This is a genomic window from Gemmiger sp. An50 (genome assembly GCF_002161595.1).
Taxonomy (GTDB): Bacteria; Bacillota; Clostridia; order Oscillospirales; family Ruminococcaceae; genus Allofournierella.
On sequence record NZ_NFID01000001.1, the window covers coordinates 225,124 to 281,775 of the forward strand.

53 protein-coding genes and 1 riboswitch (1 of these 54 only partly in view) are annotated in these 56,652 nt (G+C 59.7%); of the genes, 20 read left to right on the forward strand and 33 right to left on the reverse strand.

Going from position 1 to position 56,652, the window contains the following annotated elements; translation table 11 throughout:
- Positions 1-57: 57 nt before the first annotated feature.
- A complete protein-coding gene (locus B5G03_RS01065) occupies positions 58-399 on the reverse strand; it encodes a DUF1622 domain-containing protein (RefSeq protein ID WP_087179969.1) in 342 nt (113 codons plus the stop codon).
- A 15-nt stretch (positions 400-414) separates the two neighbouring features.
- Complete coding sequence (locus B5G03_RS01070; protein ID WP_087180125.1) at positions 415-876, reverse strand: 2-thiouracil desulfurase family protein; 462 nt, start codon at positions 874-876, stop codon at positions 415-417.
- A 371-nt stretch (positions 877-1,247) separates the two neighbouring features.
- Between B5G03_RS01070 and B5G03_RS01075 the strand changes: the two genes are divergently transcribed.
- Positions 1,248-1,568, forward strand: a complete 321-nt coding sequence (locus B5G03_RS01075; RefSeq protein ID WP_087179970.1) for a thioredoxin family protein — start codon at positions 1,248-1,250, stop codon at positions 1,566-1,568.
- Between the two features lie 3 nt (positions 1,569-1,571).
- Positions 1,572-2,498 carry a thioredoxin-disulfide reductase gene (gene trxB / locus B5G03_RS01080; RefSeq protein ID WP_087179971.1) on the forward strand — a complete coding sequence of 309 codons (927 nt, stop codon included), beginning with the start codon at positions 1,572-1,574 and terminating at the stop codon, positions 2,496-2,498.
- 171 nt (positions 2,499-2,669) lie between these two features.
- Here the strand turns inward: trxB and B5G03_RS01085 are convergent, their stop codons facing one another.
- Positions 2,670-3,131 (reverse strand): spore coat protein, encoded by a 462-nt coding sequence (locus tag B5G03_RS01085; RefSeq protein ID WP_087179972.1) that lies wholly within the window; start codon positions 3,129-3,131, stop codon positions 2,670-2,672.
- 85 nt (positions 3,132-3,216) lie between these two features.
- The gene (rpoN, locus tag B5G03_RS01090; RefSeq protein WP_087179973.1) at positions 3,217-4,626 is read right to left on the reverse strand and encodes an RNA polymerase factor sigma-54; all 1,410 of its coding nucleotides are present in this window, start codon (positions 4,624-4,626) and stop codon (positions 3,217-3,219) included.
- A 213-nt stretch (positions 4,627-4,839) separates the two neighbouring features.
- Between rpoN and B5G03_RS01095 the strand changes: the two genes are divergently transcribed.
- Entirely contained in the window at positions 4,840-5,499 is a 660-nt protein-coding gene (locus B5G03_RS01095) for an HD domain-containing protein (protein WP_206423586.1), read from the forward strand.
- 108 nt (positions 5,500-5,607) lie between these two features.
- Here the strand turns inward: B5G03_RS01095 and B5G03_RS01100 are convergent, their stop codons facing one another.
- The 14 genes from B5G03_RS01100 to B5G03_RS01165 form a co-directional block, all read right to left on the reverse strand.
- The gene (locus B5G03_RS01100) at positions 5,608-5,973 is read right to left on the reverse strand and encodes an Hpt domain-containing protein (RefSeq protein ID WP_162613307.1); all 366 of its coding nucleotides are present in this window, start codon (positions 5,971-5,973) and stop codon (positions 5,608-5,610) included.
- A gap of 1 nt (position 5,974) precedes the next feature.
- Positions 5,975-7,075, reverse strand: a complete 1,101-nt coding sequence (locus B5G03_RS01105; RefSeq protein ID WP_343286874.1) for an HD domain-containing phosphohydrolase — start codon at positions 7,073-7,075, stop codon at positions 5,975-5,977.
- Between the two features lie 442 nt (positions 7,076-7,517).
- Positions 7,518-11,207, reverse strand: coding sequence for an FtsX-like permease family protein (locus tag B5G03_RS17960; RefSeq protein ID WP_087179976.1), 3,690 nt, complete (start codon positions 11,205-11,207; stop codon positions 7,518-7,520).
- Positions 11,208-11,210: 3 nt separating this feature from the next.
- Positions 11,211-11,918 carry an ABC transporter ATP-binding protein gene (locus B5G03_RS01115; protein WP_087179977.1) on the reverse strand — a complete coding sequence of 236 codons (708 nt, stop codon included), beginning with the start codon at positions 11,916-11,918 and terminating at the stop codon, positions 11,211-11,213.
- A 174-nt stretch (positions 11,919-12,092) separates the two neighbouring features.
- A complete protein-coding gene (locus B5G03_RS01120) occupies positions 12,093-13,286 on the reverse strand; it encodes an AfsR/SARP family transcriptional regulator (protein WP_087179978.1) in 1,194 nt (397 codons plus the stop codon).
- 139 nt (positions 13,287-13,425) lie between these two features.
- Positions 13,426-14,322 carry a DUF4097 family beta strand repeat-containing protein gene (locus tag B5G03_RS01125; RefSeq protein WP_087179979.1) on the reverse strand — a complete coding sequence of 299 codons (897 nt, stop codon included), beginning with the start codon at positions 14,320-14,322 and terminating at the stop codon, positions 13,426-13,428.
- The gene (locus B5G03_RS01130; RefSeq protein ID WP_087179980.1) at positions 14,319-15,008 is read right to left on the reverse strand and encodes a DUF1700 domain-containing protein; all 690 of its coding nucleotides are present in this window, start codon (positions 15,006-15,008) and stop codon (positions 14,319-14,321) included. Before B5G03_RS01130 ends, B5G03_RS01125 begins: the two co-directional genes overlap by 4 nt.
- Positions 15,005-15,325 (reverse strand): PadR family transcriptional regulator, encoded by a 321-nt coding sequence (locus tag B5G03_RS01135; RefSeq protein WP_087179981.1) that lies wholly within the window; start codon positions 15,323-15,325, stop codon positions 15,005-15,007. Before B5G03_RS01135 ends, B5G03_RS01130 begins: the two co-directional genes overlap by 4 nt.
- Before the next feature lie 119 nt (positions 15,326-15,444).
- A complete protein-coding gene (locus B5G03_RS01140; protein ID WP_087179982.1) occupies positions 15,445-15,894 on the reverse strand; it encodes a GtrA family protein in 450 nt (149 codons plus the stop codon).
- Entirely contained in the window at positions 15,891-16,367 is a 477-nt protein-coding gene (locus B5G03_RS01145; RefSeq protein ID WP_087179983.1) for a peptidylprolyl isomerase, read from the reverse strand. The genes B5G03_RS01140 and B5G03_RS01145 overlap by 4 nt, the downstream gene beginning before the upstream one ends.
- A gap of 324 nt (positions 16,368-16,691) precedes the next feature.
- Positions 16,692-17,288 (reverse strand): cytidylate kinase-like family protein, encoded by a 597-nt coding sequence (locus B5G03_RS01150; protein ID WP_087179984.1) that lies wholly within the window; start codon positions 17,286-17,288, stop codon positions 16,692-16,694.
- A 92-nt stretch (positions 17,289-17,380) separates the two neighbouring features.
- The gene (locus B5G03_RS01155) at positions 17,381-18,721 is read right to left on the reverse strand and encodes a cysteine peptidase family C39 domain-containing protein (RefSeq protein ID WP_087179985.1); all 1,341 of its coding nucleotides are present in this window, start codon (positions 18,719-18,721) and stop codon (positions 17,381-17,383) included.
- A gap of 198 nt (positions 18,722-18,919) precedes the next feature.
- Entirely contained in the window at positions 18,920-20,044 is a 1,125-nt protein-coding gene (locus B5G03_RS01160; RefSeq protein WP_087179986.1) for an immunity protein Imm33 domain-containing protein, read from the reverse strand.
- Between the two features lie 27 nt (positions 20,045-20,071).
- Positions 20,072-21,427 (reverse strand): MATE family efflux transporter, encoded by a 1,356-nt coding sequence (locus tag B5G03_RS01165; protein ID WP_242962240.1) that lies wholly within the window; start codon positions 21,425-21,427, stop codon positions 20,072-20,074.
- Between the two features lie 247 nt (positions 21,428-21,674).
- On the opposite strand from B5G03_RS01165, the gene B5G03_RS01170 reads away from it, so the two are divergent.
- Complete coding sequence (locus B5G03_RS01170) at positions 21,675-22,616, forward strand: rubredoxin-like domain-containing protein (RefSeq protein WP_343286875.1); 942 nt, start codon at positions 21,675-21,677, stop codon at positions 22,614-22,616.
- Between the two features lie 125 nt (positions 22,617-22,741).
- Here B5G03_RS01170 and phoU read toward each other — a convergent pair whose 3' ends face one another.
- The 5 genes from phoU to B5G03_RS01195 all read right to left on the reverse strand — a co-directional run bounded on the left by phoU (position 22,742) and on the right by B5G03_RS01195 (position 27,135).
- Positions 22,742-23,395, reverse strand: coding sequence for a phosphate signaling complex protein PhoU (phoU, locus tag B5G03_RS01175; protein ID WP_087179987.1), 654 nt, complete (start codon positions 23,393-23,395; stop codon positions 22,742-22,744).
- 16 nt (positions 23,396-23,411) lie between these two features.
- Positions 23,412-24,173: a phosphate ABC transporter ATP-binding protein PstB gene (gene pstB / locus B5G03_RS01180; RefSeq protein ID WP_087179988.1), complete on the reverse strand. Its 762-nt coding sequence runs from the start codon at positions 24,171-24,173 to the stop codon at positions 23,412-23,414.
- 13 nt (positions 24,174-24,186) lie between these two features.
- Complete coding sequence (pstA, locus tag B5G03_RS01185) at positions 24,187-25,038, reverse strand: phosphate ABC transporter permease PstA (RefSeq protein ID WP_242962241.1); 852 nt, start codon at positions 25,036-25,038, stop codon at positions 24,187-24,189.
- Positions 25,035-25,907, reverse strand: a complete 873-nt coding sequence (gene pstC, locus B5G03_RS01190) for a phosphate ABC transporter permease subunit PstC (RefSeq protein ID WP_087179989.1) — start codon at positions 25,905-25,907, stop codon at positions 25,035-25,037. Before pstC ends, pstA begins: the two co-directional genes overlap by 4 nt.
- 346 nt (positions 25,908-26,253) lie before the next feature.
- Positions 26,254-27,135 (reverse strand): phosphate ABC transporter substrate-binding protein, encoded by an 882-nt coding sequence (locus tag B5G03_RS01195; RefSeq protein WP_087180129.1) that lies wholly within the window; start codon positions 27,133-27,135, stop codon positions 26,254-26,256.
- Positions 27,136-27,617: 482 nt separating this feature from the next.
- Between B5G03_RS01195 and B5G03_RS01205 the strand changes: the two genes are divergently transcribed.
- Entirely contained in the window at positions 27,618-28,685 is a 1,068-nt protein-coding gene (locus tag B5G03_RS01205; RefSeq protein WP_087179991.1) for a branched-chain amino acid aminotransferase, read from the forward strand.
- A gap of 74 nt (positions 28,686-28,759) precedes the next feature.
- Here the strand turns inward: B5G03_RS01205 and B5G03_RS01210 are convergent, their stop codons facing one another.
- The 4 genes from B5G03_RS01210 to B5G03_RS01225 all read right to left on the reverse strand — a co-directional run bounded on the left by B5G03_RS01210 (position 28,760) and on the right by B5G03_RS01225 (position 34,587).
- Positions 28,760-29,509: an amino acid ABC transporter ATP-binding protein gene (locus tag B5G03_RS01210; RefSeq protein ID WP_087179992.1), complete on the reverse strand. Its 750-nt coding sequence runs from the start codon at positions 29,507-29,509 to the stop codon at positions 28,760-28,762.
- Positions 29,510-29,528: 19 nt separating this feature from the next.
- Positions 29,529-31,172 carry an ABC transporter substrate-binding protein/permease gene (locus B5G03_RS18055; RefSeq protein ID WP_087179993.1) on the reverse strand — a complete coding sequence of 548 codons (1,644 nt, stop codon included), beginning with the start codon at positions 31,170-31,172 and terminating at the stop codon, positions 29,529-29,531.
- Between the two features lie 156 nt (positions 31,173-31,328).
- Positions 31,329-31,505, reverse strand: a riboswitch (Lysine riboswitch).
- Positions 31,506-31,593: 88 nt separating this feature from the next.
- Positions 31,594-32,637, reverse strand: a complete 1,044-nt coding sequence (locus tag B5G03_RS01220; protein WP_087179994.1) for a M42 family metallopeptidase — start codon at positions 32,635-32,637, stop codon at positions 31,594-31,596.
- Positions 32,638-32,664: 27 nt separating this feature from the next.
- On the reverse strand, positions 32,665-34,587 hold the full coding sequence (locus tag B5G03_RS01225) for an NAD(+) synthase (RefSeq protein ID WP_087179995.1): 1,923 nt from the start codon (positions 34,585-34,587) through the stop codon (positions 32,665-32,667).
- A 160-nt stretch (positions 34,588-34,747) separates the two neighbouring features.
- Between B5G03_RS01225 and B5G03_RS01230 the strand changes: the two genes are divergently transcribed.
- Positions 34,748-35,230, forward strand: a complete 483-nt coding sequence (locus tag B5G03_RS01230; protein ID WP_087179996.1) for a YbaK/EbsC family protein — start codon at positions 34,748-34,750, stop codon at positions 35,228-35,230.
- Positions 35,231-35,285: 55 nt separating this feature from the next.
- Here the strand turns inward: B5G03_RS01230 and B5G03_RS01235 are convergent, their stop codons facing one another.
- Genes B5G03_RS01235 through B5G03_RS01245 form a run of 3 tightly spaced genes read right to left on the reverse strand, consistent with a single transcriptional unit; the run spans position 35,286 to position 37,419 of the window.
- Positions 35,286-35,597, reverse strand: a complete 312-nt coding sequence (locus tag B5G03_RS01235; protein WP_087179997.1) for a hypothetical protein — start codon at positions 35,595-35,597, stop codon at positions 35,286-35,288.
- A 50-nt stretch (positions 35,598-35,647) separates the two neighbouring features.
- Complete coding sequence (locus tag B5G03_RS01240) at positions 35,648-36,448, reverse strand: MBL fold metallo-hydrolase (RefSeq protein WP_087179998.1); 801 nt, start codon at positions 36,446-36,448, stop codon at positions 35,648-35,650.
- A 32-nt stretch (positions 36,449-36,480) separates the two neighbouring features.
- On the reverse strand, positions 36,481-37,419 hold the full coding sequence (locus tag B5G03_RS01245) for an alpha/beta hydrolase (RefSeq protein WP_242962242.1): 939 nt from the start codon (positions 37,417-37,419) through the stop codon (positions 36,481-36,483).
- 165 nt (positions 37,420-37,584) lie between these two features.
- On the opposite strand from B5G03_RS01245, the gene B5G03_RS01250 reads away from it, so the two are divergent.
- Both B5G03_RS01250 and B5G03_RS01255 read left to right on the forward strand, forming a co-directional pair.
- Positions 37,585-38,865 carry a hypothetical protein gene (locus tag B5G03_RS01250; RefSeq protein WP_087180000.1) on the forward strand — a complete coding sequence of 427 codons (1,281 nt, stop codon included), beginning with the start codon at positions 37,585-37,587 and terminating at the stop codon, positions 38,863-38,865.
- A 7-nt stretch (positions 38,866-38,872) separates the two neighbouring features.
- A complete protein-coding gene (locus B5G03_RS01255) occupies positions 38,873-39,577 on the forward strand; it encodes a DUF6320 domain-containing protein (protein ID WP_087180001.1) in 705 nt (234 codons plus the stop codon).
- Positions 39,578-39,630: 53 nt separating this feature from the next.
- Here B5G03_RS01255 and B5G03_RS17965 read toward each other — a convergent pair whose 3' ends face one another.
- From B5G03_RS17965 to B5G03_RS01270, 3 genes are read right to left on the reverse strand one after another with little or no spacing between them, the layout of a single operon-like run.
- On the reverse strand, positions 39,631-39,738 hold the full coding sequence (locus tag B5G03_RS17965; RefSeq protein ID WP_087180002.1) for a helix-turn-helix domain-containing protein: 108 nt from the start codon (positions 39,736-39,738) through the stop codon (positions 39,631-39,633).
- A 3-nt stretch (positions 39,739-39,741) separates the two neighbouring features.
- Positions 39,742-39,957, reverse strand: a complete 216-nt coding sequence (locus B5G03_RS01265; RefSeq protein ID WP_087180003.1) for a helix-turn-helix domain-containing protein — start codon at positions 39,955-39,957, stop codon at positions 39,742-39,744.
- 3 nt (positions 39,958-39,960) lie between these two features.
- The gene (locus tag B5G03_RS01270; protein WP_087180130.1) at positions 39,961-40,164 is read right to left on the reverse strand and encodes a helix-turn-helix domain-containing protein; all 204 of its coding nucleotides are present in this window, start codon (positions 40,162-40,164) and stop codon (positions 39,961-39,963) included.
- A gap of 91 nt (positions 40,165-40,255) precedes the next feature.
- On the opposite strand from B5G03_RS01270, the gene B5G03_RS17550 reads away from it, so the two are divergent.
- The 12 genes from B5G03_RS17550 to B5G03_RS01335 form a co-directional block, all read left to right on the forward strand.
- The gene (locus B5G03_RS17550) at positions 40,256-40,417 is read left to right on the forward strand and encodes a hypothetical protein (RefSeq protein ID WP_164496657.1); all 162 of its coding nucleotides are present in this window, start codon (positions 40,256-40,258) and stop codon (positions 40,415-40,417) included.
- A gap of 468 nt (positions 40,418-40,885) precedes the next feature.
- Positions 40,886-41,416 carry a helix-turn-helix domain-containing protein gene (locus B5G03_RS01275; protein ID WP_021633063.1) on the forward strand — a complete coding sequence of 177 codons (531 nt, stop codon included), beginning with the start codon at positions 40,886-40,888 and terminating at the stop codon, positions 41,414-41,416.
- 1 nt (position 41,417) lies between these two features.
- Positions 41,418-41,993, forward strand: coding sequence for a helix-turn-helix domain-containing protein (locus B5G03_RS01280; RefSeq protein ID WP_006354099.1), 576 nt, complete (start codon positions 41,418-41,420; stop codon positions 41,991-41,993).
- A complete protein-coding gene (locus B5G03_RS01285; RefSeq protein ID WP_021633062.1) occupies positions 41,975-42,757 on the forward strand; it encodes a ParA family protein in 783 nt (260 codons plus the stop codon). Before B5G03_RS01280 ends, B5G03_RS01285 begins: the two co-directional genes overlap by 19 nt.
- Entirely contained in the window at positions 42,750-43,790 is a 1,041-nt protein-coding gene (locus B5G03_RS01290; protein WP_087180004.1) for a ParB N-terminal domain-containing protein, read from the forward strand. Before B5G03_RS01285 ends, B5G03_RS01290 begins: the two co-directional genes overlap by 8 nt.
- 40 nt (positions 43,791-43,830) lie before the next feature.
- Positions 43,831-52,266 (forward strand): GNAT family N-acetyltransferase, encoded by an 8,436-nt coding sequence (locus B5G03_RS01305; protein WP_481808399.1) that lies wholly within the window; start codon positions 43,831-43,833, stop codon positions 52,264-52,266.
- A 4-nt stretch (positions 52,267-52,270) separates the two neighbouring features.
- Positions 52,271-52,477 carry a hypothetical protein gene (locus B5G03_RS01310; protein ID WP_087180008.1) on the forward strand — a complete coding sequence of 69 codons (207 nt, stop codon included), beginning with the start codon at positions 52,271-52,273 and terminating at the stop codon, positions 52,475-52,477.
- Between the two features lie 16 nt (positions 52,478-52,493).
- Entirely contained in the window at positions 52,494-53,588 is a 1,095-nt protein-coding gene (locus tag B5G03_RS01315) for a hypothetical protein (protein WP_087180009.1), read from the forward strand.
- Positions 53,589-53,742: 154 nt separating this feature from the next.
- A complete protein-coding gene (locus tag B5G03_RS01320) occupies positions 53,743-54,636 on the forward strand; it encodes a hypothetical protein (protein WP_087180010.1) in 894 nt (297 codons plus the stop codon).
- Positions 54,623-55,210 carry a hypothetical protein gene (locus B5G03_RS01325; RefSeq protein WP_242962244.1) on the forward strand — a complete coding sequence of 196 codons (588 nt, stop codon included), beginning with the start codon at positions 54,623-54,625 and terminating at the stop codon, positions 55,208-55,210. Before B5G03_RS01320 ends, B5G03_RS01325 begins: the two co-directional genes overlap by 14 nt.
- Positions 55,194-55,784, forward strand: coding sequence for a DUF4314 domain-containing protein (locus B5G03_RS17750; protein WP_242962245.1), 591 nt, complete (start codon positions 55,194-55,196; stop codon positions 55,782-55,784). Before B5G03_RS01325 ends, B5G03_RS17750 begins: the two co-directional genes overlap by 17 nt.
- 74 nt (positions 55,785-55,858) lie before the next feature.
- Positions 55,859-56,652 carry the 5' portion of a DUF3991 domain-containing protein gene (locus B5G03_RS01335; protein WP_242962246.1) on the forward strand. It continues 202 nt past the right edge of the window, so the window shows 794 of its 996 coding nt (coding positions 1-794); its start codon is at positions 55,859-55,861; its stop codon lies beyond the right edge, outside the window.

Consider the following 56,652-nt stretch of genomic DNA (forward strand, 5'->3'; position numbering starts at 1 on the left):
AAATTTTAAAAAAATTTGCGGGGCCCGAAAACCCCGCAAAATCAGATTTTATTCCGCTTACTGCTGGTGCTCCAGCTTGGCCTCCACCTCGGCCTCCTCGTTCTTGATTTCCCAGTGGATCAGGAAGGTCAGCGCGGCCCGCAGCACGATGATCGCACCCACGATCAAAATCTCGCTCATCTGGCGCACCACCACGGTACGCAGAATCTCGCTGCCCAGCTTGAACTCAAGACCCATGGCCATGCCCTTGGCCAGCTTGAGCCGGGTCAGGGGGTCCCGCCGCAGATAGTTCCAGATGCCCCGGATGCCAGCGGCGATCAGAACCGCCACGCCCATGAACTCAAACAACAGGATGGCGGCCTCCACGATCAGGTGCAGCACCTCGTTCAACAGTTCCATTGTGTTCTCTCCTTTTTATTCGCTGTGTCGGCTTTGCGCCCACTGGTCCAGCCGGTCCAGCGTTTCCTCGCTGAACACCGGCAGGCCGTTTTCCAAAAGCAGGCCGGCGGCCACCCCGTTGCCCGGCACCAATGTACCGGTAAAGCTGCCGTCGTAAATCGCCCCGCACCCGCAGGAGGGGCTGCGGGCTTTCAGCACCGCCGCTTCGCACCCGGCCAGCCGGGCAAGGGCCAGCGCCTCGGCCGCGCCCTTTTCGTATTGGGCGGTCACATCCTGCCCGTCCCGGTTCACCACCCGGCTGCCCTGCCGCTCGGCGGGGGTGCGGGGGGTGGGCAGGCCGCCGTAGATCTCCGGGCAGACCGGCACCGGGGTGCAGTCATGGCTTTTGAGCCAGTGCACAAGGGGCCCGTTCTGTTTTGCGGCCCCGTCATACCGGCAGGCGCAGCCCAAAAGGCACGCCGATACCAGCAGCTTCATCTTCTCCACCCCGCGTTTCGATTTTTTTGCTTCGGGCATGAACGCCCTGCTTTCCTAGGCGGCACCGCATGATTCCAGGTGGTGGAGCGCGCCGGAAAATTTTTTGCGGGATGAACCAAAAAGCACAGACAAGCCTTGGTGGCTTGACGAGCATTTTTGGAAAATCCCACGGAAAATTTTGGCGCGATACGCCGCCTGAGCCGCTAGGCGTGAATTGTGCGGTGTTGCCTTGTCTATAACTATACCATACGGAATTGCCCGGCGAAAAGAGGTTCTATGACTTTGTTACAGAGTTTTACCCATTTTAATGATAGGATAAGAACGAAGAAACCAATCGAATGTATCCCGAACCTTTAAGGAGGTCGTTTTTTATGGCAATGTTTTCTGTTACCACCCAGGATTTTGAAAAAACCGTGATCGAATCTGCCACCCCGGTGCTGGTGGAGTTCACCGCTCCCTGGTGCGGCTACTGCCGCCGCCTGGCTCCCGTGCTGCAGCGCATGAGCGCCGACGAGGGCATGCCCGCCATCGCCGCCGTGAACATCGACGAGGAGCCCGCTCTGGCCGAGCGCTTTAAAGTAGATACCATCCCCACCCTGCTGCTGTTCCAGAAGGGCAGCCACGGCCCGGCCCTGGTGGCCCCCTCCACCGCCGCTCAGATCAAGGAGTGGCTGGCCGGTCAGGAGGTGTGAGCCATGATGGAAAAACTGTGGGACGTTGTGATCGTGGGCGGCGGCCCCGCCGGATATTCCGCCGCGCTGTACGCGGTGCGGGCGGGTTATTCCACTCTGGTGGTGGAGATGCTCAGCCCCGGCGGCCAGATGGCCACCACCAACGCCATTGAAAACTACCCTGGCTTCGTGGAGAGCGTGGACGGCTTTGAGCTGGCCATGACCATGCAGCAGCAGGCGGAGAAATTCGGCAGCGAGACCTTGTATGCTCAGGTGACCGCGGTGCAGCTGGCCGGGCCGGAAAAGACCCTGACCACCACCGAGGGCACCCTGCGGGCGAAGGCCGTGATCTTCGCCACCGGTGCGGACCCCCGCCCCCTGGGCCTGCCCGGGGAGGACGGCCTGCGTGGCCGTGGCGTGGCCTACTGCGCCACCTGCGACGGCGGCTTCTACCGGGGCAAGACCGTGGCCGTGGCCGGCGGCGGCAACTCCGCCGCTGAGGACGCGCTCACCCTTTCCAAGCTCTGCAAAAAGGTGTACCTGATTCACCGGCGGGATACCCTCAGCGCAACCCGCAGCTATTTGAAGCCGCTGGAAAAGGCCGAGAACATCGAGTTTCTGTGGAACAAGCAGGTCACCGGCTTTGAGGTGGACGGCACCCTCACCGGCCTGACCCTCACCGACACCAAAACCGGCGAGGGAAGCCAGCTGCCGGTGGACGGCCTGTTCGTGGCCATCGGCCGCCAGCCCAACACCTGGCTGGTGAAGGACCAGCTGGAGCTGGACCGCCAGGGCTACATCGTGGCGGACGAGAGCTGCCGCACCAGCCAGCCTGGCGTGTTCGCCATCGGCGACGTGCGCACCAAGCCCCTGCGCCAGGTGGTCACCGCGGTGGCCGACGGCGCCACCGCCAGCAAATACCTGGAGGAGTACCTGAACGGGCTGGACTGATTGATCCCCTGTTCCATTTTGACGTTTTGCTTTTTTCCTTTTCCGGTTTTCCACACTGCGGGCGCTGCCCAGTGGAAAACCCGCGAAATTTCCTTCTTCTTTTCCCCAAACAAAAGGCGGCGGCCGTTCCTGAAACTCGGGAACGGCCGCCGCCTTGTTTGTTGATTTTGTTCAGCAGTACAGACCGTTGGCGGTCATGTAGTCGGCGATCTCCTTGCCGTGCTGCTGCTCCTGCTGCTGGATGGCGGTCAGCGCGCTGCGGGCCGCCGGGTCGGAAAATTCAAACACCGCGGTGTTGTACACCCCGGAAACGAACTTCTCGGTGGCCAGCACGTCCGCCAGCAGATAGGCGTCGCTCTTCTTCTCGGCCCGGCTCACCTGCGCCCGCTGGGGCTCGGGCTGGGCCTTTTTGGCATTCTGGCTCTGGCCCGGCTTCAACGTGGGGGTCTCGCCCGCCAGCATGCCGGTCACGGTGTCGTAGTGGTTCTGCTCGGCCTTTTCCAGCCGGGCGAACATCTGCTTGAGCGCCGGGTCAAAGGCAGCCTCGGCGGCCTTGTGGTACTTCTCGGCGCAGGTCTTTTCCTCGTTTTGCAGGTCCTTCAAAAGGCTCTGCTCCTTTTTGGTCAGGTTCATGACGCGTCCTCTCCTTTTCTCAAAAAGGCCCGATGCTCCGGGCTTCTGGCATCAGTATGCCTCAGAAAAGGGAGAATTATGCGTCTTACTCCACCCGCCGCCGGGCCGACGAGCTGGGAATGCCCAGCTCCTCCCGGTATTTGGCCACGGTGCGCCGGGCCACCGGCAGGTTCACCGCCTCCAGCGCCGCCCGCAGGGCCTCGTCGGACAAAGGCTTCGCCGGGTCCTCGGCCTGCACAAAGCGCAGCAGCTGGCGCTTGATGCTCTCGCTGCTCACCTGGCCGCCCTCCACCGGCACACCGGCGGAGAAGAAGCGCTTCAGCGGCAGGCTTTTGCCCTCAAACTGCAGGGTCTTGCCCTGCACCGCACGGCTCACGGTGGAAAGGCTCAGCCCCAGGCTCCGGGCCATCTGGGTCAGGGTCATGGGTTTGAGCGGCCCGCCCCGCAAAAAGAAGTCCTGCTGGTCCTGGGCCAGCTGACGCAGCAGCCGCACCAGGGTGCTCTCCCGCTCCGCCACCGCCCGCAGCAGCTGCTGGGCCTCGGTGCGGCGCTCCTTTAAATAGATCCTGGCCTCGGGGGTGCCGCTTTCCTGCAGCAGCGTGCAGTTCTGCTCGTTCAATTGCAGCCGGGGGGCCAGCCGCCGTTCCAGCTCGATGGTCACCTGGCCGTTCTCCCGGCGGAACACCGCCTCCGGGATCTGATAGGCCAGCGGCCCCGCGCCGTACCCCTGTGCCGGGCGGGGGTTCAGCGCCCGCACCGCCTTGGCCGCCGCCTGGGCCTGGGCCGGGGTGCATTCCAGCAGCCGGGCAATGGCGGTCATGTTGTTTTTGGCCAGCAGCTCCAGCCCCTGGCGCACCAGGCGAACCGTGTGCTCGTTGAAATCCTTGGTCTGGGCCAGCTGTAACACCAGACACTCGGGCAGGGTGCGGGCGGCCACGCCCGCGGGCTGCAGGCTCTGCAATACATACAGTGCCTGCTCCATCTCAAATACGCTCACGCCCCGGTCGGCGGCCAGGTCCTCCAGCGAGAATTCCAGAAAACCGTTCTCGTTCAGACATTCCGCCAGATAATCCGCCAGGCGGCGCAGCTCGTCGGACAGGCGGGGCAGGTGCAGCAGCTGCTCGTGCAGCGCCTGGGTCAGGCTCTCGCCCCGGTCGGCCGGGTCGGCCAGCGTGGCCATCCGGTCCCATTCCCCGTCGCCGCCACGGCCCCATTCGCCCAGGCCCCCTCCGGCGGGCAGGTCCCACACCGCGGCGCTCTCACTGCCGGTGGCCTCCCACCGGTCCGCCTCGCCGCCGTTCTCCTCGGCGGCAGGCTCCGCCGGGTCCGGCAGGTGCATCTCTTCGGGCAGCTCCAGTTCCAGCAACGGATTCTCCAGCGCCTTCTCCTGCAAAAACTCCTGCAATTCCAGCACCGGCATCTGTAAAATCTCCAGCGAATGGCGCAGCCCCTGGCTGAGTACCTGCCGCTGCTCCTGCTGCTGTATCAGTTCCATGCTCTTCCACTCTCTTTCCGTTGGTCCGTAGTCAGCTATTATTATAGCGTTTTCCACATATTCCGGCAAGCTTTGCGCATTCCTTCGTCGCTATGCACAAAAATCGCCCCACCCTTTTTTAACAAAAGCTTTACCCGGCGATGATATCCCCTTCACATGGCCATGCTATAATAACGTATACTCGTAATTTTTTTGCCGCCAAGGAGGCGCACCATGATCATCACCCCCCACCACATCAAGGAAAACAAACAGATTCAAACCTACATCCGCCGGGCGGACGACACCCTCGCCGCCATGGGATACACCGAACACAGCACCGCCCACGTGGCCCGTGTGGCCCATTTTGCCGAGAAGATCCTGACCCATCTGGGTTACTCTCAGCGCACCTGCCAGCTGGCCTGGATCGCGGGCTACATGCACGACATCGGCAACGTGATCAACCGGATCGACCACGCCCAGTCCGGCGCGGTGATGGCCTTCCGCATTCTGGACAATCTGGGCATGGAGGCGGACGAGATCGCCACCGTGTGCTCGGCCATCGGCAACCACGACGAGGCCACTGCCTACCCGGTGAACCCGGTGGCGGCGGCGCTGATCCTGGCCGACAAGACCGACGTGCGCCGCAGCCGGGTGCGCACCAAGGACCCGGCCCAGTTCGACATCCACGACCGGGTGAACTACGCGGTGGAGAAGGCGTCCACCACCCTCACCGACGACGGCGCGGTGCTGCTGGAGCTGACCATCGACACCGCCATCTCGCCGGTGATCGACTACTTTGAAATTTTCATGGACCGGATGCTGCTCTGCCGCAAGGCGGCGGACAAGCTGGGCCTTGCCTTCCGGCTGGTGGTGAACGGCCAGACCCTCCTGTGAGCCGCCCGGCCCAAAAGCCAGAACAAAAAACAAAAGCGCCTGCCCGGCATGTTCCCCTTTTGGGAACGCCGGACAGGCGCTTTTTTGTTGTTCGGTTTTTGCGGCGGCTCAGCCCTCGCCATAGGCGGCGCGGATGGCCTCGACGGCGGCGGTGTAAGCCTCGGTCACACCGGCCATGGCCTGCCGGGCCCCTTCCAGGTCTCCGGCCCGCAGCTGGCCCAGCTGGGCGGTGGAGCGCTCAAACAGCACATTCAGCGACAGATTGCCGCTGGTGCCCTTCAGGGAATGGGCGGCGGCTGCGGCGGCTTCCGCATCGCCCGCGTCCAGTGCCGCTTGCAGAGCGCTCAGGGTCTCATCCTGCAAAAAGCGCTTCAAAAAGCGTTCCAGCAGCGCTTCGCTGCCCATAAAACGGCCCAGGGCGCCGGTCACGTCCACGCCGCCCTGCTCCAGAATCGCCTGGGTCTGTGGGTTCATCTCAGCCTTCCTCCTTCGTTTCATACAGCGCGCGGATCTGGGGATGCACCTGCCGGAAGCATTCCAGCAGCCGGGGCGAGAACACGCCGCACTGCCCGTTCAGAATCATCTCCAGCGCCTTTTCGTGGGAAAAGGCCGCCTTATAGACTCGGGGGCTGACCAGGGCGTCGTACACGTCCGCCAGCGAGACGATCTGCGCGCCCACCGAGATCTCGTCCCCTTTCAGGCCGTGGGGATAGCCCCGGCCGTCCCACCGCTCGTGGTGGTGGAGCGCGATGTCGATGGCGTATTCGTAGGCGCTGTGGTCCCGCATCTGGGGAATGTTTTCCAAAAGCTTTGCGCCCTGGATGGTGTGGGTCTTCATCACCTCGAACTCCTCGGCCGTGAGGCGGCCGGGCTTGTTCAGGATGGCGTCCGGGATGGCGATCTTGCCCACGTCGTGCATCACCGCCGCCAGGGCGATGTCCTCCACGGTCTGCTCGCTCATGCCCGCACCCATCTCGGTGCGGGTGAGCAGCTCCCGGGTGATGCGCTGCAGCCGGCGCACATGGTCGCCGGACTCGCCGCTGCGGAACTCGATGGCCGCCGCCAGCGAGGCGATCATGCCGTGGCCCAGCTCGATGATCCGGCCTGCCTGGGCCAGCAGAGCGTCCTTCTGGCGTTCCACCACGCTGCCCAGCCGCCGCCGGGCGCGGAACAATTCCACCACGCTGCCCACCCGGCGCTGCACCAGATAAGGCACCACCGGCTTGCCGATCACGTCCATCACGCCCAGGCCGTAGGCTTCCTTCATCATCTCGTCGCCGGTCTCTGCGGTGATCAGAAACACCGGCACCTGCTCGGTGAGGCCGCGGGCATCCAGCTCCCGCAGTACCTCCAGCCCGTTCATCTCGGGCATCATCACATCCAGCAGCACGGCGCACAGCCGGCTCGGGTCTGCCAGAATAATCTCCAGACCCTGGCGGCCGTTTTCCGCCTGCTCGATGCGGTATTGCCCGGCGAATATATTCTCCAGAATCGCCCGGTTCAGCTCGTCGTCGTCCACGATGAGAAGGGTCTCCGGCGCTGCGGGATCTGCCTGCATCATTGTTGACGGGAACACAGGGTTCACTTCCTTTCCGGTTTGCAGATTTCTGCAAAAAGGGGGCGCAGGGCTAAGGCCCCGCGCCCCTTACTTACTATTATAGTATGTACCGCTGTGTCCCGTCAAATCAAATCTTTGTAACCCTTTCAAAATTCGTTTAAAAGCCGGTGTGACATAAGAAAACGGCGCCGGAAAAAGCCCGCTTTCGCGGGATTGCAGCGTCAAAGCCCCTTGACAACCACCAAGGGTGCCTGCGGGCCTTTTCCTTGCACTCCCATCAAAATCGGACCTTTTCCGGTGCAAAGCAGTTCTGCCCCAGGATTTTGGATGCAGAAAGTGCGAAAAGGGGCGGAGCAAGCCTTGGTGGCTTGCCCGACCCTTTGAACATTTTGTGCGCCAAAATCCTACGGCAGAACCGTCGTTTTCTTATGTCACCCCGGCTAAAAGGGGGATTTTCCGGTCATTCCGGGGCTTTCATGCTCTCCACCATGCTGATGTGGCGCAGCTTGCGGTGCATCACCAGGTTCACCAGCGCGCTGAACAGCAACGTGAGCAGAGCGCTGAACACGTAGCTCAGCGGTTTGATGGTTCGGCCAAACATCACCGCGTCCACCTCCACCGAGTGGATCACGAACATGTGCAGGAAAATGCCCAGCACAAGGCCCGCCAGGGTGCCGATGATCGAAAGCGCCACCGACTCCCGGTAGACGTAGGCGGAGACCTCGCTGTCGTAGAAGCCCAGCACCTTGATGGTGGCGATCTCCTTGGTGCGCTCGGTGATGTTGATGTTGGTCAGGTTGTACAGTACCACGAAGGCCAGCACACCGGCGGAAACGATCAGCACCACCACGATGATGTCGATCTTCTGCATCATGCCGCTGAAGGTGTTCTTCAGATCGCTGATCTGGTTCACGCCCGCCACGCCCTCGGTCTTGAGCAGGACGCTGTTCAAAGCGGCCCGTCCATCGGCGGAATCGTCCGCCGCGTGGCCCAGCACCAGATCGAACTCCGGCGCTTCGCCGAAGCCGGATTCATAGGTCTCGGCGCTCATGTACACGTAGTTCTCCACGTAGTTTTCCACGATGCCGTCCACCCGGAAGGTGCCGGTGCGGCCGTCCTTGTTTTCCAGGTTCACGGTGTCGCCCACCGAAAGGTTCGCCCGCTCGCTCATCTTCTCGGTGATGACCACCCCGGTCTCGGAGAAGGGCACCGCATCGCCGCTCACCCGCTCATGCAGGTCCACAAAGCTGCCGATGCGGCTGCTCTCCTGGGGCACGAACAGATAAGTCTCGAAGGTGATGTCGCCGAACTCGTTCTCGCTCTGCTCCTGGTGCACCAGGGTCCAGTCGGTCACCAGGGAGGAATCCCCCAGCACCTCTTCCAGCTCGCTGCCCTCAAATTCCTCCGGGTCCCGCACGCTCACGGTGAAGTCGTAGGTGAACACCTTGCCGAACTGCTTGTTCACGATGTCGCTGATGGAATCGTGCAGGCCGAAGCCGGTCACCAGCAGGGCGGTGCAGCCCGCGATGCCCACCACCGTCATGAAGAACCGCTTTTTGTAGCGGAACAGGTTGCGGGCGGTGACCTTGTGGGTGAACTTCATCCGTTTCCACACCGGCCGCACCCGCTCCAGCAGAATGCGCTTGCCCGCCTTGGGGGCCTTGGGCAGCATCAGGGTGGCGGGGGTCTCCATCAGGGTGGCCCAGCAGGCGTTCAATGTGGCCGCCAGGGTACACAGGATGGCCGCGCCCGAGGCGATGGCCGCATAGGGAAAATTAAACAAACAGTATATCTTCGGCAGAGTATACATCATGGAGTAGGCATTCCAGATGACGGTGGGGAACAGATTGAAGCCCACCAGCAAACCGAATACACAGCCCGCGACGGTGGCGGTCATGGCGTAGATCACATACTTTGCCATGATGGATTTTTTGCTGTAGCCCAGCGCCTTCATGGTGCCGATCTGCAGCCGCTCCTCCTCCACCATGCGGGTCATGGTGGTCAGGGCCACCAGCGCCGCCACCAGGAAGAAGAACACCGGGAACACCCGGGCAATGGCCTCCACCTTCTGCACGTTGGATTTCAGCGAGGCGAAGCTCACGTTCTCGTCCCGGGTGAGCAGGTACCATTCCGGCTCCTCCAGCTCGTCGATCTCATTCTGGGCGTCGTCCAGCTGCTGCTTGGCGTCCGCCAGCTGCTCCTCGGCGCTCTTTTTCTGCTCGGCGTATTCCGCCTCGCCCTCGCTCAGCTGCTGCTTGGCGTCCTCCAGCTGGGCGGTGCCGTCCTCCAGCTCGGTCCTGGCGGAATCCAGCTTTTCCTGGGCCAGCTCCAGCTCCAGCTGGGCAAGGCCCGGGGCCATGCTCAGGGCGCTCTCGCCCTTGGCGATCTGCTTTTCGCCCTCGGTGATCTGCTTTTTGGCCTCTTCCAGCTGAGCCTTGGCGTCCTCCAGCTGCTTTTCGCCCTCGGTGATCTTGGGCTCGTTTTCCGCGATCTGGGCCTTGGCTTCGTCCAGCTGGGCCTGGGTATCGTTCAGGGTCTGCTGGCCCTCGGCCAGCGCGCTGTTGGCTTCGTCCAGCAGGGCCTGGGCCGCGTCCGCCTGGCTGCGGGCGGTCTCGGCCTGGCTGGCCGCCAGGTCCAGTGCCTGCTGGGCGGTGTCCAGCTCGGTCTGGGCGGTCTGCACCCTGGCCTCGGCCTCGGTGCGGGCCGCCAGCAGCGGGGCGGCCTCCTCGGGCTTCTGGGCGGCCCATTCCTCTTCGGTCAATTCGCCCCGGGCCGCGTCGATGGCCGCCTGGGCATTGGTCAATTCGGTGTTGGCCGCGTCCAGATTGGCGGAAGCCTCGTCCCGTTTGGTTTCGGCCTCAGCGCGGGCGGCCTCCAGCTGGTCGGCCAGCTGCTTGGCGCTGTCCACCGTGGGCTGCAGCTCATCCACCCGGGCCTGCAATTCGGGCAGGGCTTCCTGGGCCTTGGTCAGGGTGGGCTCCAGCAGCTCCACCAGCTGCTTCGCCTGCTCCAGCTGCTGTTTGGCATCCGCCAGCTCCTGGCTCTTCTGCTCCACCTGGGCCACGCCCGCCTCATATTCCGCCTTGGCGTCGATCAGCTTGGCCTGGGCGTCCGCCAGCTGCTGCTGCTGGGCGGTCAGGGTGCCGGGCAGGCTTTCCTTATTGGCATCCAGCTCAGCCTGGCCGTCCTCGATCTCCTTCTGGGCGCTTGCCAGCTTTTTCTCGTTCTCTTCGATCTCGCTGCGGCCGTCCTCCAGCTCTTCCTCGGCGTCCGCCAGCTTTTGCTCCGCTTCGGCCTTGGCGTCCTCATATTCCGCGGTGGCATCGGCCAGGGCCTCCTCGGCCTCGGTCTTCACCTGCTCATAGCGGATGCGGCTGCGCTCGCCGCTGATGTCCTCGATCTTCTGGGCGGTCAGGTCCACATAATCGGTGTAGGCGTCGGTGAGGCTGTCATAGGCCTTGGCGCCCTCCACCTGCACATAGATGTCGGTCCACACGTCCAGCGCGAAGTTCTGTTCGCCGGTGTAGAGCACCACGTCCACGGTGCCGTCGCCCACGCTGGCGCTTTCCCGCTCGATGGAAAAATAGGCGCTGGTGCTCACCACACCCACCACCTTCAGCTCCTTGCGGGTGAAGGTGTCCTCCCAGTCCTCATTATCCGGCGAGATGGTCAGGGTGTCGCCCACCGAAAAGCCCATGGCGTGATAGTCGGAGCCTTCCTCCACCACGCACTCGTCCTCCTTCACCGGCAGGCGGCCTTCCACCACCTCCATCCGGTTCAGGTAGCCCTGGGGCTCCTTTTCCTCGATCTGGTCCAGCGGCACGCTCTGGATGCGGGCGACCAGTCCGTCGCCGGAGGGGGTGTTCACGATAGCGTCCGCCGAGTAGGCGGGCATCACCTGCTCCACCCCGTCGATGGCGCGCACCGCCTCCACATCCTCGTTGGTCAGGCCCAGAGTGCCCACGATGCGCAGGTCGAACAGGTCGGTCTCGTCGAAAAAGCGGTCGGCGGAATAGCGCATATCCGGCGTGGTGGCCAGCAGACCCGCCAGAAAGCCCACGCCCAGGGCCACAATCGCAAAAATGGCCAGAAACCGGCTCAGGCTCTGGCGGATGGTGCGCACCACCGTTTTGCGGTATGTACGTTTCATGATTTACCACTCGATCCTTTCCACGGGGGTGGGGTTCTCGTTCACCTCCACACCGGCCACCTGGCCGTTGCGGATGTGGATCACCCGGTCCGCCATGGCGGTGAGGGCGGAGTTGTGGGTGATCACGATGACGGTGCGGCCGGTCTGGCGGCAGGTGTTCTGCAGCAGGGCCAGCACCTGCTTGCCGGTCTTGTAGTCCAGCGCGCCGGTGGGCTCGTCACACAAAAGGATCTTGGGGTTTTTGGCCAGCGCCCGGGCGATGGACACCCGCTGCTGCTCGCCGCCGGAAAGCTGGGCCGGGAAGTTGTCCATCCGGTGCTCCAGCCCCACCTGGCGCAGGGTCTGCTCGGCGGGAAGCGGCTCCTTGCTGATCTCGCCCGCCAGCTCCACGTTCTCCAGCGCGGTCAGGTTCTGCACCAGATTGTAGAACTGGAACACGAAGCCCACATCGTAGCGGCGGTAGCGGGTGAGCTGCTTCTGGTTATAGGCGCTCACCTCCTGGCCGTCCAGATAAATGCGGCCCTCGTCGCAGCCGTCCATACCGCCCAGCATGTTCAGAACGGTGGTCTTGCCCGCGCCGGAAGGCCCCACGATCACGCAGAATTCTCCCTTGTTGATGAAAAACGAGACGTGATCTGCCGCCGCGATGCGGTTTTCACCCATCTGGTAATATTTACACACGTTGTCGAATTCCACAAAATGCCGTTCCATTGCGTCGCTCCTTTGGGGGAATGGCTCCCCTGTGATTACCTTTATTATAAACAAAGTTTTTCGGCCACACAACCAACAATCCGGGTACAATTCATGAAATTTTTAAGAAATCCGCCCAAAATTTTTCCAGTCGGAACGCAAAAAAGCCCCCGCCGTTCCCGGCGGGGGCAAAGATTATTCGCCGTGGATCTGGGGCAGCGGTCCGCCGAAGTCGAAGGTCAGCTCCAGCCGGCCGTTCACCGGCTTCCAGCCCGCCCGCAGACGGCTCTCCACCGCGCCGGTGTGGGCGGGGTCGGCCAGCATCAGCAGAGCCAGATACTGGTCGTGGCCGTAGCGGCAGCACACATCGCCCCGGCGCAGGGCCTGGCTGAGCAGAAAACGCAGCTCCTGGTCCGCCCCGGCGCCGGCCGCGCCCGGCTGACCGCCCGCGCCCACCAGCAGCAGCACCGCGGTCTGCCCGGTGCGGGCCGCCTGCCGCCGGGCCATGGCATACAGCATGGGCAGCTGGTCGTACTCGCAGAAATAGGGGCCCGGAGGGGCGTTCTTCTCGTGGCCCTCCAGCTTCTGGCGGATGCGCAGCATCTCCTCCCGGCCCCGGCTCTCGCCCTCGGTGGCCCATTGATGGATGGCCCGCAGCCGGGCCGGCGGGGCCTGGCCCTGCCGCTTCATGAGCATCTCGGTCAAAAGCGGATACTGGCTGCGCACCGCCGCCTTCATGTTCAGCTCCTGCATGGCCGCAAACCGCACGATCTGCAGCTCCATGTCGTCCGGGAAGAGCAGCAGCGCCTCGCCGCACACGGCCAGCGCCCGGCGCGCGCCCGCCCGGTCCCGGTCCTCCAGCAGCAGCGCCGCCGCCCGCCGGGCAGCGGCCAGCCAGCCGTCCCGCACCAGGGCCGCCTGCCCAGCCACCCAGGGCCGGTCCGCCAGCTGGGGCAGAAAATCGCCGCAGCAGATGCCGTCCAGCTCCTCCCAGGCCGCCAGGGCCAGGGCCTTGTCCGGCTGGTTCACCGCCTGCTCGGCCAGCCGCCCCGCCTGCCACAGGTCCACCTCCAGCGCAAGGTCCGGCGCAAGGCGATACTGCTTGTCCTCCACGGTGACCAGCTCCCGCTCCACGCCCCGCTGCTCCAGCAGACGGCGCAGCGAGTAGGCGGCGTTTTTCAGCGCGCCCGCCGGGTTGTGGCTCTCCTCTTCGGTCCACAAAAGACCGGCCAGCGCCTCGTTGGAAAGGGGCGCGCGCCCATTCAGCGCCAGCAGGGCCAGCAGCTCCAGATTTTTGTTGATGCGTTCGCCCCGGCGCACCAGAAGCTTCTCGTCCAGCCAGACGGCCAGCCCGCCAAAGGTCTCCACCCGCATGCTGTGCTGCTCCATGCTCCGCTCCTTCCGCGCCGCCCGCGAGGGCTCCGGCGCTGTTGTTTTTTCCCATTATACCGGCTTTGGGACGTTTTGTATAGCCGGTTTGTATGATTAAAAGGCCCGGGGCATGGCCCCGGGCCTTTTGCTTGTTTGATTACAGGGTGTCTTCCGCCCGTACCACGGCCTTGCCGGTGTTCACCTCCAGGTCGAAGAAGGGACGCTGGTCCTCGTTTTCCACCACCCGCTTGTACAGCGAGGAGGAAACCTGGCCAAACAGCTCCACCTGGCCCATGTTGCATTCCAGCGCGTAGCCGTACTGCTCCGGCTGGGGGGTGCGCAGGGTCACGCTGCCCGCGTTCACCTCCACCTTCGCCTCGCCATTCACGGTGCCGCTCACATCCACGCTGCCGGCGTCGGCGCTCAGGTCCATGGAATCGGCCTGCACCCGGCGCAGCTGCACGCTGCCCGCCTGCACATCCACTTCCAGATTCCCGCAGTCCAGCTCCTCGCCGGTGATACTCCCGGCGCTGCACTCCAGCTCCACCGCATCGTACCAGGCGTCCCGGGGCAGCACCACCTCCACCACGTCGCCGTCGCCGTGGCTGCGGCTGTGGTTGTGGTCCGAGTGCACGGTCAGCGTCCAGACGCCGTTTTCTCGGCTGCTGTCCACCAGGATGCCGTCGCAGCCACCGGTGTTCAGCGCAAAATCATCGCCCAGGGTCAGCTCCAGACGGCCCGCCTCCACGGTGAAGTCCAGCCGCTGCACGTCGCCGGTGCTGTGGGGGATCTGCCGGTCTCCCGAACCCGCCAGAGAAAACGACGGGTCATTCACCGCCACCGAATCGGCAGCAATGCCGGACCAGCACTTCTCATCGTCTCTGTCCCACTCCCAGTGCCAGCCCCACATGGGCTTTGTGCCGGAAATCAGGTTGTTGCGGCGGAAGGCGTCGCTCCACACGCCGCCCGTAATAGCGCCCAGCGCGCAGAGAAGGATGCCGGGGATCAGCAGCCCCAGCGCCGCCAGGAAGCAGTATTTTACCAGACGTTTCATTGCTCATTCCCCCCTGCCTTATTCTGTTCCAGCTTTGCTTTCGCCCAGTTCCAGCCCCGCACGGTCATGCGCCAGAGCCAGACCAGCAGCATAAACAGCGCAAACCCGACGCCCAGCATCGCAAAGCCCAGGGCGATGTCCAGCACGCCCAGGCCCGCCACCAGCAGGGCGGTGCCCACGCCGGTCCAGATGGTCAGAAAGCCCTTGACCACCACCACGACGCCCGCGATCACCACCAGCGCACCGCTGAAGACCAGCGCGGCCCCGGTGATGACCACCGTCGCCAGCAAGCCCAGCACGGTACCCAGCACACTCAGCCACAGGGGCGACAGGATCAGCGCCGCCGCCACGACCGCCACCCAGAACAGGGTGCGGTTGTCGTTTTTCTGGGCCGCGCCCGGATACTGGGGCGGATTCGCGTATTGGGCCGCGCCCGCTGCTGGACCCGCCGTCTGTCCGGCGCCCGGCGCCTGGTAGCGGGGCGGGATGCGGCTGCCCGGCACGTTGGCCTTGATGATGGCGGCCACCTTTTCCGGGCTGCCCAGCTCGGCCAGCACCGCCTGCTCCTGCTCGGGGCCTGCCTCGTCAAAATATTCCTCGTAGTAGCGCAGGGCCTCTTCCCGTTCCTCTACGGTCACATCCGCCAGAAGACGGCTCAGCCGCTGCAAAAATTCCTGTTTCGTCATTGGTTCTCTTCCCCCTCCAGCAGCATGGAATCGATCTGCTTTTTATACTCGGTCCACTCCGCCCGGTACTGTGCCAGCGCCCGGGCTCCCGCCTCGGTGAGCCGGTAGTACCGGCGGTTGCGCCCGGCAAACGCCTGGTCGTAGGTTTCCAGGTACCCTTCCTTCTGCAGGCGGCGGAGCACCGGGTACAAAGTGCTCTCGCTCACCGTCATGATCCTGCGCACATCCTGGGTGATCCGGTACCCGTAGGTGGGTTCCTTCGCCGCCGTGCTCAGCACCAGCGCATCCATCAGCGCCGCTCCGTTGTTGAACGCCACGCCGTCGCCTCCCTTTCTGTTTCTGATAATATTATATTTCGTATAATATTAAATGTCAATATAATATTATGTGAACAAAAAAGAACAGCCCCGGGTGTTCCCGGAGCTGTTCTTGTGCGTCAGCTGTTTTGTCCCTTTTTGAAGATGATGAGCTTGGAGAAAATATAGTTGAACAGGATGACCAGCACCTGGTCCAACAGCTTCACCGCCAGGAACCAGAGCCCCTGCCAGCCTTCCGGAACCAGGGCCGCGCCGATCAGGTCCACGCCCACCCACATGATGGCCACGTCCATGACCAGGGTGCCCAGACGGCAGCCGATGAAGGAGGCGAACTCCCGCAGGGCATCCATGCCTTTGCTGTGGCTGCGGAACACCCAGATGCGGTTGGTGCAGTAGGCGAACAGAATGCAGATCACATTGTCCAGCAGGGTGTTCCAGGTGGTGGGCATGCCCATCCAGCGGAACACCAGCGCCAGCACGATGTTCAGCAGCGTGGCCAGACCGCCGAAGAACAGGTAGGCCAGCTGCTCGTAATATTTCTCGATCAGCCCTTTCAGCTTTTCGATCATCCCTCGATGACCTCCACGGTCTTCATCACAACGGGGGTCACGGGGCGGTCCTGGAAGCCGGTGGGAGTGTTGGCGATCTCGTCCACCACGTCCATGCCGTTGACCACGCGGCCGAAGGCAGCGTAGCCGCCGTCCAGATGGGGAGCGTCCTCATGCATGATGAAGAACTGGCTGCCGGCGGAGTTGGGGTCCATGGCGCGGGCCATGCTGATCACGCCGCGCTCGTGCTTGATGGGGTTCTTCCAGCCGTTGCGGGCGAACTCGCCCTTGATGTGCCAGCCGGGGCCGCCCATGCCGGTGCCGTCCGGGCAGCCGCCCTGGATCATGAAGCCGGGGATGATGCGGTGGAAGGTCAGGCCGTTGTAGAAGCCCTCGTTCACCAGCTTGAGGAAGTTCTCCACGGTGATGGGTGCGGCCTGGGCGTCCAGCTCCAGGTCGATGGTCTTGCCGTTTTCCATGGTGATGCGTACCATAGTAAAATCTCTCCATTCCTTGTTTTTTCATGGAGCGCCCGCAGCGGACGCCCGCGCAAAAAAGAAAGGCAGCACCGCACAATTCCAGGTGGTGGAGCGCGCCGGAAAACTTTTTGTGATATGAACCAAAAAGCGCAGCCAATCCTTGGTGGATTGGCGAGCATTTTTGGAAAATAGCACGGAAAATTTTGGCGCGACACACCGCCTGAGCCGTTAGGCGTGAATTATGCGGTGTTGCCGAAGGGCGGCCCGGCGCACAGCCGTACGCCGGGCCGCCCTTTTCGGCTATTATAACATACTTTTTCCGCCGGGCACAGGGAAAAATCAGCCCTCCAGCTGGGCGGCCTGCTCAATGAGCTTGGCGCAGGCATCAATGCCCAGGGCCGCGTTCAGGCACATGTCGTAATACTGTGCCTCGCCCCAGCGGTTCTGGGTGTAGTAATTATAATAGGAGGCGCGGCGCTTATCCTCCTTCTGGATGCTCAGCTCCATGATCCGGTCCTCGGTGCCGGGGGCGAAATCCCCCGCCGCCAGGGCAAACTTTTTGCGGAAGTCCATGGTGGCGTGCAGGAAGACCTTGAGCACGTCCGGCCGGTCCCGCAGCACGTAGTCGGCGCAGCGGCCCACGATCACGCAGGGGCCCTTTTCCGCCAGCTGGGAAACGATGTGGGACTGGATGATGTAGACCTGATCGTTCAGCGGCAGATCGCCGCCCATGGTGTACAGGCTGTACAGCAGGCTGGCGGAGTGGCGCTTTTCCACCGCCGCGATGGACTCCTCGGAAAGGCCGCTCTCCTTGGCGGCCATGGTGATGAGCTCCTTGTCGTAGAACGGGATGTTCAGATCCTGGGCCACCTTACGGGCGATGTCCAGACCGCCGGTGCAGTGCTCACGGCTGATGGTGATGATGTTGCGCTTCATACAATTGACCCCCTTTATGGCGGTGTTTCCGCCTTGTGGCTTTATTTTCGCGCGGCATGAAACAGTGTGCCGCTTTCTTTCAGAATGGCCGGTCAGCTTCCGGTGTGCACCTCGCCCACCAGACCGCCGCCGCTGGAATCAATGGCGTACACAGTCAGACGTCCCGCCTCACTGAGCAGCTCCGGCGGCAGACGCACCGCGCCCTCCTCGGTGCGGGTCAGGTAGTGGAAGGCCTTGTGGGCGGTGGTGGCGTGGGCCACGCCGTCCGGCACGGTGCAGGCCAGCGTACCCTCAAAATCCTCGGGCAGGGGCATATCCTCCCCTTCGGCGCTCTGGAACAGATAGCAGCCCAGCTGCTCCAGCGCCCGCAGCCCGGCCCGGCGGCGGATGGGATGGCCCTCGTCCTCGCCGGGGTGCTTGCCGGTGATGATCACCGCCTCGCCGCTGTAGGCGGCCCAGAACTCCTTGGCCGGATAGCGGGCTTCCGCCTGGCGGTCGGTGGGGGCCAGGCTGTCGTTCACCAGCACATACACCTGGCCGTTTTCCAGCTCGAAGCCCCGCAGGGCCATGCACTGGTCCGCTCCGGTGGCAAAGGCCCCCGGCAGCAGCGGCAGGCCCAGACGGGCGGCGTCCTCGCTGTCGGCCGCGTAGTGCATGCGCAGCCCGATGGAATGCCCCGCCTTCACCTGCTGCCACACCGATGCCGGGTCCAGATAGGCCCGGTAGGCCTGGTAGCCGTAGCCTCCGGCCAGGGCGGTCATGAAAGCGTAGTTGAAGCAGTCGCCCAGGGCGTAATCCCGCATGCCCCAGGCCAGCTCCTCGGGCAGGGCGTCCTGGCCCCAGCGGTTGATCATGGAAGCCAGGGTCACCGCGGCGCTCATGCTCCCCGCAAACACCGGGTCCCGCAGCTGCTGGCTGTAGGCCGGCAGGCGCAAAAGGCGGCTGTAGGGCTCGGCGGTTTCCCAGTGCCAGTCCACCGGCCGCACGCTGGCGGCCAGCAGCCGCACCAGCGGGGTGAGCTGCTCGTCGTTGGTATAAAGGTAGATCCGCAGCTGGGCAAGGCTGGCCCGCCCCGCCGGGACATGGATGGTATCGCCGCTCACATAGGCGGGCTTTGCCGCCTCTTGATGCAGGCTCTCGCGCCGGATGTAGGGGCTCCACTTGCCCAGGGTCAGCCAGCCGGTCCACTCGCCGTCCACCAGTACCCGGGCCTGGGCCTCCACCACCGTGCCCTTGGGCGTCTCGGCGTTCCAGCTCACGGTCAGCTGACGGAAGGCCGGGAAGCGGATCTCCGGCGAGGTGAAGCAGCCGTACAGCACATACCGCCCGCCGGTCTGCTCCAGGCAGACGGCGTTCTCGGTCAGTGCCACGTTGTCCAGCCCGCCCTTGGTGAAGGCGTCGGTGCCGCTCATCAGATACAGGTTTTTCAGCATAGAGCCAATCCTTTCCGGTCTGGAGGCGTTATTTTTATACGCCCCGCGTTCTACTTTTATCCTATCCTTTCCGGGGCGTTCTGTCAAGCAAAACGCCTGTTTGCGCCCACTTCTTTGTATAATTTGCACGGTATTTTGCCCTCTATGCCCACAAAAATGCCCGGAGCCGGTTTTGGGAACCGGCCCCGGGCAGAAGGCTCAGCGCTCTTCCTGCTGCCAGCCGTCCCCGGCGCGCCGGAAGGCGGCGGGCGCGGGTGCGTTCAGCAGCTCCAGAATGGAATCGTCGTAGTTGCAGATGGTGTTCAGGTGATAAAACTCAAAATGGGCGGCGTCCGCCATGTAATCGGGGCTCTCGTCCCCCGCGAAGATGCGCCAGCCGCTGTCCGGCGCATTGGGGTCCAGCGGCGCTTCCCGGTAGAGATAGCCCACCGGCATCCCGTCCACAGTGATGCGGTCGCTGGCGATGCAGGCCACCTTGTCGCCGCCCTCATAGCCGGTGAGCACCGGCTTGAGCTGGCCGGGGGAAAGCTTATACTGCTTGGGCGGGCGCTTGTACCAGGCCGCGGCGCGCCAGGGACCGGTGAGCAGCTGCTCCAGCACCCGGCAGTTCAGCTCCACATACCGGCGCATCTCCTCCTTGTCCACCTTGCCCTCCTCGGCCATCTGGCCCCGGAACATGTCGTAGCAGGCGCCGCACAGGTAGCCCGCCGCGTATTCCAGGAAGCTGTCGTACCGGTCGGAAGCAGCAGAAGCCAGCGGCCGGACCTTTTGCCAGAACTCCTCCTCGGTGATGATGCCCGCCGCCAAAGCCGCCCGCCACATGCCCAGCCGCTCGGCGCAGTCGAAGGCCAAAAAGCCCTTGCGCCCGGCGATGGGGGCCAGCAGCTCGGCGAAATCCTTGCAGGCGGTGAAAAGGAATTTCCCCCGCGCGTCCAGCGCGCTCATGTCAAAGCAGGGACGACCCTTCCAGAAGCTGCGGAACTGGGTGTAGTCGTTCTGGGTGTTGTATTCCTTTTCCGCAAAGGCCGCAAGGCCCGCCGCGTCGTCCGCGCTGTAGAGCTTGCGGCAGTGCTCCCGCACCGCGGCAGCGTCGCCGCCGTCCCGGCTGCAAAGGAACAGGGTATCCGCGCCCATGGCCCCTGGGATGCCCGGCACCTTGCGCAGGGCCGCCGGTCCGGTGAGCAGCAGAGCAAACCGGTCCGGCTCGCAGGGGGCGGCTTCGCCCTGACCCTGGGCTTTCATCCGGTCCAGAAATTCCAGCAGCGCCCCGGCCAGGTCGTAATTGTCCCGGCGCAGGGGCCGCTTGTGATTGAATACATTCATGTGTGTTCTCCTTTTTTATGATACCGTTCAGGCGCGGTATTTTGTCTTCCATTTGCCGCTGGCGAGCCGCCCCACAAAGAAGGCGCTGCGGCAGACCCAGTCGATGACCATGGCGATCCACACGCCCACGGCCCCCATGCCGAAGCCGATGCCCAGCACATAGCTGAAGCCCAGCCGCCAGATCATCATGCTGGCAATGCTCACCAGCATGGTGAAGCGCACGTCGTTGGCTGCGCGCAGGGCGTTGGGCAGCACGAAGGCCACCGGCCACAGCACGATGCCGCAGGCGCAGTGGATGAACACCAGCAGCCAGGCCAGCTCATGGGTTTCCGCCGAGATGTTGTAAAGCCCCAGCAAAAGCGGCATGCCCAGGATCACCAGCAGATTGAGCGCGCCGTCCACCAGATAGGTCAGGCCCACCAGCTTTTTGGTGTAGCCGATGGCGGCCTTCTGGTCCTGGGCGCCGATGCACTGGCCCACCACCGTGATAAGCCCCAGGCTGATGGCCTGGCCCGGGATGCAGCCGATGCTGTCCAGGTTGTTGGCCACCGCGTTGGCGGAGATCTGCGCCGTGCCGAACACCGAGATAACGCTCACCACCAGCACCCGGCCCAGCTGGAACAGACTGTTCTCGAAGGCGGAGGGGATGCCGATGTTCAGAATCCGCAGCGCCAGCCCCTTTTTCAGCCGCAGACACTGAGCGGCCTGCACGTGCACCAGATTGGCCGGGTTGGAGGCCCGCCACAAAATCAGGCCCGCGGCCATGGCGCGGCCCACCAGCGAGGGCAGGGCCACACCGGCCACGCCCATTCCCAGGCCGAACACACAGATGGCGTTGCCCGCCACGTTCACCGCGTTCATCAGAATGCTCACCTGCATGCTGATCTTGCTGTTGCCCATGCTGCGGAACAGCGCCGCGCCCGCATTGTACAGGGCAATGAAGGGGTAGGACGCCGCCGAGATGCGCAGATATAAGAGAGCCGCATCCATCACCTCCGGCTCGATCTGGCCGAAGAGCAGGTGCAGCAGCGGCCGGGCAAAGGCCAGGGCCAGCACCATGACCCCCACGCCCGCCAGCGCCGCCAGATGGAACAGCTGGCCCGCGCTGTTTTTTGCGCTGGGCATGTCCCGCGCGCCCAGGTATTGACTGATGACCACCGCGCCGCCGGTGGCCAGCGCTGCAAAAATGTTGATGATCAAAACGTTCAGCATATCCACCAGCGACACGCCCGAGATGGCCGCCTCGCCCGCGTAGGACACCATCATCGTGTCCGCCATGCCCACCGTTACCGCCAGAAATTGCTCCACCACCAGCGGGGCCAGCAGCCGGGCCAGATCCCGCCGGGTAAACTGCACGCGCGTTTCACACGCCGCTTGCGCCACACAAAACACTTCCCTCACATCCGGTTTTTCACCGTTTTCTTGATCGTTCCATTCAATTTTAGGCCCCGCGGCGGCCAATTGCAAGGGCAGCCGCCGCCGGGGCGGGCGAGGGGAGGTAAAACTTTCTTTTTAATTTTACACAAAACCTATTGTTTTTTGCCCTTTGTTTGCTATACTGATAATATATCCTAAATATAAACCCACAACGGTGCGCGGCAGCTTCCGCGCGGCAAAGGAGAGCATAAAAATGGACGTTCGTTTCTTTTTCAGCATGTCTTACGGCGTTTACATCGTGACCAGCATGAACGGCGAGACCCCGGTGGGCTGCACCGCCAACAGCGCCATGCAGATCACCGCTGAGCCTGCCACCATCGCGGTGAGCATCAACCACGAGAACCTGACCCACAAGGCCATTTCCGAGAGCGGCATGTTCGCGCTGAACGTGCTCAGCGAGGCCAGCGACCCGGGCCTGATCGGCGGCTTCGGCTTCCGTTCCAGCCGCGACGTGGACAAGTTCGCCGGTGTGGCCTGGCACTATGAGCAGGGCCTGCCCGTTCTGGAGGACACCATGGGCTGGGGCCTGTGCAAGGTGATCGACAAGATGGAGACCGAGACCCACACCGTGTTCCTGGGCAAGGTGATCGACACCGGCGTGTTCGCTCAGACCGCCCCCGCCATGACCTACGAGTACTACCACAAGGTAATCAAGGGCTCCAGCCCCAAGACCGCTCCCACCTACGTGGCCCCCGAGGCAGTGGCCGACCTGCCCGTCACCAAGACCCAGTGGGTCTGCACCGTCTGCGGCTACATCTACGAGGGCGACCAGCTGCCCGCCGGCTTCACCTGCCCCCTGTGCGGCGTAGGCCCCGAGTTCTTTGAGAAGAAGAGCGTGGAAGTGCCTGCCGACGAGGTCAAGCCCGCTTCCGCCTCCGGCACCAAGTGGGTCTGCACCGTTTGCGGCTACGTCTACGAGGGCGACGAGCTGCCCGAGGGCTACACCTGCCCCCTGTGCGGCGTGGGCGCCGAGTTCTTCGAGAAGCAGGCCGCTCCTGCTGCCGCCACCGACGAGAACACCGAGTGGGTGTGCACCGTCTGCGGCTACGTGTACGAGGGCGCTGAGCTGCCCGCCGGTTACACCTGCCCCCTGTGCGGCGTGGGCGTGGACCAGTTCGAGAAGCGCAGCAAGTAATTCCGATTCCGCCAAAGGCGGCCCGGTTTCCCGGGCCGCCTTTTTTGCGTCCGAACGGAAAAAGCCCCGGCGAAGTCCGCCGGGGCTTTTTCCTGTTGTGTGTATTGCAAAGAAAACGAAAAGGTTTAGTTGTCGACCAGCTGGCCGCTCACGATGTAGACCACCCACTCCGCCAGGTTGGTGGAATGGTCGCTCATGCGCTCCAGGTACTTGGCGATCATCAGCTGATCCACCCGCTGGCGCACCTCCTCGGGGTGCTTCTGCATCCGGTCGCACAGCTCCTCGCACACCTGCAAAAAGTAGTCGTCCTGCAGATCGTCATGGCCGATCACGGCACGGGCCTTCTCCTCGCTCAGCTCCACAAAGGCGGTCACGGTCTCCTTGACCATGGTCTTCATCAGGCAGAACATCTTCTCCATGGGAGCAGGCAGCTCCACGGCGGGCTTGGCCGCCAGCTGGATAATGTATTCGGAAATGTCGCTGCAATGGTCGGCGATGCGCTCCAGATCCGAGATCATGCGCATGATGGAGGCGATGCGCCGCCAGTCACCGGCCACCGGGGTCTGGGTGAGCACCAGCTCCAGGCAGGCTTTTTCAATGTTGCGCTCCATCTGGTCGATGGCCTCGTCGCCGTCGATGATGGCCTGGGCGGTCTTCACGTCCAGCTTCTGCAGGGCCTTCCAGGTCTGGTCGATGGAAGTCTCGATGGTCAGGCCCATCTGCTCCACTGCGTCGTACAGCGCCTGCAGGTCGTTGTTGTAATTGATGCGTGTCATCATACTATCAGTTCCTCCCTTAGCCGAACCGTCCGGTGATGTATTCTTCCGTCTTGGGGTTCTTGGGATTGGCGAACAGCTCCTTGGTGGGGCCGTACTCAATCAGCGAGCCCAGCAGGAAGAAGGCGGTCTGGTCCGAAATACGGGCGGCCTGCTGCATGTTGTGGGTAACAATGACCACCGTGTAGTCCTTTTTCAGTTCGTCCATCAGGTCCTCAATGCGCAGGGTGCTGCCCGGGTCCAGGGCGCTGGTGGGCTCATCCATCAGCAGCACATCCGGCTGCACCGCCAGCGCGCGGGCGATGCAAAGCCGCTGCTGCTGGCCGCCGGAAAGGCCCAGGGCGCTCTTTTTCAGCCGGTCCTTCACCTCGTCCCAGATGGCGGCGCCGCGCAGGCTCTTCTCCACCAGCTCGTCCAGCTCCTTCTTGCTGTGGTTGCCGTGCAGGCGGGGGCCGTAGGCCACGTTGTCGTAGATGCTCATGGGGAACGGATTGGGCTTCTGGAACACCATGCCGATGCGGCGGCGCAGGTCGGTCACATCCACGTCCTTGTCCAGGATGTTCTTGCCGTGGAACAAAACCTCGCCGGTGATGCGCACGTTGGGAACCAGGTCGTTCATCCGGTTCAGGGTCTTCAAGAAGGTGGACTTGCCGCAGCCGGAGGGACCGATCAGGGCGGTGATCTTCTTTTCAGGGATGGCGATGTCGATGCCCTTCAGCGCCTCGGTCTCGCCGTAATACAGATGCAGGTCCTTTGCCTGCAGGATCGCGTTTTCGCTCATGTTGGCTGCTCCTTTACTGCTTCTGCTTCATTTTGCTCTGTACCAGACGGGTGGCCATGTTGATCAGGAATACCAAAATCAGCAGGATGGCCGCGATGGCAAATGCCACCTCGAATTCGCCGCGCTCGGCGGCGTACATGTACAGTGCAACGGACAACGTGCCGCCGCCCCGGGTGTAGGCGTCAAAGATGTTGGAGGCGATGATGGAGGCCGAACCTGCGGTAAACAGCAGGGCGGCGCTTTCGCCCACGATACGGCCCACCGCCAAAATGCAGCCGGTGATGATACCGCTGATGGAGGAGGGCAGCACGATGGTGCGGATCATGTACCACCGGGTGGCGCCCAGACCCAGCGCGCCCTCCCGGTACCCGGCGGGCACGGTTTTCAGGCTTTCCTGGGTGGTGCGGATGATGGTGGGCAGGATCATGATCACCAGGGTCAGACTGCCGGACAAAAGGCTGGAGCCGAAGCCCAGCATCTGCACGAAGACCAGCATACCCACCAGACCATAGATGATGCTGGGGATACCGGCCAGGGTCTCGGTGGTGAACTCCACCACCTTGATGAAGGTCTTGCTGGTGGCGTACTCGGTCAGGTAGACCGCCGCGCCCACGCCCAGAGGCAGGGCGATGATCAGGGTCAGCACAATGATGTAAAGGGTGTTGAGCAGGTTCGGCAGGATGCCGATGGTGTCCTTAATGACACTGGGTTTGGTGGAGAGAAGCTGCCAGGTGATGTTCGGGATGCCCCGCACAAAGATGTAGCCCAGCAGAGCCACCAGAACGGCCACGGTCAGGAAGGCGCAGCCGTAAACCAGCACCTTCAGCACGTTCGCCTTTGCTTTACGCTTTGCAGAATGGCTCACTGTTTCTCCCCCCGTTTCAAAAAGGTATTGAGCAGCCAGTTGATCAGCATGATGAACACGAACAGAACCAGGCCGATGCTGAACAGGGCCTGCTTTTGCAGGCTGCCGTCCGCCGCGTAGCTCATCTCGCTGGCCACGGCGGTGGTCAGGAAACGCACGCTCTTGAACAGGCCGGGCATGTTGGCCACGTTGCCGGCCACCATCATCACGGCCATGGCCTCGCCCACGGCGCGGCCCGCGCCCAGCACGATGCCGGCCACGATTCCGCTGCGGGCGGCGGGTACGCTCACCTTGAACACGGTCTCGATCCAGGTGGCGCCCAGGCCCAGGCTGGCCTCCTCATACTCCGGCGGAACGGCCCGCAGAGCGGTCTCGCTCACCGAGATGATGTTGGGCAGAACCATGATGGCCAGCACCAGAATGGCGCTGAGCAGGCAGCTGCCGCTCTTCAGCTCAAAGGCCTTCATCACAGCGGGCACCAGCACGATCATGCCGATCAGGCCGTAGACCACGCTGGGGATGCCCGCCAGCAGCTCCACCGCGGGCCGTACCAGGGCGGCCAGCTTGGGGGGTGCCAGCTTTGCCAGGAACACGGCGGTGAGCACGCCCACCGGCACGCCGATGATCAGCGCGCCCACCATACCCCACACGCTGGTCAGGATGAAGGGCAGGATGCCGAAGCTGGGCTCGGACGCGGTGGATTTCCACTCGGTGCCCAGCAGAAAGTCCACCGGGCCGATTTTGATGATGGCGGGCAGACCGGCCCACACCATGTAGATGGTGATGAGGGCCACCGCCGCGATGGAGACCATTCCGCAGATGAAGAACACTGCGTTCATGATCCGCTCGATGCTCTGTTTCAGTTTCATAGCGCTTTTCCTCTTCGTTACTCGCTTTGCACACACTGCGGTTTTTCCGCAAAAAAGCCGCCGGAATCTGCGTGGATACGTATTTTCCGGCGGCGGGTTGCCTAACTTGGGCACCACCGCACAATTCACGCCTTGCGGCTCAGGTGGCGTATCACCCCAAAATTTTCCGCCAGGTTTTCCAAAAATGCTCGTCAATCCAGCCAAGGATTGTCTGCGCTTTTTGGTTCACCTTGCAAAAAATTTTCTGGCGCGCTCCACCACCTGGAATCATGCGGTGCTGCCCCTACTTCATTTCGCCGGCATGCCGACCTTTCAGGGTGTCAGGCGAAGGCATGTAGCCTTCTTGTTAAACCATGGGTACCGCGCCGGCGGCAGCGATCAGCTCAGCGGCTTCCTCGCTCAGAGCGAAGTCGTAGAAGGCCTGAGCCTGAGCGCTCAGCTCCTCGCCCTCCTTGGTGGCGAACACGAAGGGGCGCTGGATCTTGTAGCTGCCGTCCTTGACGGTCTCCTCGCTGGCGGCAACGCCGTCCACGGTGACCATCTTCACGGACTCGTCAACGCTGGCCAGAGAAACATAGCCGAAGGCGTTGGGGTTGGCGGCAACACCGGCCAGAACGGCGCCGGTGCTGGTCAGCTCCTGCTCGTAAGCGCACTTGTCTTCCACGCCAACGATGCTCTCGAAACCGTCGCGGGTACCGGAACCAGCCTCACGGCCGATCAGGACCACGGGGGCGTCAGGGCCGCCCACTTCGCTCCAGTTGGTGATCTCGCCGGTAGCCAGACCAGCGATCTGCTCCAGGCTCAGGTCAGCAACGGTGTTCTCGGTGTTCACCACGATGGCGATGCCGTCCAGGGCGAAGGTGGTCTCCTTCAGGCCCTTGGAGATCTCCTCTTCCTTCAGAGCGCGGCTGGACAGGCCGATGTCCAGGGTACCGTCGGCGGCACCGGTCACGCCGGCGCTGCTGCCGGTGGGATCATAAGTAACGTCCACGCCGGGGTTGGCTTCCATGAAAGCCTCGCTCAGAGCGCCGATCACCTTCTCCACGCTGGTGGAGCCGCCGGTGGCTACCGCGCCGCTCAGGTCGGCGGTGGCTTCCGCGCTGCTGGCGGTGGTGGAACCAGCGGTGGAACCCGCGGTGCTGGTGGTGGCGGTGCTCTCAGAGCCGCCGCAGGCTACCAGACCGGCAGCCATAACACATGCAATAGCCATTGCCATAAAACGCTTCATTTTCATTTTTCTCTTACTCCCTCTTCGTCTCAATTCATTCCAATGAATTTCTTCCGCTCTCCCCGCTCCTGTGGGGGCGGAGTTTCGGTCTCGCTTGCGCTTCGCTTTCCCGCGAAACTGGTATCATTATACCGCCCGGTTTGCAAAATCCGCCCGCATGGTTCGGTTAGGCTTTTGTTAAACTGCCCAACCTTTTTGTAAAGAAATTTTACAAAACCACGAACCCGCGCCCTTTCGGCCCGGCGCAATGTTAAGTTTATGTTTGTGAGGAATTTCACCACCCCGCAGCCCGGCATTCCGGCCAAAACCGGCGGCTTTCCTTATTTATATAGGCATCCGGCGGATTCGCTCTGCCAAATCACCCTTTTAAAGCAAAAAAGTCTTGACGGAAGCACCAAACAGGTTCTATAATGGTCACATTATAAAAGCCAATCACAGGCGGCGGCGCATATCCACCGGCCGCGAAAGGGAGGACCTGTTTCATGTTGGAGATCAAAGTAACCAAGACCACCACCCCCAAAGCCAAGCCCGATGAGAACAATCTGGGCTTCGGCACCCATTACACCGACCACATGTTCCGCATGGAGTACACCGAGGGCCAGGGCTGGCATTCCGCCCGCATCGAGCCCTACCAGCCCATTTCGCTGGACCCTGCCGCCATGGTCTTCCACTATGCCCAGGAGAGCTTTGAGGGCATGAAGGCCTACCGCACCGCCGAGGGTCAGGTGCAGCTGTTCCGCCCGGAGAAGAACGGCGAGCGTTTGCAGAGCACCCACGAGCGTCTGTGCATCCCCACCATCCCGGTGGAGGACTTCGTGCAGGCCGTAAAGGCTCTGGTGGACGTGGACCGTGACTGGGTGCCCAGCGCTCCCGGTACCAGCCTGTACCTGCGCCCCTTCACCATCGCCACCGAGCCTCACCTGGGTGTGAAGCCCAGCGAGAGCTATGAGTTCATCGTAATCGCCTCTCCCTCCGGCGCCTACTACGCCGAGGGTCTGGACCCGGTGAAGATCTACGTGGAGGACGAGTATGTGCGCGCCACGCCCGGCGGCACCGGCTTCATCAAGTGCGGCGGCAACTACGCGGCCAGCCTGGCGGGCCAGATGAAGGCCCACGACCTGGGCTACAGCCAGGTGCTCTGGCTGGACGGCGTGGAGCGCAAGTACGTGGAGGAAGTGGGCAGCATGAACTGCTTCTTCAAGATCGACGGCGTAATCCGCACCGCGCCCACTGTTGGCACCGTGCTGCCCGGCATCACCCGCATGAGCTGCATCGAGCTGCTGCGCGACTGGGGCTACACCGTGGACTGCGACAACCGCCTGTCCATCCAGGAGGTCATGGAGGCCGCCCACGCCGGCAAGCTGGAAGAGGTGTTCGGCACCGGCACCGCCGCGGTGGTCAGCCCGGTGGGCAAGCTGTACTACGAGGGCGACGAGGTGACCGTGAACGACGGCAACATCGGCCAGGTGACCCAGCGTCTGTACGACACCCTCACCGGCATCCAGTGGGGCGTTCTGCCCGACGAAAAGGGCTGGATCGTGAAGGTCTGATTGCTTCCTTTTCAACACAAAGCAAAAAGGCATCGGGAATTTTCCCGATGCCTTTTTTATTTTCTGTTTGCGGCTCAGCCCTGACGGAAACGGGCCAAAAACTCGGCGGTGCGTTCGTTCTTGGGGTTCTCGAACAGCTGGGCCGGTTCGCCCTCCTCGCAGATCACGCCGTCGGCCATGAACACCACATGGTTGCTCACGTCCCGGGCGAAGGCCATCTCGTGGGTAACCACGATCATGGTCATGCCCTCGGCGGCCAGCTTCTGCATTACGTTCAGCACCTCGCCCACCATCTCCGGGTCCAGGGCGCTGGTGGGCTCGTCGAAGAGCAGCAGCTCCGGCTCCATGGCAAGCGCCCGAGCAATGGCCACACGCTGCTGCTGGCCGCCGGAAAGCTGGCTGGGCTTTGCGTTCACATATTCGGCCATGCCCACCTTTTCCAGGTAGAACAGGGCCTTTTTCTCCGCCTCGGCCTTGCTGCGCTTCAATGCCTTGCGCTGGCCCAGCATGCAGTTTTCCAGTACGGTCAGGTTGGAGAACAGGTTGAAGGACTGGAACACCATGCCCACCTTGGTACGGTAGGCGGGGATGTTGGCGTTCTCGCCGATGTTCTGCCCGTGGAACAGGATCTCGCCGCCGGAGGGCGTCTCCAGCAGGTTCAGGCAGCGCAGCAGCGTGGACTTGCCGCTGCCGGAGGGGCCGATGATGGTGGTCACGTCGCCCTTGCAGACGGTGAAGTTGATGTCCCGCAGAATCTCCCGCGGGCCGAAGGATTTATTCAGGTGGCGCACCTCTACGATGGCGCCGTTTTCGGTGGTATTCATCTTGCTCGTCCCCCTTTTCTCACAGGTCCAGGTTGCCGGTGCGCGGCTTGCCGTGCTCCACATAGGGAGGGGCGTTCAGGCCGCCGGTCTGCTTCACCAGCGTGTAGCTGGATTCGCCGTCCATCCGCTTTTCCACCCAGCGCAGGATGGCCGAGCAGACCAGGGTCATCACCAGATAGATGGCCATCTCGATCACTGCCGAGGGGAAGTAAGCATAGGTGGCGCCCACCACGCCCTTGTGGATGCTGAACAGCTCGGCCACTCCGATGATGAACAGCACGGAAGTATCCTTGATGTTGATAATCAGGTTGTTGCCGATCTGGGGCATGATGTTGCGCAGCGCCTGAGGCAGAATGATGCTGGTCATGGTCTGCACATGGGTCAGGCCGATGGCCTTGGCGCCCTCGGTCTGGCCCACCGGGATGGACAGAATGCCGCCGCGTACCGATTCCGCCATGTAAGCGCCGGTGTTCACCGACACGATCACCAGGGCAGCGGTCCACATGTCCAGGTTCCAGCCGAACAGGAAGGCCGCACCGTAGAAGATCAGCACCGCCTGCAAAATCATGGGCGTGCCGCGGAAGACCTCCACATACACCCGCAGCACCGCGCGGGCCGCGCCCAGCAGCACCTTCTTGCCCATGCCGTCCCGCTTTTCCACCGGGATGGTCTGCACGATGCCGCACCCGAGACCGATCACGCAGCCGATGGCGGTGCAGATCACCGCGATCACGATGGTGATGCCCGCACCCTTCAGATAGCTGGTGCCGTAGTTCTTCAAAAGATAGCCGATCTGGGCAAAGAAGCCCTCGGGCAGGCCGTCGCTCAGGGGCTGGATGGCAATGGCCTCGTCCATCATGGCGTTGTAGTCGTCCTCGGTCATGGTGGCCAGCACGCCGTTGATGGCGTCCTTCAATTCGGTGTTGCCCTTCTGCACCGAGATGCCGATGTTCACGTCCTCGCTGGAGACCACGAAGTTATCCTCGCTGTCGTTGAAGTCCAGCAGCACAAAGTCGCTGTAAGCGTTCAGGGCCGCCTTGGCGGTGGGGATGTCGGTGACCACCAGATTTACCCGGCCGGTCTCCAGCGCCATCAGCATGGCGGGGGCGGATTCCTGCGGGGTGAGGATGGTGGCGTCCGGAATCTGGGGCAGACAGCCGTCGTACCAGATGGTGCCCAGCTGGCTGGTGGCGGTGGCACCCGCCAGCTCGCTCAGGCCCTGGGCCTGGGCATAGGGGCTGTCGGCGCGGGTCAGGCCCACGATGGAGGCATAGAAGTAGGGGGCGGTGAAGTCCACCGACTCCAGCCGCTCACTGGTGATGGACTGGCCCGCAATCACACAGTCCACAGTGCCGCTCTGCACGGCGGGCACCAGGGAATCCCAGTCCAGCCGCACGATCTCCAGCTCCATGCCCAGAGCCTCGGCGATCTTTTTCGCCATCATCACGTCGTAGCCGTTGGCGTAGTCGGCGCTGTCCTTGATGGGCACCGCGCCGTTGGAAGAATCCGGCTGGGTCCAGTTGTAGGGGGCGTAGGCACACTCCATGGCTACGGTAAGGGTGTTGTCGTCCAGCACGCTGCCCTCGGCCGAAACGGCGGTGAGACCGCCGGGAATTCCGGCAAACAGCAGCAGCGCCAGCACAAGGCTTGCGATCTTTTTCATTGTTTGCTCCTCCTATTCGCTTTTCTACCGCTGCCCGCCACGCAAAAAAACGGGGCTGCTTTCCTTTCGAAAAGCAGCCCCGCGGAAGTCTCTGTGCGCACCGCGAAGGAACGCGGCACGTTGCAGGCAGCCCCGGCCGGGCCGCCCCTTCGGTTTCCCTTGGATAGCGCTTCACGAAAAATTTCGTGACAGTCCGGCGGATCTTCTCCGCCGACCCAGGCAAGCGCCCCCCAGACCGGGTTCGCTTCCTTCGGCGGTGTTCCCTTTTGCAGCGGCGGGGGTCTGCCCCGAATGCCGCGTGCTACTCTTGAACACCGCGCCTCTATCACAGCGATATGAATTTAGTTGCCATATTACTCTATTTTCCACAGCTTGTCAAGCCGCTGCGGAAAATTTGGTCCTTTTTTGTAATTAAATCGGCTCAAACCGTCTCGATGTATGCATTCAGCAGCTGGAAGGTGGCCATCATGCCCTTCACATGGCTGCGCTCGTAGCCGTGGGAGGCGTACACGCCCGCGCCGATCAGGCCGTGGCGCAGATCCGCGCCCGCCCGCAGGGTGGCTTCCACGTCCGAGCCGTAGTGGGGGTACACGTCCACCGCGTAATCCACCCCGGCGGCCTTGGCCGCCGCCACCAGACCGCTCACCACGTCATAGTGGTAGGGGCCGCCGCTGTCCTTGGCGCAGATGGACACCTGATGCTCCTTGCAGGCCAGGCCCTCGCCCACGCAGCCCATGTCCACGCTGATGGCCTCGCCCACACCTTCGGGCACCGAGGCGGAGCCGCCATGGCCAACCTCCTCAAATACGGTGATGTGCTGCCACACCGCCCGCCGGGTGGTCTTGCCGCTCTCCTTCAATGCGCGGGCATAGCCCAGCAGGATGGCCACGCTCAGCTTGTCGTCCAGGAAACGGCTCTTGATGTAGCCGCTCTCGGTGACGGTGGTGCGGGGGTCAAAGCAGACGATGTCGCCGTTTTCGATGCCCAGGGCGTGGACCTCGGCCTCGGAGAACACCATCTCGTCCAGCAGCACCTCCATGGTGTCCCAGCTGCGCTCGGTCTTGGAGTAGTCGCCGTTCACATGCACCGAGGCGTCGGTGAGCTGGCACACTCCGGTGTAGACCTTGCCCTCCCGGGTGTAAATGCGCACGTTCTCGGCCTCGGCGTTGTTGGGGTTCATGCCGCCCAGAGCAGTCAGCCGCAGCCGGCCGTTGGCCTTCACGCCGCACACCATGCCGCCCAGCGTGTCCAGATGGGCCTCCTGCAGGATGCCGTCGCCGGGCATGGAGCCGTCGCCCGCGCTCAGCTGCACCAGCACGCCGCCCTTGCGGGTGACCTGGGGCTCATAGCCCAGGGCCTTGTATTCCTTCACCAGATAATCCACCGCGTTTTTGGTAAAACCGCTGGGGCTGTCGATGGCCAGCACCGCTTTTACCTGATGGAGCATATATTCCTGATCGTTCATCTTGTTTTCCCTCCCGATGGTATTTGTTTATAACGCCTGTTCCAGCTCCTCCACCTGAGCCAGCCAGAGGGTGGCGCAGGCGTCGCTGGGCATCCGCCAGTCGCCCCGGGGCGACAGGGTCACGGTGCCCACCTTGGGGCCGTCCGGCAGGCAGCTGCGCTTGAACTGCTGGGCGAAGAAGCGCCGGTAGAAGTTGCGCAGCCACTGCACCAGCACCGCGTCCTCATAGACCCCGGCAAAGGCCCGCTGGGCCAGCCAGAAGATCTTTTTGGGCGCAAAGCCCCAGCGGATGGCGTAATAGAGGAAGAAGTCATGCAGCTCGTAGGGGCCCACGATGGCCTCGGTCTGCTGGGCAATCTCGCCGTTTTCCTTGGCGGGCAGCAGCTCGGGGCTGACCGGGGTGTCCAGAATATCCTGCAGCACCTCCCGCAGGGCGGGCTCGCTGTTGGCGGCCACGGTGGCCACGATATGCCGCACCAGGGTCTTGGGCACCGAGCCATTCACGCCGTACATGCTCATGTGGTCGCCGTTGTAGGTGGCCCAGCCCAGGGTCAGCTCGCTCAGGTCGCCGGTGCCGATCACAAGGCCCCCCATCCGGTTGGCCAGGTTCATCAGCACCAGGGTGCGCACCCGGGCCTGGGTGTTCTCGTAGGTCACGTCCAGCGCCGACTCGTCGTGGCCGATGTCCGCAAAGTTGCTGCGCACCGTGTCCGCAATGTTCACCTGACGCAGGCTCACGCCCAGCGCCTCACACAGCTTTTCCGCGTTGGACTTGGTCCGCTTTGTGGTGCCGAAGCAGGGCATGGTCACCGCGATCACGTCCTTGAGGGGCTTATTCATCAGTCGGAAGGCCCGGGTCACCACCAGCAGGGCCAGGGTACTGTCCAGACCGCCGGAAATGCCGATCACCGCGGTGGCAGCGTGGGTGTGCTCCATCCGCTTGCGCAGGCCCTGGGCCTGCATCTCCAGAATGGCCTCGCAGCGGCGCATGCGCTCGCTCTCGCCCGCGGGTACAAAGGGGGCCGGGTCCACCGGGCGCACCGGCTGCCAGTCGGCACAGGTGTCCGCCAGCTGCACGGTGGTGTAGTCCTCATCGTTCACCGCGGCAAAGCTGGTGTTCTTCAGCCGCTCGCCCGCCAGCTTCTCCAGGTCCACCTCGCTCACGATCATGCCGCTGCCGAACAGCTCGGTCTGGGCCAGAATGGCCCCGTTCTCGCAGATCAGGTCGTGCCCGGCGAACACCAGGTCGGTGGTGGATTCGCCCCGGCCCGCGTCCGCGTACAGATAGCCGCACAGCAGCCGGGCGGACTGGCCCGCGATCAGCTGACGGCGGTATTCCGCCTTGCCCACCACCTCGTCGCTGGCGGACAGGTTCAGAATCAGGGTGGCCCCGGCCATGGCGTGGCCCACGCTGGGGGGCAGCGGCGCCCACACGTCCTCGCAGATCTCCACCGCGATTTTAAAGCAATCCGCCTTGGGGTGGCAGAACAAAAGCTTTGTGCCGAAGGGCACGGTCTGGCCCAGTACGTCCAGCGTGAAGATTCCGACGGGGGCGGCGGTGAAGCGGCGGCCCTCGTAGAACTCATTGTAGCTGGGCAGATGGGTCTTGGGCACAAGGCCCAGCAGCCGCCCGCTCTGGCAGACGGCGGCGCAGTTGTACAGCTTGCCCCGCACCGCCAGCGGCAGGCCCGCCACGAACACCACCGAGGTGTGGGCGGTGGCCTTCAGCACGGTGTCCAGCGCGTCCAGCGCGCCCTGCTGCAGCACCGGCTGGAAAAACAGATCCTCACAGGTGTAGCCGGTGAGGCCCAGCTCCGGCAGGCACAGCACCTCCACTCCCTGTCCGGCGGCCTCCTCCACCGCCCGGATGGTCTGGGCGGCATTGTAGGCGCAGTCCGCCACCCGGATGTCCGGCGTGGCACAGGCGGTTTTGACAAACCCGTATCGCATGGTGTGATCCTCTCCTCGTCCCGTTGTTTTAAAAATTCTTTTGTAAGTATAGCACATTTCGGCCCGGTTTTGAATGTGCCCGACTCTGGCCTTTTGGGCAAATCTGTGCTATACTTTATTTCACTATCTTGCAAAAGCAAGCAAAAGGAGCGATGGCACAATGTCGATGCAAGCAGCCAGGGCCCACCTGGCGAAATTCGGTTTGGAGGGGCGCATCCGGGAATTTTCGGTATCCAGCGCCACGGTGGAGCTGGCGGCGGTGGCCGTGGGCTGCGAGCCCGCCCGCATCGCCAAGAGTCTTTCCTTTCTGGTGGAGGACAAGCCCATTCTGATTCTGGCGGCGGGGGACGCCAAGGTGGACAACCCCCGCTATAAGACCCGGTTCGGCACCAAGGCCAAGATGATCCCCGCCGACCAGGTGGAGGAGCTGATCGGCCACGGGGTGGGCGGTGTGTGCCCCTTCGGCACAAAGCCCGGCGTGACCGTGTATCTGGACGAATCCCTGCGCCGGTTTGAGGTGGTCTACCCGGCGGCGGGCACCGCGGCCAGCGCGGTGGAACTGAACCTGGCCGAGCTGGAACAGGCCAGCAGCGCGTGTGGCTGGGTGGATGTGTGCAAGGGCTGGCGGCCAGAGCAATCATAAAACACAACAAGCAAAAAAGGCTGCCCGCCTGGGCAGCCTTTTTTCGTGTACAAAATCAACCGGCGGTGAAGTAGCCCTTTTCGCAGAGCACTTCCAAGAAGAAGTTCACCGCTTCATCGTCGAACAGGTCGGCGTAGTCGTTTTTGGACGCCACCGCCTCCGGCGACAGGTCCAAACGGCCCTTGGCGGCCAGCCGGTCAAAGGCCTCGCTCACCGCGCCCCGGCGTGCCTGCTCGGCCATGGCCCGCGCCGGGCCCCGCTTTTGCAGAAACGCCAGAAAGTGTGCTCCGTCCCAGCCGCAGACCAGCTTTGCCTCGGCGGCTTTTTCGGTGACCTCCTGCAAGAATTTCTGTTCCAGATCGTTCATGCTCGATCCCTGCCTTTCGCTTGCTCGTTATTGCTGCGCGCCGTTTTCACTCACAGCGCGATCACGTCCAGATCATAGGGCACATGCAGATCGCCCTGGTAATATTCTTTGCCCTCGGCGGTGTACAGCCGCTGGCGGTCCTCGTAGGTCTTGTCCTCGGTGTGCCAGAGCACCAGATGGGGCACCTCCAGCTGGGCGGCCAGCTCGCAGGCCTCCTTCACGGTGCTGTGGTGCTTTTCATAAGGCTTGAACTTCTCCCGGTCGCCGTACAAACAGAACGCCTCGCACAGCAGCCAGTCGCTGCCCTTCACATAACCCTCGCACAGGGGGTTGTAGGGCTCGTCGCCCAGGCAGGTGAGCTTTTTGCCGTCCTTCTCGGCGGTGAAGCCGTACTGCTCCATCTTGGTGGAGTGGATGTCGAAGAAGGTCACGGTGTGGCCCAGAAGCTGAGCCTGCTCACCGTCGGTCACGCCGTGCAGCAGGATGCGCTCGCCGATCAGCTTGGCGAACTTGCCCTGCACGGTCAGCCGTACCAGCGTCTCGATGGTCTCGGGCAGGCCCTTATGGCACCAGATGTGGAACTGGCCCTCATATTTGCCGTCCAGCATCAGGGTGGCGATCTTGCGGATCACCCACACCACGCCCAGAATGTGGTCGGTGTGGGCGTGGGTCACGATCAGGTGGTGAATATCCGCCGGGTCGATGCCCGCCTTTTGCAGCTGCACCAGAATGCCGTTGCCGCCGCCCGCGTCCACCAGCAGAACCTCCTCGCCCTGATGCAGGGCGAAGCAGGTGTTGTAGCAGCGCAGGGCCATGGCGTAGCCGGTGCCCAGAACCGTAATCTTTTCCATTGGTCTTTCCCTCTCCTCGTATGCCTGTTCTTTTATTTTCCTTCCCGGATGAAGCGGCAGGCACTTTCCATGGCCTCCGCCGCCTTCTTGATGGGGAACATCTGGAACACATGCCACATGCCCGGCCACTGCTCCAGCCTGCACAGAACGCCCTGCTCCTGCATGGCCCGGCGCAGGCCCAGCGAATCCTCCAGAAGGATCTCGTTGTCGCCCACCTGGATCAGCGTGGGCGGGAAGGCGGTGAAATCGCCGTACAGCGGCGAATACTCCCACCTGGACCAGTCCGCCCCGGGGGCGTAGGCCTGGCGCACCGCGCAGATGTAGTTTTTGGTGAGCATGGGGTCGGTCTCGCCCCGGGTCTCATAGGTCTCGCTGGTGGCGGTCATGTCCGTCCAGGGGGAGAACAGCACCAGCTGGCCGGGCAGCCTGCGGCCCTCGGCCCGCAGCCGCATCACCAACTCCAGCGCCATGTTGCCGCCCGCGGAATCGCCCGCCAGCACCACATCCGCCGCGCCGTAGCCCTGGTGCATCAGGTAGTTCCATGCCTTTTCCGCATCCTTCAAGGCCGCCGGATAGGGGTGCTCGGGGGCCAGCCGGTACTCGAAGGCCAGCACCGGGCAGCCGGTGCCCTGGGCCAGCTTTGCCGCCAGCGGCCGGGCGTAGCCCAGATTGCCGGTGGTGTAGCCGCCGCCGTGGCAGTACAGCACGATTTTGCGGGGGTGTTCCCCCTGCTCGGGGCGCACCCATGCGGCGGGCATGCCGCCGATCTCAAAGGGCTCCCAGCGCATGCCCAGCATGGGGGTGACCATGCGGCCCAGCAGCTCCTGGCCCTTGCGCTGCCGCTCCAGATCCTCCGGTGTGGTGGAATCCGGCGAAGTGGCGGAATGGATGGCCTTCAGCGCCGCGGTCAGGGTGGTTTCAAAGCGTTTTTCCAGCGACAGAGCGCTCTGCTCCGCGTCGGGTCGGTTCATTTTCAGCATAGGTTCTCTTTTCCGGCCGGGATCGTTTTTACCGGCCTTTCTTTTATTGTACCATACCCCGGCAGCTTTTGATGGACATTCTGAGAATTTTACATCCCATTTGCCCAAAACGTGGTAAAATAAGGAAAACAAACCCAGTTTTCGGAGGTGAATGCCATGCCTTCCCTTCCCGGCGGCTGGTCCCGGCTGGACAACGCCGCCCTGATGTATTCCGCCCTGCAGCGGGAGGACTATTCCGCCGTCTACCGGTTTTCGGCCCAGATGCGCCAGCCGGTGGACCCGGTGCTGCTGCAGCAGGCGGTGGACACCACCCTGCCCCGCTTTCCCGGCTTTGCGGTGCGCATCAAGCAGGGGGTGTTCTGGTATTATTTCGAGCCCAACCATGCTCCCGGCCCCTTCGTTCAGCCGGACATCGCCAACCCCTGCCAGCCGGTACGCTTTCGCAAGGGCGAGGATTGGCTGATCCGCTTTTTCTATTATGAGCGGCGCATCTCCATGGAGGTGTTCCACGCCCTGGCGGACGGCTCCGGCGCACTGACCTTCTTCCGCACCCTGCTGGCGGTGTATCTGCGGCTGTGCGGGCACGACATCCCCAACGAGGGGGGCGTGCTGGACGTGACTGCCCCGCCCGATCCGGCCGAGCAGGAGGACGCCTATTCCCGCTACGGCCACGCCCGCAAGTGCCTGGGCATGCGGGAGCCCCCCGCCTATGCCTGCCTGGGCGAAAAGGAGCCCTTCTACACCCTGAACGTGACCATGGGCCTTGTGTCGGTGGCCCAGCTCAAGGCGGTGGCCAAGGGCTACGGGGCCTCCATCACCGAATATCTGGCGGCGGTGCTGCTGGAATCCATCCAGATCCGCCAGCGCCGGGAGGGCCGCCGCAAGGAAAAACAGGTGGCGCTGGCGGTGCCCATCAACCTGCGGCCCCACTTCCCCTCGCCCACCCTGCGCAACTTCATTCTCACGGTACGCCCGGTCATCGACCCGGAGCTGGGCGACTACACCTTCCCGGAGATCGTCTCCCAGGTGCATCACCAGATGCGGCTGCACATCAACCGGGTGGAGATGCAGGCCACCATCGCCGGGAACGTGGCGCTGCAGAACAATCTGCTGTTGCAGCTGGTGCCCTCGCCCATCAAGAATCTGGCGCTGGATCTGAGCTACCGGCTCATCGGCAACCGGCCCTATTCCACCACCCTGACGAACCCCGGCGTGTTCAAGGTGCCCGCCGCCATGAAGGAGCACATCGAGCGCATGGAGATGATTCTGGGCCAGTCCTACACGGCCCGGTCCAACTGCGCCTGCATCAGCTACGGCGACATATTGACCATCACCTTCGCGGGCATCGTGAAGGATACCGATATGGAGCGGGAGTTCTTCCGCCATCTGGTGCGGGAGGGCATCCACGTGAAGGTCATCTCCAACCGAAAGGAGTAAACGAGCCATGTCTTATTGTGTGCAATGCGGGGTGGAGCTGGATTCCACCGCCGGGCGCTGCCCTTTGTGCGGCACGCCCGTATACAATCCGAACCAGCCGGTGGACCGCACCAGTCCGCCGCCCTTCCCGGCCATCCGGCAGGAGGTGGCCCCCATCGACCGGCGGGAGCTGGCGGTGGCGGTGACGGCGGTGCTTTCCTCCGCCTCGGTGTTCTGCGTGCTGCTGAACCTGATTCTAGTGGGCCGCAGCGTTCCCTGGTCCGCCTACGTGGCCGGGGCGGCCGCTCTGCTCTGGTGCTGGAGCGTACCCCATCTGCTGGCCCGCCGCCTGCCGGTGTGGGGGCGGCTTGCCATCGACGGAGCCGCGCTGGCGCTGTATCTTTTGCTGATTGCCCTGCTCACCGGCGGCCTTGGCTGGTACTGGAGCCTGGCGCTGCCCATCACCGCGGCCCTGTGCGCGGCGTCGCTGGCGCTGTGCGCGGTGTTCCGCAAAAAGCCCTCGCTGCTCAGCGCCTTCATGGCGGTGATCCTGTGCATCGGGCTGTTCCTGCTGGTGCTGGAATTCTTCATCGACTTCACCGTCTCGGGCAGCTACCGGCCCTTCTGGTCGCTCATCGCCTTTGGCGCCTGCCTGGCCCTGATCGCCCCGCTGCTGGTGGTGCGCCTGCGCCCCGGCCTGCGCAGCGAAGTGCGCCGCCGGTTCCATTTCTGATTTTTGGAATAAGCAAACAGCGGCACGGAGCATGGCTCCGTGCCGCTGTTTTTCTATTCAGACCGGGTCTCTCCGGTTTCATATTTCGAATATCCAGTCTGAGACATTCCCAGAAATTTTGCCACCTGAGTCTGATTCAGGTCCCGCAAGCAATATCTCATACATCAGTTCATCTCTTTTCGGTCAGTTCGGCCCAGAATGTAGTCCACGCTCACCTGATAGAAATCCGCCAGCGCACAGAGCACATGGGGCGGAACCATCCGCTGCCCGCTTTCGTAATAGGCATAGGTCCGCTGGGGCACATTGATTGCCCGGCCTACCTGCGCCTGGGTCAGGTCACGGTCCTCCCGAAGGTCTCGGATTCTTTGATATCGTTCCATTGGCTATTGTTTACTTTCGCTTCGGCCGACCAGATAGTCCAGCGACACATGGTAAAAGTCCGCCAGTTTGATGGCCAGCCCCAGAGGCAGCTCCCGTTCTCCCCGCTCGTATTTTGAATAGAGCGACTGGTCACACAAAAGCATCTGCGCCACCTGCGTTTGTGTCAGGTCGGCATCCTCTCGAAGATCACGAATCCTGAGATTCATATGCATCACCAAGGCTACTATAGCAAAGGGCTTAACGCGCCCTTGACTTTTAGGACTATATGTCCTATTCTGATAAATACGAGGTGATTCTATGCCGGACTATAAAGAACTGTATCTGACCCTGTTTGATGCCACCGAAAAAGCAATTCGCGAATTGATCGCCGCCCAGCAAAAGTGCGAGGAGCTGTGCCTGCGCACGCCCTTGCAGGAGCCGGTCCTGCTGCCCTTCCCCCAGGAGCCGGAGGAAAAATAACCGAAACCATACAAAAGGAAAAGCCCGCAGGAAGATTCCTGCGGGCTTTTTGGCGGAGAGTTAGGGATTCGAACCCTAGGTCGGTTTTACCCGACACGAAATTTCGAGTCATTTCCCGCTTATGACTTTTGGTGGAAATTAAGCGAAGATGGAAGTACACAACGGAAGCCCAAAAGCTGCGGTATACTGCGGATTTTGGCTTCCGTTTTTCGCTTTTATTTGAACCCACCGGGTTTTCCGAGTTCTTCCCGTTTTTGCCCCGAATTATGACCGGAGGATAGAACAAGGATAGAACTGCACGCCAGATCGAGGAGTTTAACACCCATCCCTTTTTACGAAAACGCAAATCTCAATTTGATTTGTCATCCTAATTTTATTTGAACTCATTTCAAAAGTCAACATTATGCGACGCACCAGTGAAGTACCTCACCTACCAATGACAGATGAACAAGAAAGTGAGTGCTGCACATGGATTTGACCAAGTATTACCCCGACATCGCCGCAAAGTATCCCGCCTATGTAACCCAACGGGAACTATGCGAGATCTGCCGCATCTGTCCCAAGACCGCCTACAATTTGGAGCAACAAGGTGAGATTCCCTACACCATTGAGCAAAACCACCTGATCCGTAGCCACAAAATCAAGCTGACGGACATTCTTGCCTATCTCTATCGGCGTGAGTGCAGACAGGAAGCAGACAGTCCCTATATCTGTGCTATGAGAACATTCTATGACAAACATCTATCTCCCTACTCAGACCTGCTTTCCGTAAAGGATATTCAGCAGATTACAGGCTTTTCGTCCTCGGCAATCGTGCGGTGGATCAGCATAGGGATTCTGAAGGCTTTCCAGCCTGGAAAGCAGTACACCGTCCCAAAGGATTTTATGCTGGACTTTCTGATAAGCCCATATTACCGCCGTATCCGCCGAAAGACCCCTGTCCAAAAGGAATTGATGGATACATTTGAGCGTCTGTGGCAGGAAAAAGGAGGCGAGTGATGTGGCACAGGTATCCAAGTATCGCTATTTACTGAATCAGTACCCAGAAACAGTCCAAAAAGAGCAATTCCGCATCATCTGTCATATCAGCAAACGCACAGCTCGTTATCTGCTGCAATCCGGTCTGGTTCCCTGCGTACAGAGTGGGAAAAAGACCCGGAATTACACCATTAAGATGAAAGACATTGTTCGCTACCTTGAGCGCAGGGAAATCCACCCCGAAAAATACAAACTTCCCCCCGGCTCATATAGCGGGACATACGCAGTCAAGCCCTTGCTTCCCGAATCTGTGACAACGGAGGAACTGCGAAAATACTACATAGAGAGTTTCCGGGACATTCCCGACATAGTTTCCACGAGAGAGGCCGCGGAATTAACAGGCGCCACGGCATCTACGGTCGCAAAATGGATCAGAACGAAAAAGCTGAAAGCTCTTTCACATGGTCCGGCATTTATCATCCCGAAGGTCAATCTGATCGACTTTATGGCCAGTGACGCATATTTGAACAAACGCTTGAAATCACAAAAATTCCACGAAAATATAGGAGGTTTTCTATCATGGAAAGCGGGAAAATAATTGTTGTAGCCAACCAGAAAGGTGGAGTAGCCAAGACCAGCACGGTCCGAAATCTGTCCTATGCGCTGGCCGAGATGGGCAAAAAGGTCTTGGTAGTTGACTTTGACCCCCAGTATAACCTCACCACCAGCTTCGGTGTCCTGCCGACCCAGACGCCCTGTAATACCGGGACTCTCATCACCAATCTGCTTCTGGACGAATCTCTGCCGGATACCAACGAGTTCATCCAGAAAATCGGCTCTGTGGACTTGATCCCTTCCAGCCGCTCTCTCACCGTTGCGGAGGCAAATCTGCTGATGACGCCGGACAGCAATGACTACCTGGCTGCTCTGCTGAACCCTCTGCGGCTGTCCTACGATTACATTATCGTGGACACCAACCCCTCTCTCGGCTCGTTGACCATCAACGCTTTAACGGCCGCCGACGAGGTAATCATCCCGATTGACCCGGAACTGTTCGCTCTGACCGGTTTGCAGGCGTTGGTGGACACCATCAAGAAAATCAAGCGGAAATTAAATCCCAGCATTGAGATCGGCGGTATCCTGTTCACCAAATGCAACAAGCGGACGAACCTGTATCGCCGTACATACGGTCAGGTCACAAAGGCATTCCAATCGCTCCCCATCTTCAACTGTCAGATTCCCTACACGGTCAAGGTGGGGGACGCAAACAGCTACGGAATGAGCGTCATGGAACTGGAGCAGGCAAACCCCGCCTCTCTTGCCTATCTGGAACTTGCAAAGGAGGTGCTGGCAAATGCCTAAAATCAATCCGCGCATCAAGTCCATTGACGATCTTCTGGGCTTGGATGCCGCAGAAGAAAGACCTATTGAACCCACCCCTTCCGTATCCTTGCCGACCAAGAACACCATCATCACCCTTCCCCCGCAGGCCATTCGTGCTTTCCGAGGCCACCCGTTCCGGCTGTATGAGGGCGACCGGCTCAATGATCTGGTAGAAAGCATTTCGGAACATGGGGTCCTGAATCCCGCCATCATCCGCAAGATTGAACGGGATGAAGATGGCTTTGAGTATGAAATGCTGGCCGGTCATAACCGGCAGAACGCCGCAGCCATTGCAAACCGTGAACTTCCCTGTATCGTCAAGGAAAATCTTTCCGATGAAGATGCGTGGATTTATGTGATCGAAACCAATGTCCTGCAACGCTCCTTTTCCGAAATGCTACCCTCTGAAAAAGCGGCGGTGCTGGCTCTGCGCTACTCCAAGATGATCTGTCAGGGGCGCCGGAACGATATTATTGAGGAGCTGAAAAAGCTGGAAAACCCTGATGAAATCAAGGAAAATTCCACAAGTGGCACTCAGTGCCACAGGACGAAAAGCCGGGATATTTTAGGCGCTGAATACGACTTAAAAGGCCGCGCCGTAGCCAACTATCTCCGCATCAATGAGTTGATTACTCCGCTGAAAAGGCGAATTGATGACGCCGAGTTCCCGATTGTGGCAGCCGTACAGCTCTCCTTTTTGACCGAACAGGAACAGCAGATGGTTGACGATGTACTTTCGGAAAATGAGTACAAGGTCAATGAGGGAAAGGCTGTCCTGCTGCGGGAATATACCGGAAAGCTGACCCCGGAGCGCACCGAACAGATTCTGTCCGGCGAGTTTAACCGGAAACCAAAAAAATCCACGGCTACGGCGTTCAAGGTCAAACCGGCGATTTACAAGAAATACTTTACCGCCAGCATCAGCCAGAAAGAGTTCGACAGCATTGTGGACGAGGCGCTTGCCCTCTACTTTGCTCAGAAAGGACAGGAGTCCGAGCAAGAGGCCGGATAACCGACCATAATCACCAATACAGGAAGGAGGTCAGATACCGTTGAGAAATGATGAACGCCTGCGGACGATATATGAAGTCATGGCTCCTTATATTGTCCGAAATGAACACAACTGGCGGGATTATCTGGCATTTGCATCGCAGTTCCATAAGCACAGTTTTGACAACATACTTCTTGTGTACGCACAGGACGAGGATGTTTCGATTCTGGCAACACGAAAGCAATGGGCAGCCATAGGCAGAAATTTGATTCCCCGTGCAAAGGGCGTTGCTGTTTGTGTCTATCGGAATGCCAAACTCACCCTTGACTATCTCTTTGATGTAAGCCAGACTACTGGCAAAGAGATTCATCCTACGGACTGGCAGCTTTCCGATGAAATGAAAGAGGCCCTGACCGAGCGCCTGTCGTATGCACACGGTTTCCCCAAGCAGGGCTTTTCCCAAGCACTGTATGCGATGGCCAGCGAATCTGTCGCAGACAATTACAACCACTTTTTGCAGGAACTCAAGCAGGAAACCAAAGGCCATTTGTTCACCGAGATCCCGGCCGGTGGTTTTGAAGCCCAATACATCCAGCTTCTGACCGACAGCATTTCTTATTTCATCGGCAAAAAGTGTCACCTGCCGGATGAAGAAATCCAGTTGAGTGATGGCATGGCGACGGTCAGCCATTTCAATACACTCCCGTTGGTTGCTCATCTTGGTACGGCAGTAACCGCCCTTTCCAAAGGCATCCTGTTAGAAGTGGAACGGAACATCAAGATCATCAATCGTGAAAGGATGGCACAACATGAACAAACCGAATATCAATCTGAAATACAGCGAGCAGGACGGGATGATGCTGCCCGATCTGCAAATCTCCAACAGCAGCGAAGCAGATCAGCCTCTGGGCAGGTACGGCCGGATGGCCCTGGAATACCTCAGAGAGAATCACCCGGAGCGATTTACGACTTTGAAAATGGATGGCAGTCTGATGGAGATCATGCACCGGGTACAGGACGAGGCGACCGAGAAGATCGAAGCCCTGACCCAGCAAATGCTCCAGCAGGAGCCGATCCCGCAGACCGAGGACATCATGGAGCGGACGCGCCACCTGAACAGTCTGAAACTGATGGCGGAGGAAACCGTACTCCAGAGCGTAGTCCTGATTCCCCGCTGACCGAAGAACATCCAAATACAGAAGTGGCGCCAAGCGCCGCACCTGTGGGAGAGCCGTCTGAAAAGGACGGCTCTTTTTCTGTTCCTGCGGAACAACCGACACGCCATTTTACCGATGCAGAAGTCCGGCGCAATTATGAGTACATCCTGACCAGCACCAACCTATACCCCTCAGAACTGCACAGCGCGGTTCGCAGCGTATTGTCAGAACCGCCGCTTAATCCAGACTGGTCAGACAAAGGGCGGCAGATTGCGGCTCTCTTTACTCCCTATGGCGACCGTGAATATCAAGGCGATCTTCTCTATCGTACCCGGCTACATGGTGAGGATGGCATTTCGTTTTTCTTTGATGAAGGCTATACCTACATTCCCTGGAACGGACTGGCGTTTTTACTGGACGCCATGATCGAGGACGGCGACTATCCCAATCCTGTCGTAGAGGAGCAGCCTGATCCCATCGGGGATTATAACATCCCTGATGAAGTTGATGAAATGGGCGGTCCTCACCGGCAAATGACCATCGGAGAAGCGGATTTCGATTATGTCCTGGATTCTGTTGCCTATGAAGCCGGAGAAACCGTAGTGGAACCGGTCAAGCCACCGGCGATTGTTCAAATGGAAAACGACACACCAGCAGCCGGTGACGAGCCTGCATCCGTTCCTGACGAGAATCCCCATGCTATTGTGGAGGCCCCCGAAACAGCTCTCCCCACAGATACAGCGGAGCAGCCTGCACCGCCGCCCGTCAAGGGAAACACGACGGCGCACAAGAATTTCCGCCGCTTTCAAGAGTTGTTCCCGGAGATTGTGTCCGGTCAATATGAGTATCTGCGGCTGGAGGCCGGAGAAGCCTACTACCCTCTGGTCATTCACCATAAATACGGTTCCCATTACTGCATGGAGCATTACTATATGCAGAACGGCGACCGGATGTATGACCCCTATATGGATTTCCAAATCGACAAAGAGGCCGGAACACTTCGGGCTTTCAGCTATGAGAACAGCGGCATTGGTGTCTATAACGAGGCTGATCCCGACGACCCCGCACATGAAAAGAAAATCAATGGATTCAACAAATTCTTTGCCACTTGGCTGAACAACATCCGCAGCCAGGGCTATGAGCCGGTGCGGGCCTCTATGATGGTCAATGATGAAGAAGTCGATGTGGATTTGCGTCCGGCTGCCGAAGCTGTTCCGGTCGTGGAAGAAGAACAGCCGGAGCAGCTCTCGCTTCTGTCCCTGGAAAAGAGTACGGAAGATCTGCTTGTTGAGCGTGTCATGCAGAAAGGTCCCCTTACCGCAGGGAAAAAGGAACAAATCTACGAGTTTGCCCAGACCCACCCCACCGGATCGGAATTTACTGCTTTCCTAAAAAAGCTATATGGCTATGAAGGGTTCTCCGGTGATGAAATGGGCGTGAAATACGCCATGTTCAATAGTGAAGGTGTCACTATCGAATGGCAGGATAAGCAGGGCGAAACACAGGAAACGAAACTGTCCTGGGCGCGGGCTGCCGGTGTCGTGCAACGCCTGGTGGATGAAGGCCGCTATCTGGAAACCCCTGTTGTCAGCCAGACGGAGCAGCAGGATGAAGTGCAGCCTTTCAGTGACCAATACCGTCTGTTAGACCGTCTGTGTGCTGACTGCGAGTATTTTCTGGGGGCGGGACAGCGGGCAGAAAAGCATTTGTGGGCAGGCAGCGTGGATGCACAGATTGAGAAAATGCGGGAACTGTATGCCCAACTGCCGGAAAAACCTGATTGGATTTCCCTGGATGTAATCAACGCCTACGCCCGCCGCATGGCAGCCCCGGAGCCGGTAGAAAATACTGCGGAAGCCTCGCCGGAGGAAACGCAGATTTTGGACGAAGCCCTGGACGCCCATCATGGGCAGATTGATATGCTGATGCAGGCGGTCCGAGGTGAGCTGACGGTTGGAACCATCCGGTACAGTATTTTTGAGGGGCGGCCCCATATCAGCATGATTGAAGTCCTGGAGGACTACCGCCGTCAAGGTATCGCAACCCAGATGCTCCGCTATCTGCAAGGGCAATATCCCAATGAGGAAATTGTATGGGGGTATTTAACCGAGGATGGTTCGGCCCTGTACCAAGCTGTGGTGGATGAGCAGCCCAATCCCGACTATCTCCGGGTACAAAATGACCTTGAAGATATTACGCGGGAATTTGACGCTTATGTACGACGCCTGGATGGTGGGGCTATTCTCTCCCCCCAAGAAGCTGCCGACATGGACGATCTGGAGGACACGCAATACCGGCTGGAAAAAGAGTTGGAAGAACTGCGCCCCATTCGCGCCTTTGTACGAATGGGCGATGGTACAGCAGCAGAGGCGCCCGCTGTTATGGGTGAAGCCACTCGCACTGATCTGGCGCCCCTTCGTGAGCCGCCTGCGGCGCCGCAGGTCGCCGCACACAACTTCCGCTTTTCCGAGGACTATGACCTGTATCCAAGTGGGGCAAAGACCAAATATAAAAACAATGTCATGGCGATCAAGCTGCTCAAGCAGATTGAGCTGGAAAAGCGGACAGCGACACCAGAAGAACAAATCATCCTTGCCCGTTATGTCGGATGGGGTGGGCTTGCCAACGCTTTCTCCAGTACGGCCTCTGGTTGGGAGAACGAATATCAGGAGTTGAAGTCCCTGCTGACTGATGTGGAATACAAGGCGGCCATGAACTCCACCATCACAGCCTACTACACCGAGCCTGATCTGATCCGGCACATTTACCGCGCTCTGGAACGGTTTGGCTTTGAAGGTGGTCCCGACAGAAAAATCCTGGACCCCGGTATGGGAACCGGCAACTTCTATTCTGTGCTGCCGGAGCAGTTTCAAGAGAGCAAGCTGTTTGGCGTTGAGTTGGATTCCATCACTGCCAGAATCGCAAAGCAGCTTTATCCTGATGCGGATATTTCCATCATGGGATACGAAGCCACCAAATTTGAGGACAACAGCTTTGATGTGATTCTGGGCAATATCCCGTTCAACTCCGTGAAAATCTATGATCGGCGCTACAATGACCTGAACCCGTACATCCATGACTATTTTTTCATTAAGTCCCTGGACCTTGCGAAACCGGGCGGTATCATTGCCTTTATCACCAGCAAAGGAATTATGGATCGCAAGGACGAGAGCCTTCGAGAATATATCGCGCGGCGGGCAGAGTTCATCGGTGCTATTCGCCTACCCAACACAGCGTTCAAGGCTTTGGCGGGAACCGATGTAACAGCGGATGTTGTTTTCTTGAAAAAGAGAGCGCATCCCATAGAACTTGATCGCACGAATCTTCCGTCCTGGATTGAAACTGACCTGGACCGCAGTAAATGGATCGCCTATAACCGCTATTTCAAGGACAATCCCGAAATGCTCATGGGCGAGATGGTGAGCAGCCGGAATATGTACGGCAACGAAGATGGGACAGCCTGTGTTGCCCCGGAAGATTTTGACCTGAACCAGCATCTTACCCAAGCGGTTGATTCCCTGTATGCCCGTTTCACCGCAGAGCCGGATGAAGAAATCGAGGCGGACGAACCGGAAGAAAGCAATGCAGAGTATGAGGACGCCCCGGCCGGAACCAAAAACTTCACCTATGTTGTGCGGAACGGCGAGATCTTTTTCTGTGAAAAAGATAAGCTGATCCCACAGCCTTACACCGGCATGAAGGCCGAAAGAATCAAGGGGCTGTGTGAGATTCGTACTGCGCTGCTGGAGGTTATCAACATCCAGTCCCATGAGTATGACCCGCTTGATCTTCAGAAAGCGCAGGACACACTTAATCAGGTATATGACCGCTTCGTTGCAAAGTATGGAGCCATCAATACCAAAGGAAACATCCTCGCTTTTTCTGATGATGACCAATTCCCCCTGCTGCGCTCTATCGAGGATGAGCGGAAAGACAAGACCGGCTGGGATAAATCAGCGATCTTCACCAAAGCCACCATCCGTCCCTTCCGTCAGGTCAATCATGCAGATACCGCAGAGGACGCCCTTCAAATCTGCCTGAATCACAAGCTGCGGGTGGATCTGCCCTATATGTCCTTCCTGACGGGAAAAGAACCGGAAGAATTGGTGCGTGAACTGGATACTCGCATCTATCTCAATCCCCAAAAATACTACGGCAACCCGCTGGAGGGATGGGAACTCGCAGAAGAATATCTCAGTGGTCATGTGAGGGATAAGCTGCTCTATGCACGTCAGAAGGCGGCGGAAGAACCGGAACTCTTTGCCCGGAATGTCGAGGCTCTGGAGGAAGTACAGCCAGAGCCGCTGACTCCTGCCGACATTGAAGTGAATATGGGCGCCATCTGGGTTCCCATTGAGTATTATCGCCAATTCATGTATGAAACCTTCCAGACCAGCGGATATGAAAAGGTCATCGAGGGCGGCGACAACCGGCACCGCATTGACATCGAGTATTTCTCCTATACCACGACCTGGCGTGTCACCAATAAAAGCGCAGAACCGGATTCCGTAATGGTCAACCAGACTTTTGGAACCAAGCGGAAAAATGCTTATGAGATTTTTGAGGATTGCCTTAATATGCAGTCCACGACTGTCCGTGACCGGCAGGAATACATCAATGAAAAGGGCAACAAGTCGGTTAAATATGTAATCAACGCACAGGAAACCATGATTGCCCGTGCCAAACAGCAGCAGATTCAGGAGGCGTTTGCGTCTTGGGTTTGGAAAGAACCGGAGCGCCGGGATACGCTTCTGCGAATCTACAATGACACTTTTAACACGGTTCGTCCCCGTGAGTTTGACGGGAGCCATCTGGTATTCCCCGGCATGAACACGGAGATGAAGCTGCGGAAGCATCAGCTTGATTTTGCTGCCCGTGTCATCTATACCGGGACGGGGCTTGCTGCACATGAGGTAGGCGCCGGAAAGACCGCTGCTTTAATTGCCGCCGGGATGTACCTCAAAAACCTGGGAGCGATCCACAAGGCGGTGTTTGTAGTTCCCAATCCCCTGGTAGGCCAGTGGGCAACAGAGTTCTACCGCTTTTTCCCCAACGCAAATCTTTTGGTATCCACCGCAGAGGATTTTACCCCTAAAAACCGCAACCGCTACATTTCCAAGATCGCCACCGGAGAATATGATGCGGTGATTCTGGCGCACAGTCAATTTGAGAAAATCCCAATCTCCACAGAGCGGCAGATCGCTATGCTGGAACGGCAGATCAACGATATTGAAAATGCAATCCATGAGATCAAGAGCGAAAACGGCGAGAATTGGTCTGTCAAGCAGATGGTCATTTTCCACAAAAATCTGGATGAGCGGCTGAAAAAGCTGTCTGCCGAGGAAAAGAAAGACGATCTGCTGACCTTTGAGCAGCTCGGTGTAGATATGATGATGGTGGACGAGGCGCACTTTTTCAAAAACTGCTTTGTCTTTACAAAACTGCGAAATGTGGCTGGTATTACAACCTCAAGCAGTCAACGCGCCTTTGATATGCTGCTCAAATGTCAGTATTTGCAGGAAACAAATCAGGGGCGCGGCGTAGTATTTGCGACTGGAACGCCAATCAGCAACTCGATTTCCGAACTGTTCGTCATGCAGCGGTATTTGCAGCCGCAGGAGTTGGAACGCTTTGGCTGGTCCTACTTCGACACCTGGATCGCTCATTTTGCCAAACGAACCTCTGTGCTGGAATTGAAGCCGGAGGGCGGCGGCTATCGGATGCGTGATCGCTTCGTCCGCTTCTACAATCTCCCTGAACTGATGGCTGTCTTTCGTGAGGTCGCTGACATCAAAACAGCGGATATGTTGGATATTCCCGGACTCCCGGCTGTTCGCACTGGTAAAGCGGAGATTGTTTCGGTGGAAGCCACACCCGCACAGCAGGCGATCATGGCCGATTTTATTCTGCGGGCGGAAGCAATCCGAACCGGCCGAGTGAAGCCGGAAGAAGATAATATGCTGAAGCTGACCGGTGAGGCCCGCCTGATGGCGATTGACCCGCGCCTGATTCGACCGGATGCGGATGGTACAGGAAGTAAGTTGAGTGTCTGCATTGAGGATGTTTATCAGGTTTGGAAGGACACCGCCGCCTCTGCTTCCACGCAGCTTGTCTTTTGTGATGTTGGCACTCCCAAAGCCGGGAAATTCAATGTATATGATGAAATAAGAAATGTGCTGCTGGCAAAGGGTGTGCCGGAATCGGAGATTGCCTTTGTTCACGACGCCACTTCTGAAGCACAGCGGCAGGAGCTGTTTGAGCGTACCCGCCAAGGAAAAGTCCGTATCTTAATCGGCAGCACCAGCAAACTGGGAACCGGCGTGAATGTTCAGAATAAGGTAATCTCCATTGACCATCTGGACTGTCCGTGGAAGCCCTCTGACATTACACAGCGAAATGGACGTGGGGTACGGCAGGGCAACGAAAACCCTGAAATTATGATAAAGCAATTCGTGGCCAAAGGAACATTTGATGCGTATCTCTGGCAGATTCAGGAGCAGAAATTGCGCTATATCACGCAGATTCTCACCGGAAAACACATTGCCCGCTCTTGTGAGGATGTGGATGAAACCGTCCTGTCTGCCGCACAGTTCAAGGCGGCCGCTACCGACAATCCGATGGTCGCACAGAAGATGGAATTGGAAAACCGGGTCACGGAATTGAAAATTCTGCGGGGTGCGTGGAGTAACGAGCAGCTTTCTTTGGAGCGCAAAATCAGCACTATTTATCCTGGGCAGATAAAGCGGTATGAAAAAGAAATCGACCAGATCGGTGAGGATATTAAACTGCTGAACCAATCGGCCGGCAGCGACTTTTCGATTGTCCTGGATGGCAAACGCTATACAGAACGGTCAGAGGCCGGAGAAGCCTTCGGGCTGCTCTATCGCATGATAAAGGAAGGCGCAAAGGACGATTCGGAAGAATTTGAGATTGGTGCTTATCGCAGTTTCCCGTTGTATCTGTCGGTTGGGTATGTTTCACGATTGGTTTTGAGATATAACCACCACTACACAACGGAGGTTGGAACTTCCGCTTTAGGTGCTATCACCCGCATTGAACACCTTGCCGAACGGATTCCCGGCTATCTTAAAGAGGCCCAGCGTGAGTTAGAGGAAGTACAAAAACAACTGGCGGTTGCCCAACAACAGGTTGGACAGCCGTTTATTTATGAGGATGAGTTGTCGGAAAAGGTTGCCCAACTCACAGAAATCAATACCAAGTTGGAGTTTGAGTCATTACAGGAAAGCGAGGTGATTTTGGATGAAAACGGACAACGATCTGATGGCGAGGAAGATTGGGATTCTGAAAGAGTTCCTTCCTGCGCTTCTGCCGAAGTATAAGATCATGCTGCTGGAGGCATTCAGCCCCCATGATCTTCTCACGGCGTATATCAAAAACACACTGTCGGGCTACCCCCGTCTGGAAGATCAGAACCTGGACGACCTGACGGTGGAACTGCTGTACCCCACTGACGAGGCGGCGGAACACTGTATCAAAGAGTTCCTTGCTCTGCGCCTGGACGATGACAACGAGCATGAGCTGGAGCAGTGATGTGAGGTGGTGATATATGGGCGAGAAACATTCGGCTGTCGGCTATCTCTTTCGAGAAGGTGCTTTTTTGCCAGCCCAAGAAACAAAGCCGGTCCGCAATGAGTTTGGCCTGGACCTGTTTCAGCATAGAGGCTCCGTTTATGAAGGAAAAACCGGGCTGCAATTCTGTTCTCTCCAGCAGGCGGAGGACTTGGCCGGTTTCGTTGAGAAGCATGGCGGTATTGAAAAAGTCCAAAAGCTGATTGCAGACAGTTTGGAGCGCACCGGTCTTTCTCCCCGCTATACCCGACCGGATGAAAAGAAAAAGGACATCTTTCCGCCAAAGGAAAAAGACGAGAACCGGGTTTTTGCCAAAGACCTGATGGGCAACAAGCACTACTACTACCGCTTCTACAACGAAAATGGCATTGAACTCTACACAATGGAGAAGAAACGGGAGTTCTTCCAAACGGTTTATATTCCATGTGACGGGTTTATGGTGGGCATTGACCAGCGGCACCGACTTGAAGAAGTTCTGAAATGGCTGCCCACGCTGGAGCATGGCATCCGGGGTGAGATCGAGAGGGTTTTCAATCAGAGTATGGAAGCCCCGGACCGGTGGGCTGATCTGGGATTTGCAAATCTGCTTGGACGGTATGAGGAAGCAAAAGCCCACAATGCCCCCATTGCTGCGGAACGGCAGCGGCAAGCTGATGAAAGGCGGGCGCAGCAAGAAGTCCGTGAACAACAGTTGGCACAAGAACGACAGGCCCGTTACGATTCCGCCATTCGTGAGGCCGAAGGAGATATTATGGCGGGAAAGGAGGTGATAAACCGGGAGATCAACGGTAAATCTCTCATTATGCAGCTCTTTCGTGAGCATGAAATTCCTGTTCCTCTCAAAACACAGGGCTGGATCATCAATTCGCTTCACAGCATCCGGTATGAACCCCAAAACGGAGAATGGCACTATCGTTACTTCAAAGGCAGCCGGAACAGCACCAAAATGTTTGATCTGCTTTCCCAACTGTCCGCTGCGATTCAGACCCGACAGCAGTTTGAAGAACATGGGGCGTCCCCGCCGGACAGCCCTGTATTGGACTGTGAGGAAGAACAGGATATGGAACTGTAAATCTGTTTTTTGAAAGGAGCCAATATGAAAAAAGCAATTTTGAGCGTATCCGCTGCCGCCGCCATGATTGGCGGCCTTTTCTATTTTGGCTGGTATCGCAACCGCCACGGCGCCAACTAAGCGAATCGACCTGTCTGGAAGGAGGTGAAACGATATGCCGATGACAGCGACAATGGCACCCTACACTCTTTTCATCCTGGATGATGATACCCCTATGAACCCTCGTGAGGATCACGACTGCCTGGGAAAAATGGTCTGCTGGCATAGCAGATACAACCTGGGCGAGAAGCACGATTATGATGAGCCAAGCGATTTCCTGCGGAGCCTGCTGTTTTCTGAATACTCCAGCGGCCATGACCGGAACAATCCGGTTTTTGCATTTCTCAAATCTGGCAGGGCCAAAGATGCCCGATTGGAATACAACCGCTCCACGCGGGAGTGGGAATTGCAGGAGAATCAGCACTGGAGTTCAGACAGCGATTGGTATGTGTCCTCCAGCTATGCGGCCTCGTTGAAAGATGAAGTCCCGGACTGGTTTTTGGATGATTGCCTTTCTGCCCTCACCACCGGCGAACTGTTTTCGCTGGTGGAACAAATGGATGGCATGGTGATTCTTCCGCTTTACCTGTACGATCACAGCGGGATCACCATGAACACCTGCGGCTTTTCTTGCCCGTGGGATTCCGGTCAGGTTGGCTGGATCTACGCAGATAAAGCGATGATCGAGCAGGAACACGGGAAAATCACCCCTGAAATATTGGAGAAGGTTCGTCAAACCCTGGAAGCCGAAGTCAAGGAGTACGATTACTACCTGACCAACCAGTGCTATGGATTCCAGCTTTTCAAGGAAGATGTGGAGGTGGATAGCTGCTGGGGATTCCTGGGGGAAATCCGGGATGTTCAGGATGCTATAAAGGAGTATCTGCCGGAGGACTGCAACCCGGCAATCGTTGAATCGCTCCAATTTCAGTATGAGGAACCGGACATCGACGAGTATTTGGAGCGATTGCAGGAAGAAACGGAGGGATTAGACTGTGAGCCTGGATAACACAGTGAATGTTTTCATCCTGTATGGCTGCACCTTGAGCAAGGAGCGAAGTTCCATGCGAATCGTGGCCGCCACTACGGATGAAGAAATGCTGCATACCATCATCGGCGCCCAAATTCTCGGCGGCACAATGGACTACCGGGGCTTCAGCAATATGAAGGGCTTTGAACAGTTCCGGGCGGCCTGCCGTGCCGGTGATGTTCAGTATAGCAATCTGGACTATGGCTTTGTGGAGCAGACGGAAAATCTGATGCTCCCGGACTGTGCAAAGGAGCCGCAGTTTGAGAAAGCATATCGGCTGCTGAACCTGTCCGACCATGAGTTCAATGCCATCCGCAATGGTTCTCTGGAGAGCCTGGGCGAAGATCGCACCCGTTTGATTCTGGATAAGGCGCTGTCATGGGCGGCACAGAACTATGCCGGATGGGACTTATACCGCCATTTGAGAGATGAACTCGGCATGAGCAACGAGGAAATCGGAAAAGCCGGATTTGACCTGGATGAGTTCTATGAGATCGACGCGGCGGACTCTGCGGAGTATGAAGTGGAGGCTGACTATGGCGAAGAACTTTAATTCTTCTGCTCTGCCGGAACATTGCTATGCAGTTCTTCCCGGTTCCGGGCAGCTCATAGAGGTCAGGCGCGGCGAAAAGGGCTACTATCCCTGTGCCTACTCCACCGGCGACCGTGAGTATAACAAGGTTCTGGCAAATCAGTTCAATACCCATGAGGGCATTTCAAAGGCACAGGCAGCGGCTATGCTGGCCGGGTCCATGTTTGGCTGGAATGTTCCTGCCGCCGATCCCGCCTGTTATGATGCAGAGGGCATCCCGATCCAACCGGGAGAAAAGAAAGCGCCCACCAGATCGCCGGAATATCAGTACGAGCAGGCAAAGCTCATCCGGCAGAACTACCAGCCCGGAACCAAGGTTGTGCTGGATGAAAAGATGGAAGATCCCTACCGTGAAATGCCTGCGGGACTGACCGGCATCGTAGATTCCGTTGACGATCTGGGGCAAATTCATTGCCATTGGGAGAATGGTTCTTCGCTGGCGCTTATTCCGGGCGTTGACCATTTTCATCAGGATATGACTCAGGAGCCTGTAATTGAGAGCAGCGAAGAACAGGAGCCTGATTTGGAATTGTGAGGTGATGTGATATGAGCAGAAGCGCCGCTGCGTATCAGAAATTTACCGAGGATGAGATTAGGAAGGCAAACAGCGTGGATATTCTGTCCCTGGCCCGTGGCTATGGATATGAGCCGGAAAAGGCAGGCCGCAAAGCTGTCCACATGAAGCACAGCGGCGGGCTTTACATCTTCCCCGAAAACAATCGCTTTTTCCAATGGACGGGCCCCGATGATGGTGTCAAAGGCGGCACCATTGATTTTGTCATGCGGGAGGAAAACCTGTCTTTCCCCGAAGCGGTGGGCAAGCTGATCGGCAAGGAGTTCTCTCCATCCGTAAGGCAAGTGATTCCCTATGAGAAAAAAGAACGGGAGCCGCTGGTGCTGCCCGAAAAGGCAGACAACATGAAGCGGGCCTATTGGTATCTGGTTTCTGTCCGGGGTATCAGCCCTAAAATCGTAAGCCACTTTATGAATCGAAAGATGGTCTATCAGGAAAAAAAGTATGGCAACTGCGTGTTTGTGGGCTACGATGCTGAAGGAACAGCCCGGTACTGTTCTATGCGGGCGGCCAGAGAAAACAGTTCCTTCAAAATGGATGCTACCGGCTCAGATAAGAGCTACCCTTTTTTTCACGAGGGCCAAACCGATCTGCTGATTGTCACCGAGGCACCCATCGACCTGATGAGCCATGCTTCTATTGCCGCTGATTTCTACGGGCACGACTGGACACAAGATCACCGTATCTCTACCGGCTGCCTTTGGAATGGAGCCATTGACCGCTATCTGGAAAGCCATCCGCAGATCAAGCGGCTGGTGTTTGCGGTGGACAATGACTATCTGGCCCGTGACAAGAATGGGCAACTGCGAAATTGGGGGCAGCTTACAGC

What these genes read in the sequence shown, in the direction of transcription:
- B5G03_RS01095 (WP_206423586.1), top strand. Translation starts at nt 4,840, where the DNA reads ATGATCATCACCCCCCACCACATCAAGGAAAACAAACAGATTCAAACC.
- B5G03_RS01240 (WP_087179998.1), bottom strand. Translation starts at nt 36,448, where the DNA reads ATGGAAAAGATTACGGTTCTGGGCACCGGCTACGCCATGGCCCTGCGC.
- B5G03_RS01220 (WP_087179994.1), bottom strand. Translation starts at nt 32,637, where the DNA reads ATGAACGATCAGGAATATATGCTCCATCAGGTAAAAGCGGTGCTGGCC.
- B5G03_RS01310 (WP_087180008.1), top strand. Translation starts at nt 52,271, where the DNA reads ATGCTGCTGGAGGCATTCAGCCCCCATGATCTTCTCACGGCGTATATC.
- B5G03_RS01250 (WP_087180000.1), top strand. Translation starts at nt 37,585, where the DNA reads ATGCCTTCCCTTCCCGGCGGCTGGTCCCGGCTGGACAACGCCGCCCTG.
- B5G03_RS01120 (WP_087179978.1), bottom strand. Translation starts at nt 13,286, where the DNA reads ATGGAGCAGCACAGCATGCGGGTGGAGACCTTTGGCGGGCTGGCCGTC.
- B5G03_RS17750 (WP_242962245.1), top strand. Translation starts at nt 55,194, where the DNA reads ATGGCGAAGAACTTTAATTCTTCTGCTCTGCCGGAACATTGCTATGCA.
- B5G03_RS01150 (WP_087179984.1), bottom strand. Translation starts at nt 17,288, where the DNA reads ATGAAGCGCAACATCATCACCATCAGCCGTGAGCACTGCACCGGCGGT.
- B5G03_RS01265 (WP_087180003.1), bottom strand. Translation starts at nt 39,957, where the DNA reads ATGGAACGATATCAAAGAATCCGAGACCTTCGGGAGGACCGTGACCTG.
- B5G03_RS01140 (WP_087179982.1), bottom strand. Translation starts at nt 15,894, where the DNA reads ATGATCGAAAAGCTGAAAGGGCTGATCGAGAAATATTACGAGCAGCTG.
- B5G03_RS01245 (WP_242962242.1), bottom strand. Translation starts at nt 37,419, where the DNA reads ATGAACCGACCCGACGCGGAGCAGAGCGCTCTGTCGCTGGAAAAACGC.
- phoU (WP_087179987.1), bottom strand. Translation starts at nt 23,395, where the DNA reads ATGATGACACGCATCAATTACAACAACGACCTGCAGGCGCTGTACGAC.
- B5G03_RS01315 (WP_087180009.1), top strand. Translation starts at nt 52,494, where the DNA reads ATGGGCGAGAAACATTCGGCTGTCGGCTATCTCTTTCGAGAAGGTGCT.
- B5G03_RS01170 (WP_343286875.1), top strand. Translation starts at nt 21,675, where the DNA reads ATGGACGTTCGTTTCTTTTTCAGCATGTCTTACGGCGTTTACATCGTG.
- B5G03_RS01130 (WP_087179980.1), bottom strand. Translation starts at nt 15,008, where the DNA reads ATGACGAAACAGGAATTTTTGCAGCGGCTGAGCCGTCTTCTGGCGGAT.
- B5G03_RS01320 (WP_087180010.1), top strand. Translation starts at nt 53,743, where the DNA reads ATGCCGATGACAGCGACAATGGCACCCTACACTCTTTTCATCCTGGAT.
- B5G03_RS01070 (WP_087180125.1), bottom strand. Translation starts at nt 876, where the DNA reads ATGAAGCTGCTGGTATCGGCGTGCCTTTTGGGCTGCGCCTGCCGGTAT.
- pstC (WP_087179989.1), bottom strand. Translation starts at nt 25,907, where the DNA reads ATGAAACTGAAACAGAGCATCGAGCGGATCATGAACGCAGTGTTCTTC.
- B5G03_RS01275 (WP_021633063.1), top strand. Translation starts at nt 40,886, where the DNA reads ATGGATTTGACCAAGTATTACCCCGACATCGCCGCAAAGTATCCCGCC.
- B5G03_RS17965 (WP_087180002.1), bottom strand. Translation starts at nt 39,738, where the DNA reads ATGAGATATTGCTTGCGGGACCTGAATCAGACTCAGGTGGCAAAATTT.
- B5G03_RS01255 (WP_087180001.1), top strand. Translation starts at nt 38,873, where the DNA reads ATGTCTTATTGTGTGCAATGCGGGGTGGAGCTGGATTCCACCGCCGGG.
- B5G03_RS01225 (WP_087179995.1), bottom strand. Translation starts at nt 34,587, where the DNA reads ATGCGATACGGGTTTGTCAAAACCGCCTGTGCCACGCCGGACATCCGG.
- B5G03_RS01270 (WP_087180130.1), bottom strand. Translation starts at nt 40,164, where the DNA reads ATGAATCTCAGGATTCGTGATCTTCGAGAGGATGCCGACCTGACACAA.
- B5G03_RS01085 (WP_087179972.1), bottom strand. Translation starts at nt 3,131, where the DNA reads ATGAACCTGACCAAAAAGGAGCAGAGCCTTTTGAAGGACCTGCAAAAC.
- B5G03_RS01290 (WP_087180004.1), top strand. Translation starts at nt 42,750, where the DNA reads ATGCCTAAAATCAATCCGCGCATCAAGTCCATTGACGATCTTCTGGGC.
- B5G03_RS01100 (WP_162613307.1), bottom strand. Translation starts at nt 5,973, where the DNA reads ATGAACCCACAGACCCAGGCGATTCTGGAGCAGGGCGGCGTGGACGTG.
- B5G03_RS01155 (WP_087179985.1), bottom strand. Translation starts at nt 18,721, where the DNA reads ATGCTGAAAAACCTGTATCTGATGAGCGGCACCGACGCCTTCACCAAG.
- B5G03_RS01065 (WP_087179969.1), bottom strand. Translation starts at nt 399, where the DNA reads ATGGAACTGTTGAACGAGGTGCTGCACCTGATCGTGGAGGCCGCCATC.
- B5G03_RS01195 (WP_087180129.1), bottom strand. Translation starts at nt 27,135, where the DNA reads ATGAAGCGTTTTATGGCAATGGCTATTGCATGTGTTATGGCTGCCGGT.
- B5G03_RS01210 (WP_087179992.1), bottom strand. Translation starts at nt 29,509, where the DNA reads ATGAATACCACCGAAAACGGCGCCATCGTAGAGGTGCGCCACCTGAAT.
- B5G03_RS01075 (WP_087179970.1), top strand. Translation starts at nt 1,248, where the DNA reads ATGGCAATGTTTTCTGTTACCACCCAGGATTTTGAAAAAACCGTGATC.
- B5G03_RS01145 (WP_087179983.1), bottom strand. Translation starts at nt 16,367, where the DNA reads ATGGTACGCATCACCATGGAAAACGGCAAGACCATCGACCTGGAGCTG.
- B5G03_RS17550 (WP_164496657.1), top strand. Translation starts at nt 40,256, where the DNA reads ATGCCGGACTATAAAGAACTGTATCTGACCCTGTTTGATGCCACCGAA.
- B5G03_RS18055 (WP_087179993.1), bottom strand. Translation starts at nt 31,172, where the DNA reads ATGAAAAAGATCGCAAGCCTTGTGCTGGCGCTGCTGCTGTTTGCCGGA.
- B5G03_RS17960 (WP_087179976.1), bottom strand. Translation starts at nt 11,207, where the DNA reads ATGAAACGTACATACCGCAAAACGGTGGTGCGCACCATCCGCCAGAGC.
- B5G03_RS01235 (WP_087179997.1), bottom strand. Translation starts at nt 35,597, where the DNA reads ATGAACGATCTGGAACAGAAATTCTTGCAGGAGGTCACCGAAAAAGCC.
- trxB (WP_087179971.1), top strand. Translation starts at nt 1,572, where the DNA reads ATGATGGAAAAACTGTGGGACGTTGTGATCGTGGGCGGCGGCCCCGCC.
- B5G03_RS01125 (WP_087179979.1), bottom strand. Translation starts at nt 14,322, where the DNA reads ATGAAACGTCTGGTAAAATACTGCTTCCTGGCGGCGCTGGGGCTGCTG.
- B5G03_RS01115 (WP_087179977.1), bottom strand. Translation starts at nt 11,918, where the DNA reads ATGGAACGGCATTTTGTGGAATTCGACAACGTGTGTAAATATTACCAG.
- B5G03_RS01285 (WP_021633062.1), top strand. Translation starts at nt 41,975, where the DNA reads ATGGAAAGCGGGAAAATAATTGTTGTAGCCAACCAGAAAGGTGGAGTA.
- pstB (WP_087179988.1), bottom strand. Translation starts at nt 24,173, where the DNA reads ATGAGCGAAAACGCGATCCTGCAGGCAAAGGACCTGCATCTGTATTAC.
- B5G03_RS01230 (WP_087179996.1), top strand. Translation starts at nt 34,748, where the DNA reads ATGTCGATGCAAGCAGCCAGGGCCCACCTGGCGAAATTCGGTTTGGAG.
- B5G03_RS01205 (WP_087179991.1), top strand. Translation starts at nt 27,618, where the DNA reads ATGTTGGAGATCAAAGTAACCAAGACCACCACCCCCAAAGCCAAGCCC.
- B5G03_RS01160 (WP_087179986.1), bottom strand. Translation starts at nt 20,044, where the DNA reads ATGAATGTATTCAATCACAAGCGGCCCCTGCGCCGGGACAATTACGAC.
- rpoN (WP_087179973.1), bottom strand. Translation starts at nt 4,626, where the DNA reads ATGGAACTGATACAGCAGCAGGAGCAGCGGCAGGTACTCAGCCAGGGG.